This is a genomic window from Stenotrophomonas sp. YJH_SMC_91 (assembly GCF_059368495.1).
The window spans coordinates 1-57,671 of sequence record NZ_JCAFRT010000005.1; the positions used below are offsets into that span (position 1 = coordinate 1).

Below are 57,671 nucleotides of genomic sequence, written 5' to 3' on the forward strand. Positions count from 1 at the left end.
ACCGTGAAGCCACGCTCGATCACCTGCTTCACCGCCTCTGCCCGGAACTCATCCGTGTACTGCTTGCTGTTGCCCATAAACACCTCGGTCATTGCCATCAATTATGGCAACCGGATGTCTACGAAAGGCTGGCCGGTCCATTGGCCGGTCTTGAGCAATTGAAATGATCCGTGAGGAAACGGTAAGTGCGCGAAGGCTTTGCCCCCTATCACTATGGGGACAACCCAGGACTGATTACTGTGGATTACCACTCATCGAATCTATCCCTGCTCATAGGGTAGTGTTACGCGGGTGAAAAATTACTTTCACTGGTTCGTGGAACTGAAGACAGATGGCGAGAGTTACTCACTTCAGCAACTTAGCCAGATCTTCGACGATATTGGCCTGAGGGGAGGCCTACTGACTCGCGTCAGTGAAGCATCCGCGCACTGCCGCTGGCAGCACCGGCAAACAGATACGCGAACACGGCATCGCCCTTGCTCACCACCTCGTCTTCGGAATAGCCCATGTCGGCCATTCCGCTGGCCCACAGGTGGTTCTCGATCTCGTGGCGCAACTGCGCCTGCTTGGCAGCCATGTCGCGCAGGTGACCCATCAGCAGATTGCGCTCCTCCAGCCTGGCCAGCAGCTCGACGGCCGCCCTCTTGACCGCCTCGCGATCCTTCCGGCCGAGTGACTTCTTCCGCAGCAGGTCGAACACAGCAAGCTGTTGTTCGGTCTCCAGGCCTTCCCGCTGAAAGCGCCTGGCTTCCTCGTCCATCTCGTCATGGGTGGCGAACAGTTCCCCCATCACTTTCTGGATCTCGGCCTCATCCTTGTCGGCGTTGTACTCGGCCACGATGCGCTGGAACTTTTCGTACAGGTCGACCCGTGTCGGGTTCTCCTCCAGCATGGCCTTGAGTCGCTCGTCGATCTTCTCCATGAGGTTCAGCGCGACCAGGTTCTTCTGCTTGATGTTCTGGAACTCAACCCGCAAACGATCGAAGTCGATGGTGCTCAGATCGAACTGTGCAGGTGCCTTACCGGCCCTCTGCTCCAGGCCGATCCCGAGATCCACCACGTCGTAGAAGCCCTGTAGCAACCCGGTGATGTCCGGCGACGTACGTGCTGCCTGCAGCTTGTTGTAGATGGCATTGAGGGCGCTCTCCTGGGCGTCATAGGCGAACAGGCCCGGATTCGGGAACAGACCCCTGTACTTGGCGGCAACGTCCTCCACGATCACCATGAACGTCTTTCGTCGCTCATTGCTGGCCGCGAGCAAGTCGCACGCCTCCAGGATCTTCTCGCCCTTGTCCATGCCCTGGGCATCGATCACGTCCTGCAGCTCGAACCCGAGGTCGGCCAGGAACTCGGTCGCGTGCCGAATGCTCTCCGCATACTCGGCAATGCCCTGGCTGTCGTCCTCCAAATAGCCTGAATCCTCGCCTTCTCCTACTTCGACCCTGCCGTCACGGTCGCCCTGGGCGAAGGTCGCCAACGCCTTGCGCAGGCTCTTGATCATGCCGTTGTAGTCGATGATCAGGCCGTTCGCCTTGCCCCCGCCGACGCGATTGACCCGGGCAATCGCCTGCATCAGCGTGTGGCCCTGCATCGGCTTGTCCAGGTACAGGGTGGCCAGTGACTTGACGTCGAAGCCGGTCAGCCACATCGCGCAGACGACGGCGACCCGGAACGGGTTCTCGGCCTTCTTGAAGTCCTTCTCGAGGTTGCGTGAGGTCATCTTTGCCCGGTGGGGCGCGATTTCGAGCGGCTCACCTCGATGGTTGGTCCATTTCCTGAACTCCTCCACCTCGCCCTGCTCGCTGGAGACCACCACGCAGAACTCGGTTTCGCGCATCCATTCCAGGCGTTCACGCTTTTGCTGCATGATTTTCGGGAAGGGGCGATCAGGGAACTTGGCGGTATAAGCCAACTCGTCGGCAACCAGCTCCTTCTCCAGCACGTCGCCCAGTACCTTCCACTTGTCAGCGATCAGGTCGTACATCTTCACGCAGGTGATCTTGTCTATGCAGACCATCAGCGCCTTGCTGTTGCCGCCGGCCACGGCATTGCGGCGCTGCGAGTAGTGCTTGACGAAATCCTCCGCCACCGCGTCAAGGCGCGTGGGCGAGGTGAAGATGGAGTACTCCTTGGCCAAGGTCCGGTAGAGCTTATCCTCCTTCTCGTCCGTCCAAGGGTCTTCCGCCGTCGCTCCGAGCCTGGCTTCCTCGATATAGCGGGTGATCTTCTCGTTCAGATCGTCATCAACGATCTTCAGCTTCTCGCCGTGGTTCTCGTACTTCAGCGGCAGGGTCGCACCATCGGCGACCGCGCGCTGGAAGTCGTAAACGGAGACGTAGTCGCCAAACACCTCTCGGGTCAGCTGCTTCTCCGCCGCCTCGATCAGTGGCGTACCGGTGAAGCCGAGGAACTTGGCATTGGGCAGTCCTTTGCGCATGTTCAGGGCCAGGCGCCCGTACTGGCTGCGGTGCGCCTCGTCGCTGATTACGATGATGTCGTCGCGCTCCGAATAGGGCTCGGTCACGCGCTCCCGGTACTTCTGGATCAGGGTGAAGACGTAGCTGCGATTGCTGTCCCGGAGCATTGCCCTCAGGCTGGCGCCGGTCTGGGCCTGGTCATGCTTCGCGTTGGCACGCCCGCAGTGGGTGTAGGTGCCGGCAATCTGGTCGTCCAGCTCGGTGCGGTCGGTGACGACCACAAAGGTATAAGCCGCTGACACCCTGCGCCTGATCTTCTCGGTCAGGAACACGATGGAGTATGACTTGCCTGAGCCCTGCGTATGCCAGAACACGCCGAGCTGACCTTTCGCCAGTTCGGCTTTTGCCTTCTCATCGTCCGACTGCAGGCGAGCGATGACGCGATTCACCCCCAGGTACTGGTGGTTGCGGGCAACAATCTTGCTGGCGCTGCCTTCGCTGGTATCGAACAGGACGAAATTCTCGACGATATCCAGCAGCCGCGCCTTGTCCATCATGCCGCGCAGCAGGATCGGGAGCTGCATCGTGGTCTTGGCCGGTTCTGGGTCGTTCTCATCCAGCCGCTTCCATTGGTAATGATGCTCCGGCGTGGCCGTGATACTGGCGTACTTGGCGACATGACCGTTGGAGAAGACCACGAACTGGTTCCAGTGGAACAGCTGCTCGATGGTGCCTTCGATCGCGGCCTGCTTGCCGGATTCATCGGTGCCGCGATAGTCGCGGTAGTTCTTCTTGTAGGCGTCGTTGTAGTCCACATCGAAGCGCTTGAGTTCGACGAACACCAGCGGCAAGCCATTGACGTAACCCACCAGGTCGGCACGGCGCAGGTAGTTCTTCGAGCCGCGCACCCAGAGCTCGCGCACAGCCTTGAAAGTGTTGTTGTCCAGCCCGCTCTCGCTAAAGTCCACAAGCCGCAGGCGGCGCTCCACGGCGCGTCCGGCCCGGTCCTTGAACCAGACCAGCGCGCCGTTGCGCAACAGCTCGTGCTTGTCCTGGTTGATCGCGACCAAAGTCTTGGCATGGTCGTGTGCGGTCGCCTGATCGATGGCCTGCTGGTAAGCCTCCTCCGGCAGGCCGGGATTCAGGCGTTCCAACGCTGCCCGCAGGTCCGGCTTGAGCACTGCCTCGGTAAAGCTGCTGCGCCCGGTGAGATGCGGCCTGTCCTCGGTTTCAGCCTGGGCATGGATCGATGTCCAGCCGAGATCGTCCAGAATCGCAGCAGCGTGCTTCTGGATCATCCCGTCTTCGCTGTAATCCCCCCTTGCGTTCATCCCCTCACCCCTCGCTGAAATCGAAGCCGCACTGGCGGTGATGGCGCAGCGTCAGCAGATGGATGCAATCCTGATGGATGACATACAGCGCCAGGTAGTCTCCCAGGATGTACTCGCGCAGCTCGATGTCATCGCCCAGCAGCTCACGCACGGCCGCCCAGGCAGCGAGCACCTCGGACGTTTCGGGGTTGCGGACGATGAACTCGCGTCCGATACGCGGTGCCTGCGCCAGACGTTTGGGAAGGGCCTCGTAGGCCTGGTCCAGCAGCGCCTGCGCCGCGGCATCCGCGCCAACGTCCAGCAGATGCGCGACAGCCTCGTCCAATCTGAGCTCGTAAGCCGCGCCCAGGAAGACCCCCATGCGTCAGGTGCCCGCCTTACGAGTGGCGATCGCCGCGTCCAGCCGGGCCTGCGAGCGCGCCCTGGCCTCCTCCACCGGAATGCCCGGCTCACCCGCACGGAGGTCCTGCAAGCCGATGGCAACGTCATTCAACAGGCCAAGCTGGGAGTTGGTCCGGGCGAGCTTTTCGCGTTCGAGCCGGTGGTAATAGTCCAACTTGCGGGCATCCACCAGCGCCACGTAGCTCTCGCCGTTGCGAGTGATGATCTTTTCGTGACCCGCGCGCACTTCATCAGCCAACCGGGTCAGGTCGGCGCGGACCTTGTTGAAGGGCACGATGTCCTGTGAGGTGATGGGCATGGCTAGCTCCGACACTATTCGGATGAATACCTTAATGTATTCATTGATGTTTGGCAAGTTCACCTATTGTGGCTACGCAGCCTTCAGGTCCGGGAGCGGGATGCCGGAGACGTCCAGCTGTCCGCTCATCAGTTTGGGGAGCAGGGCGTCACGAGCCTTGGCCAACGTCTTGACTTGATTGGTCAGTTGCTCCACCTGAGTAAACGAATCCGCCACCATCGCGGCGAACTGTTCGAGCACATTCTGGGGCGGCAGCAGCACCTCAAATTGCGAGAACGAGCCGGTGTTCACGCGTTGTCGGCCGTCGGAGCCGGACATGCTGCGGATCGCATGCTCGCGAAAATTTTCCTCACGTGCCGTGCAATAAACCCACCACGGATTGGCCTTTGAGCTTCGCAACACGATGAATTCTGTCGATCCACTGGCAACCGCATCGTCGCTTTCCAGAAATTGGACGAACCCGGTCTTTCCATTCTCGATGCAAGGAGTGATACGCGCCAGCAACGTGTCACCGTTCCTGAACTTCGCTCCGCCACTGATGACTCGCCACGAGCGCTCCCCAACCACCATTAACCTTTCGGACAATGCGGCCATCTCGACAAATGGGCGTTCGACACCCTTCTCGAACGGTGTTCTCGGATTGATCTGTACAACATCGGAGAAAGCAGTTCTAGCCCATCCTTCCGGAACGCCATCCATCACATTGACGGTCTCATGGCCCGGAAAGCGCAGGTGCACGAACCATTCGCGATAAAGGCGACGGGCGGCTTCCTCCAGCAGGGCGATGCGGCGCTGGTTGGTGGCGATTAGGTCGTCGTACGCCGAAAGTACACTGCCAATCCGCACTTGCACCTCCAGCGTCGGCGCTTCCAACTGAAGCTCCCGGAGCACCTGCACATCTGCTCGCTGGCGTCCCGACGCACCAACCATGCTCTTAATCGCCACCCCGCGGAGCAAGTCCGTTTGCGAAAGATAGTACACGTATGCTGGCGTCGACTTTCCGGGAATCGCACGAAGAACAAAAAACTCGGTGGATCCGAACGCCCCATTTTCACCACGCTCGTCAATGAACTGAGAGATCTTCCCGTTCTCCAAGCACGGTGTAATTCTCGCGAATAGCGTGTCTCCATTGCAGAACTTTGCACCGCTTCCCGTGAACTTTCGCTCTTGTTCTGCGCTCACAAATCGCTTACCCGGCAGCAATACATCCATACCCACGAACGGGTACGTTTTGCCCTTCTCCATCTGCACCCTGGGATTGAACTCGATCCACTCCGACAGCATCGTCACGCCAACAGCTCCTTGAAGTTGGCGCTAATGGTCGCCGCAAGCTCGGACGCCCTCTCATTCAACTCCGCCAGCTCGTCATGGATAGTCCGCATCCGGTCGACGAACCCCTCCTCGTCATCCTCGATGATCGGCGCGACGCCGACATAGCGCCCCGGCGTGAGCGACCAATCGTTCTGCTTGATGCGCTCACGGGTGACGGCCGCGCACAGGCCCGGAACGTCCACGAATACACCGTCAGGAAAGCGTGACAGCAGCCAGTGCGCTTGCGCGATGAAGTAGCTGGTCCGTTTCAGCGCCTCCAACGCCAGATCGCGCACCGTAGCCTCTTCTCTCCGATTCTGGTCGGCGGCTAGCAAGGCGCGCCTGGCGTCGCGGATGGCCTTGGCATCGAACGCGTCGCTCTTGCGCGCGCGCAGCTCCTTCTCAGCCTTGTCCAACAGCCTCAGCCATTGTTTGTGCCGAGTCTCAAGCTGCCGAGCCGTGGACTTCAAATGAGGCGCAAGGTCCTCCAGCACGGCCTGCGCGGCCTTCACACTGGCAAGCTTTTCTGACCTGGCCTTTGCAATCGCCTTGCATGCGATCGTCACCGCCGCTTCAAGGTCTGCGACGGCTTGCCCGATGTCCTTGCCGCCCTCCCGAGCCGCGTCAAGTTCTTCCCTGAAGGTCTCCAGCGTCGCTTCATCGATCCGGGCCTCGTCATCCACACCGTCGTTAAGTTCGGTCAGCGTCGCGTCCTTAGCAAACACAGTAAGGTGGCGCGCCAGCGATTCGATTGCCGCCGTGTCAGCCTTCAGGCGCTCTGGCAGCACCTTCAGCCATCCATCTGCATGCTGCTGATAGCGGGCTACCAGGGCGGCAAATCTGTCCCCTTGTCCGCGATAAAGCCACACCACGGCGTTGAGGTTGGCGAGCTGCTCCTCACTGAACACATGCGATCGCGCCGACACCACCGTGTACACATTGCGCGCATCGAGCATCAGCACCGTATCCTTGCGCGACTCCGGCTTGCCCTTGTCGAAGAACCACAGCGTGCAAGGCAGAGTGCGGGTATAGAAGAACTTGTTGCCGATGGCGACCATTACATCCACGTGGCCGGTGTTGACCAGCTTCTCGCGGATCTCTTTGTCCTTGTTCCCGGCGTCCGAGGCGCTGGAAGCCATCACAAACCCGGCACGGCCCGTCGGATTCAAGTACGCGTAGAAGTACTGGATCCAGAGGCTGTTGGCGTTGGAGATCGCCCCGGTCTTGGCAGCCAAACCTGGCAGGCCGAATGGCAAGCGGCCATCGGGCGCAACCTGGCCTTCGACCCTCTTGGTCTCCACCCCATCCACGTTGAACGGAGGGTTGGCCATCACGAAGTCACACTCGCCAATCAGTGGTTCGATCTGGTCGTAAAAGGTGTTGCCCTGGCGGATATTGCTGGCATCCAGGCCGTGAACCGCAAGGTTCATGCGGGCCAGCTTGGTATTGGTATCGCTCTTTTCCTGCCCATGGAAGACCACGCCGGCATCCAGCGGATCCTGTCCATGGCTCTCAATGAAGTGGCCGGACTGCACGAACATGCCCGCTGATCCGCAAGCTGGGTCCAGCACCAGGCCATGGTCGGGCTCGATGACATTGACGATCATCCGCACCAGGGATGGCGGGGTAAAGAACTCGCCGCCCTCCTGGGCCCCGGTCATGGCGAACTTGTTGAGGAAGTACTCGTAGATGCGCCCGAACACGTCGCCAGTGGCGTTGCGGATCGCCTCCCCGTCGAAGATCTTGATGAGGCGTGCCAACAGGTCCGGCTCGAACGCGGCGTAGCCGCGCGGCAGTGCTCCCTGCAGGACTTCATGCTCGGCTTCGATGCTGTCCATGGCTGCATCGATCGCCTCGCCTACGTTGGCACCGGTCGGCAGGCTGGCGATGTGCTCGAAGCGCGCGGCTTCCGGCAGGTAGATGGCGGCCTTGCCCTGGAAGCCCAGCTTGATGAGCGCCTCCCGCCGCGACGCGGGAACCTTGGGGTCGATCCCGGCGGCGATGTCCGGCAGGTAGGCGTTGAAACGGTTGCTGGCGTGTCTCAGGAAGATCAACCCCAGCACCGGCATCGAGTATTCGCTGGCAGTGAGCTTGGAGTTGGCGCGGAGGTCGTCTGCTGATTGCCACAGGTCGCCTTCGAGTCGCTGGATGTTCATGCGGTGTTCTGATCCTTGTGCGTCTGCTGCAGTTCTGCGAGAAGTTCAGTCCAGAAGTCCTCGGCGATCTCGGCTTGCTCTGCTTGTAAACCCTCGATCTGCCTCTGCAGTTCGTTTTCTCTCTCCAGAATATCGACCGCCGCATCGGCCAGGGACGCGTTCAGTGCAAATACCTTGAGCTTTCGTAGCGTGCTGATGGACATCATCGGAATGGTTGCGCCGGTCTTGATGCCTTCCAACACCTGTTGGCCCATCTTCGATCGCAGCCACAAGCCCAAGCCACGTAGGTCCACTTCAGGCCTCTCCCCCCTCAGGACCACAAACGATTGCCCTGCGATCCAGCCGCCCTCTCCCGGTGGCGGCACGTTGTCCGGCACGATGCCGACCTTGCCCGCGGTGCCTTTCACGACCAAAAGCAGATCACGCGGCCGCAGGAAGATGTCCATTGGATTGCCGGAACGCTTGGTCGCCAAGCGCACTCTCACGCTCTTTTCAGGAGTGTGGATGTAGCCGGTGCTGGGCAGATCGGCGGCCCCAACTTCGAGAACCTCGACTCCTTCTGCCACATCCACTCCGCGATCCCTGTTGGAGACCGGAATGAGGATGCGGACCACATCCTCCAGTGTTGCGGTTGGCAGGGTTTCCAGGCGCGCTTGCGCTTCGCGCTGCTGTTTTGGAATCACGTAACGACCGACATCCAGCGTGGCATCGTTGGCGAAAATTTCATCCGCGCCGACCATTTCCGCATACGAGCCCGCCTCTTGGCGTTGAGCGGGTGCCTTGGTGTCAGCTTCGCCCCTCAGGCTCAGGCAGAAGTCCCGAATGAAGTCGGTGTTCTGCAGCACCACCCGCCCCTTCCCCACCGGCGCATGGAAATGCGGCAGCGATGCATCCACGAACCCAACGCGGCGATGGCATGCCAGCGTGTTCAGCACAAGCATGGATGTCCCCAGCCCACTGGACTGGAAAACTCCATTGGGCATCGCGATGACTGCTTCGACCCAGCCCTGCTTCAACAGGTAATCGCGAACATCCCGATCCTTGCCCGAACTGAACAGAAAACTGTTCGGAACAACAATCACGGCGATCCCGTCCGTCTGGGCTGCCATGTGCTGCACCATCAGGCCCATCGTGCTCGCCTTGGCCGCAGGGAAACGGCTGTAGATGTCTTGCATCACCACGTCATCGACGCCGCTCGTCATTCCTATCGGGGGAATCGACAAGGTTGCATCGAACCTTTCCAGGTGTCCCCCATGGACTGCTGCGGGCGCGCGCAGCGGATCGCTTGACGCAACTGTTGTAGGCGCATCACGAAACAGGGCCAGCAATGCAGCAATCTGCGATCCCGCGTGTACTTCAGCGTGGACGCGCAGGCTGGAATGATCCATCAGCACACCGACAAGCCGGCCACTATTTTCCCAGGGCAAGTATGCCGACTGCGTGGATTCATCGATCGCCAGGTCCTTCATCAGACGTGCCAGCTCAACCGGCACATCGAAACCCTCGAAGGCGTCACCAAGGAGGTCCCCGGCAACATCGACCGACGCGAACCTCTCGAACACGCCACCGTCGACCAGGTACTTCACAGTTCTAAGCGCGGCGAAGACCGCATCATTTGCCTGCTCGACGTATCGAGTGGCGTTGAAGAACGCCACGCCCAGCGCGCCGGGCTGCCAGAACAGCTTTTTGAGTACGCTCAGCAGCCCATCGACGCCTCCCTGGGCCAGAGCGGTATCAAGCGTGACATCGGCAGCAAGCCTGCCCTTAGCCGACAGATGCGCCCAGGTGAGCAACTGGAACGCCAGCAGCCTGGATTCATCGGGGCGGAGAGAGGTGCTGCGGAAGTGTTCCTGCACCTGTAACAGGACCTGCCCGGCATTGTCCTTGGCCATGATCAGTGCCCCCTGCCCGTGTAGTTGTACGTGGTGATCTGGGCGTCGCCTTCGGCAACGACCACCAGTCCCCCCTTGTCCATGATCTTCATGAGAGTGCGGAGCGCTTCGCGGAGCTGCTCCGACTTCTTGCGACTCAGGACGACCTTGTCGCCCTCATTCTCGCCGTACCCCAGCACCAGATCGATCATCGCCTGATTGATGCCCCGCTGGCCCATCCGCTGCTGAAAATGCCTTGTCTTGTGCATTGCAGTGCCCTCCGCTGTTGAGCGTAGATTGCACCGCGAGTAGAAGTAGGTCAATTGCAATTCTGCAGTAATTTCCTACTGCCATACTTTTGTTTAGTTTTTGTTCATCTTTTCGGGCGTAGTCAACAACGACGCAATCACCTTATCCCATTGAAACAAAAAGAAAAAAGCTGGGCTGAGGCCACCTACTCCTACTTCCAGCCCCCCGGAGACAGCCCCGTTCCAACTGCCGCTGCAGGCATGAACCCCGTCGACGGCGGCGCCAGGACTTCACACTCGCCTTTGGGCGCCGGCAGTTTCCGGATGACTCGAGCGGACTCCAGCCGGTCGATGAAGTCGTTGACGGGAGAGTAGAAGTTCGGGATCCGGTCGTTCTCCTCATCGGTGAACACCCAGTAGGCCAGTCGCCGCTTGCGAAATCCCGCGCGCTGGGCCTCGGCCCGATTGGCGTACTGGGCGACGAAGAGCCTGTACAGCTCCCGCTCGGGATGGAAGCTGCGGCGGACCCAGGCGGCGACGTCCCTCTGGTTGAACCGGTCACCCGGTCGCCGCTGTGCCACGAAATGACAGTGGGCCAGGAGCTGCCAAAGCGCCGGATCCACGCCGAAGATCCAGGCATCCTCGTGGGCGCGGAGACAGGCAGACCGAACCGCCGGGGAAACGGAGTCCAGGAGCTCACTGACCCGGCCTTCTGCACTGATCCGGTACTCGCGTAGAAGCCCGTCGACTCGCTCAGGCGATGTCAGCTCCATCAGCTGCCCCAGATCCGCGGCGTGTTGTGCACGCTTCTGTCGGCGCACGTAGGACCTCCGACCCTCCTTGTCCCTGGCCTGGCTCGCCTCGCGCTCCTGGCGAGCCTTGGCGGCCTTGACCATCTGATTCCGCAGCTCAGCGATCTCCCGGTTTCTTGCCGCAACCTGCTCCTCCAGCTCCAGCTTGTAGGCCTCCCACTCCGCGACTGCCTCGGGGCACGAGATCCAGCTGCGGTTGGCAGCGTCATCGAGCACCGCATGCTCGAAGGCCGCCAGATCATGGGGGATGTCCCGGTGCAGCTGGGAAAGGTCGATCTCGACCATCCTCCGGCCCTGGGCTTGGACTCGCTCCGCCTTGATGTCGCCCACGGCATGGGTCACACGAACCTCAATCAGGAGCTCGCCGACTTCATCCCTGCCAACGACGTCGGGCGTATAGGTGCCGAACGATCGCTCGATCTCAATGTCGCGCAGCTCCATGCTGCAGGCCGGTCGGTCAACCTGACGCCCCCAATGGAGGTGCCCATCCTCGTCCCGGGCACGCGGCGGGTTTGGCATGTCGATGGGGTCGCCGGTCCAAGCCGGGACCACCAGCCGCTGGTGATCGGCGATCAGCTGCTTGGCCCGCTCATGGATCCCGGTTTCGCGACCGGTCTGGCAGCCGGTGTCGGTCAGGTGGGCGAAATGGGGGCGCTTGCGCCTGCTCTCCTGGGCCTTTGCGACCAGGGGCGCATGGCACGCCGGGCAGACGCAGCCGCACGCCTTGCCCTTTGGCACCTCGCTCGGTGCCCAGATCCGGCCGTCTTTCAGCCCGAACGGGACTCGAAACCCGCCGCGCCGCGCCTGCGGGTTGCCGGACGGATTGCGGAGTGAGAACGGCTCTGGGATGGTATCCATGGTGCTTTCCTTGATCGGAGGGAAAGCAAAAATTCGCGGCAAACCATGGACGAAAACAGCTCCAAACCCGCCCAAACGGGTAATCCAGAGGTCAAATCCCTCCAATTGGCGCTTGATTGGCTGGATCGGGAGGGGGGCCAGCAGCGCAATGCTCGAGTGCTTCGGGAGGTCGTGGACACGACCCTGACCGCTGTTTCGCGCGGTGAACCGCCTCCTGACACGGACACCACGACCCTTCGGGCGCTCTTTCAGGAGCTGGAAGGGGCTGGGGATACCTCCTTGAAGGCGTTCCGGGCGACCGAGCTGGAGAATTGGTGGGGATCACGCCAGGAACAGATCCGCCAGAGGTGCGCTCAGGAAGGCTGCTCCCTGACGCCACACCTCGTGGTCAAGAAAGGCGGGGGCCGCGGGCTGCCCTCCAGGCTGTCCTTCGAATTTCACCGGACCATTGAGGCGGAGCCTGAGGAGGACAGCGCCTCATCACAGATCGATTCGACCCTGGTTCGCTACCAGATGGATCCCGTCAAGCCAGCCCTGTGGCTGAGGCTGACGGTGGGCAGCAGGCCGTTCCCCGTGCAGTCATGGCGCGGCTACGTGCTCATCGGCAGCGTCGTCCTGAACATGGCCCTGATTGGGCTCGTCTGGTGGTGGCTGTACGCCTCATGGGCAAAGGGCCAGCCAGTGACCACCGCCGCGCCAGCCCAGCTCGGTCTCGCGATGCTGATTACTGGGTGGCTGTGGTGGGTGTCGCTGCCGGTGTTCCGCCTGCCGACGCAGCGAGTCACGATGGCGGGGCCGTCCTATCTGGCGATGAGCGAGCTCTACGGACAGCTTCGCACCATGCCGGTGCCGGGGCGGAAGCTGAGATCCCGTGAGTTTGCTGTCGTTCGCCACTGGGGCACGTGTCCGATCTGCTCGGCCGAGGTCGACCTGGACTCCGGGCGGGCGGCGTTTCCGGACCGGCTGGTTGGTCGCTGCCATGATGCGCCGCTGGAGCACGTGTTTTCATTCGACCCGGTGCGCCTGGTGGGGAGGCCTCTGGTAGCAGCAACGCAAGACTAAGCTGAGATGCGATCCGGTGACTGCGCAGACTCACGGGGCTGATCACTCAAACCAGCCAACCGTCGACAATCAGCAGGTCGACGTTGATCAGCAACCCCCGGAAGGAGGCTTTCGGCCAGAAGCGGACATTCAAGACGCGGGTCAAGGGTTCACGTGTGTAGTGACTAGCGCCGGTACCAATGATGTTTGACGAGACATGGCCTTCGTGAGATGACATTATTGCGAAGATTGCGATGCTTCAAGATGCAATCCACAGCTTCTCAAGGCTGCTTTCAGGGAAGGGGGGCTTCATCAGTTCGGTTCGATCCATTGACCTACGTCTAATTGACGACCTCGTCGACTTCGTCCGGGGCCCAGGCTTCGTGTTGGATTTTTCCGACAGAAGTTTCTCGGACTTCTTCGCCTCCGAACTCAAGGTCAACATCGACGATCCGAAGCACGCGGTCAATGGCGGCTCGAAGGGTAAGCGCCTCCGCCATTTCCTTCAGACCTGCGATGATGAGACCGCCGTTCGCACTCTAGAAGCGCTCTGGGAGCATCGCAGCGAGTATCTGACCCGCTCCGGCGGCGCCGACCCCGTCACTAATGCCCAGGCCCGCTATCAAGGCCTGATCAGCCGCTTAACGGGCGACTCCAAACCGTCGCGGCCTTCAAAAAGCCCCCAGTCTCTTACCGTCGACCGCGCGGCCATTACCAAGATCAAAGCGGACTTACTGCAGGTATCGGTCTTGGCGCCGCATGCGCGCGGTTATGCGTTTGAGGGCTTCCTCAAAGGGTTGTTCGACGCCTTCGGACTCGCTGCCCAAGAGCCGTTCCGACTGCGCGGCGAACAGATCGACGGCAGCTTTCAACTCGCGAGCGAGATCTATTTGCTCGAAGCAAAATGGTGTGGCCCGCCGATCGGCGTCGCCGAACTGCACACCTTTCACGGCAAGATCGAGCAGAAAGCGGCCTGGACCCGTGGCCTCTTCGTCAGCAACAGCGGCTTCACCGAAGACGGCCTCGCCGCCTTTGGACGCGGCAAACGGGTCATCTGCATGGACGGCCTCGACCTCTACGAGATGCTCAACCGTGAAATCCCGCTCACTCAAGTCCTCGAACGCAAAGTCCGCCGCGCCGCAGAAACCGGCGCACCGTTCATACGCGTACGCGACCTTTTTTCGTACTAATTAGGAGCGAGGATGGCCCAGTTTCATCATTGGTGCATTTCGGTCGATACGATGGTGGGGATCCACCATCGGCGTGTGATGACCGGGCAGGCCCCTAGCCTAGGGGTCGGCATCGAGGCGACGGCAGCTATCGTGCCCTCGCACTACGCCTCAGAAGAGCAATTGGCACGCGCATTCGTGCGGCTCGGCAAGCCCGCGACCGCGGCCCTGATCGAAGGCAAACTGCCGACCACGAAGCAGATTCGGTCCGGCGACCTCGGCGAGATCTACGCGACGGAATGGATCGATGCTCACAGCGGTGGCTACAGGGCGCCGATCAAACGCCTGCGTTGGAAAGACCATCGCAATATGGCGATGCGTGGCGACGACGTGATTGGCATCCTGCAGGACCCTCAGTCTCAACGTCTTCGCTTCCTGAAAACGGAAGCAAAGAGTCGCGCCTCATTGACGGCACAAGTCCTGACCGAAGCCCGCGCCGGGCTGGACAAAGATGGAGGACTGCCCTCGGCGCACGCACTGCAGTTTGTTTCCGCGCGCCTCCTAGAGCTCGGCAATCTGCAGTTAGCCGATGCAATCGACGATGCGCTGCTCAAGCATGGCATCCCGCTGCAGAGTGTCCAGCATCTGCTTTTCACATTCTCAGGCAATGCCCCGGACGCACTGCTAGCCGCCTCCTTGCAGACATATGCCGGGCCTATCAATCAATGGATGATCGGACTTCGCGTGGAAGGGCATGGCGCCTTTATCGGCGCTGTTTACGATCGAGTGATCGCCGATGCCAACAACCCCTGAGGCCATCGCCGCAGATATCGCCGAGGCGACGGCCGCCGGCTTTCGGAACCGACTGCTCGCTCGCGGGCAGGCCCGCGCGATCATCTGGCGTGATGGCACCCTTCCGCCCGACGCGCCGGACTTCGCACCGCAGCTTAGCTACGACCTGCACAGCTATGCCTATGCCCTGCTCGGCCTCGGCCTGCGCCTTCGTGAGGTCGGCAGCGATCACACTCAGGCTCGCGCGGCATTCGAACAGGCTGCCACGGCTCTTGAAGCGGTGATGGCAAAAGGCAACCGCCAGGAGACCGATCGCGATTTCCACTTCGTTATGGCTGCGGCCGCCTATCATCTTGCGCACCTGTCCGCACGCGCCTATTCACTGCTCGCAATCGTCGAGGCAGATGAGAATTTCTCACCGATCGAGCGGGCGCTGGCTCAGTTGATGCGAAGGAATTTCAGTGCCTTACGCAGCAGCACTCTCGACTACCGGGTCTCCGGCCAAGGCAGCGATGCCCGGATCGCCACTGAGATACAGGCCCACCTCGACCAAGCGGAGGGCGCTGCCGTGCAGCCCGACGCCGGTGGTGACGACTTCCTTTTCGAAAGTCTGGATGCCGCGCTCACTGATGCCTTCATGGCCGCCATGTCTCTTTATTTTCTCGCGCTCGAACGCGGTGAGCGAGTGCTCGTCGATCAGGCGTTGGAGCGGCTTCGCGTAAGCCTGACGATCTGCAGCGAGATGAACATGTTGCCCCAATGGTGGGCGCATCGCGTTGCGATCCACCTGCTTTCGGACCTCTGGACGAACACGTTCCACGAAAGGGTCCCGATTCAGTCCGCTGGTGGAGTTGCGGCCGACTGGCCGCGTCTGCGCGAGCTATTCATCGCGTTGCTTCAACGTCGGGCGAAGGCGGAGATCGACTTATGGCCCTCACAGACCGAGGCGGCCGCACGCGCTGTCGACCAATCAGACGACCTCGTCGTGTCGCTGCCGACAAGCGCCGGCAAGACCCGCATCGCCGAGCTATGCATCCTGCGCTGCCTAGCCGGAGGCAAGAGGGTCGTGTTTGTCACGCCGCTGCGCGCCCTGTCGGCGCAGACCGAAACCACGCTCCAACGGACCTTCGGGCCCCTCGGCAAGACCATCTCGGCCCTCTATGGCAGCATCGGCATTAGCGGCTTCGACGAGGACGCGATTCGCGAGCGCGACATCGTCGTCGCGACGCCAGAGAAGCTCGACTTCGCGCTCCGTAACGATCCTTCGCTGCTCGATGATGTCGGCCTGCTGGTGTTCGACGAAGGGCACATGATCGGCCTCAACGAGCGCGAAGTTCGCTACGAGGTGCAGATTCAGCGGCTTCTGCGTCGTGCTGATGCTCAAGAGCGCCGAATCGTCTGCCTCTCGGCCATCCTGCCCGATGGCGACCAGCTCGATGACTTCGCCGGCTGGCTCCGCCGTGATCATCCGGGAGGACTGATCAAGAATGACTGGCGGCCGACCCGGCTACGGTTCGGCGAGGTTGTTTGGACGTCGCCAACCGCGCGACTCAACCTCCACGTCGGCGACGAGAGGCCCTGGGTCCAGCGTTTCCTTACCGGCGCTGCCCCGCCCAACTGGATTCCACCAAAGCGTCGCCGCGCTCGGCTCTTTCCCGACGACCAGCGCGAACTCTGCCTTGCGACCGCTTGGCGGCTTGTTGACGACGGTCAGACCGTCCTCGTTTTCTGCCCCGAGCGGCGCAGCGTCGAGCCGTTCGCCGACGTCATCGTCGATCTGCATGAGCGCGGCGCCCTGCGCACGCTGCTCGAGGCCGATCCTAACGTGCTAAACACCGCGATCGCGCTGGGCGAGGAATGGCTAGGCGCCGGCAGCGCCATCCTCAAATGCCTGCGTCTCGGCGTCGCTCTTCACCATGGCGCCCTGCCGACGGCCTATCGCAAGGAGGTAGAGCGCCTGCTGCGCGAGAACGTCCTCAAGGTCACCATATCCTCGCCTACCCTGGCCCAAGGTCTCAATCTGTCGGCGACCGCCGTCATTATGTATTCGCTCCACCGCGCCGGCGAGCGGATCGAGATCAGCGAGTTCAAGAACGTCATCGGGCGCGCCGGACGCGCCTATGTCGACGTCGAGGGCATCGTCCTCTTCCCAATGTTCGACGACATCCCCAAGAAGCGGCGGAACTGGGAAGCGCTCATCACCGACCTTGGTGCGCGCGATATGGAAAGCGGTCTCGTTCAGTTGGTCGCGGTGCTGCTGACGCGGATGCATGCGCGCATCGGCGGAGACATCAATCAGCTCGTTGACTATGTTGTCAACAGCGCCGCTGCCTGGACCTTTCCCGAGATCCGCAATGAGGAGCCGGAAGACCGGAATCGCGCCCTGGCTGATTGGGAGCGGCACGTTGCGACACTCGATACAGCCATTCTCAGTCTCATTGGGGAAAACGACATTCCCAATGAAGGGATCGAGGCTGCCTTGGACGACATCCTCCAATCTTCTCTGTGGCAGCGACGTCTGGAGCGTCTGGATACTCAATTCCAGCAGTTGTTAAAGGCAGGTCTTTCCTCCCGTAGCCGGCTGATCTGGAATCAGTCGACGGCCGTTCAACGCCGTGGCTATTTTCTGGCAGGCGTCGGTCTGACGACGGGTCATGCCCTCGATGCCATAGCCTCCGAAGTCAACCTACTTCTCATCCAAGCCAATGGCGCGATCCTTGAGGGTGACGCTGAAGTCGCAATCACCTCTATCACCGTTCTCGCTGAGCGTGTATTCACATTCTATCCCTTCATACCCGACCCGCTGCCGGCGAACTGGCGCGACATCTTGCGTGCTTGGCTGATGGGGCAGCCTCTGGCCGCGCTGGGCGGAGATCAGCCATCGGAAGTGCTTCAGTTTGTTGAAGGAGCCCTTGTTTACCGGCTGCCCTGGGCAATGGAAGCAATTAGGGTCCGCGCCAGCGCAAATGGCGATGAGGTAGGCGCACATGGACTGAGCCTAGAAGACCATGAACTTGGCCTTGCGGTCCCGGCAGTCGTGACCGGCACGCTCAACCGCTCTGCATCAATCCTAATCCAGGCCGGCTTCAATTCGCGGCTGGCTGCAATCAAAGCAGTCGCTGATACCGGGGCGACCTTCACCACGGGCAAGGAGCTGCGGCAATGGCTGAATGCAGAAGTGCTCACCGCTTGGAACGCTCAGGCCGACTGGCCAACTAGAGAAACGAGACCGATTTGGACGGAGTTCTTACAGAACTTAACGCCGAGCGAGAAGCTCACATGGGTCGATAGGCACTATCGGGCTAGCATCACGTGGTTGGCTGCGCCCCCGCCGCCCGGCACCGTTGTCCAGATTCACCATTGGGCAGGTCGGTCGTGGGTACTTTCGCCAGACGGTACTCCGCTAGGTACAGTTCAGAACGCACTCAATTCCCATCGAAGGGGCCTGCTACGCACACAGGTGGCGCAAGATGTCAGCAAGATCGACCTCGTTTATCTTGGTCCCGACGATCTGGCGGGCGCATAACCGCCAAGTCTCCGGCACCTTGGGCCGCTGTGAAATGCTTGGCCGACCGTCCGCTTCGGGTCGAAAGCCGTCTCATCGGACCTGAGCATCGTTGTTCGATCTGTTGGTCTTGTGGCCTGAATGCGCGCGAACGAAAAAAGTAGGTTACCGATGGCAGCCCGCCAGCCCCTATTGGCTGGCGGGTGAATTGACTGGCAAGCACCCACCGGGTCTGGCCTATGACCATCACACCCATCCACGCTCAGCCAAGGCCGTCGTCTGGTGACCGCCCACAACAATGTGGTCGAGCAGTCGCACATCCACCAAGGAGAGCACCTGTTTGAGTTGCGCCGTGACAGCTCGATCCGCTGCGGAAGGTTCAACCGATCCAGAAGGGTGGTTGTGCCCAATGATGATCGCGGCGCAGTTCGTCCGGATTGCGTGTCGAACAACCTCCCTGGGGTGTACTTCAGCACCGTCGATCGTTCCTTGGAACAGCTCTGCGTACTCAATGAGGCGGTGACGGCTGTCGAGGAACGCTGCGGCGAACACCTCCCGCTGGAGTCCCGACAACTTGTCCCGAAAGAACTCCTTTGCCTTCTTCGGATCGGTGAAAGACGCCCCTCGCCTCATCCGCTGCCCGACCACGGCTCGTGCCGCTTCCACGATCTCGTCACCGCTGGCGACCTTGTATCTGCGTGACTTGCTCCTCACGTAGAGCGACAGGTGCTCTGGCGTGTCTTTGTCCATTGCTTCCTCATCTATAAGATGGCCCTACAGGACCGGAAACGACGAAGGGGCGCACGGGCGCCCCTTCGATCGCTGTTCGTGTTTGCCCGGTCAGCCGCCAGGAGACGCCTGGTGTCCGGGTGAGTACTTCGTCCCCGTCGCGGTGTACATCCACACCAGGAACCTGCCAAAGCCGTACAACGCGAAGCCGTAGACGACCACTGCGCCAATCACCCTCGTCATCGCACCCTCCTTCGCTTGGCGTCATGCGGTGCCGGCACGGGCGACCTTCTTCTGAAGGCGCTCGTGCAAGCTGACGGTGTCGCTGGTTTGCGCTGGGGCGCCGGAACCCGGCTCCTGGCTATCCGGATAGAACTCCTCCACCACGGCCGGGACATCCTCTGCCAGGTCCTCAAACGCGCCATTGGCAAACCCACGGCGAGCGGCCTCGTCCAGGGCTTCCTGATCGAACCCCGCGTCCCTGCGGCTCTGGTCGACCTCCCGCGCCTGGGTAATGGCCTGTTCCAGCGTCAGCCCCGAGCGGACGACCAGGTCGACGTAGTAGATCGCTGAGCGGAAGCTCATCGTCGTCGACTTGCCCCGTAGCTTGAGCTCCAAGGGCATGCAGGCGAGTCTTCCGCCCGACACGGCGTGGAAGTACTGCAGCCGGGCCGCGAGCGTGCGGATGGTGTTGTAGGACGTGGTGCGCAGCACGAAGCTGCCCAGCTCGTCCTCCTCCCCCACTCGTACGTTGAGTCGGGCATAGGCCTTGCATTCGCCCATGGCGAACGCGCAGGCGTCCGGACCCGGACAGGACTCCTGGGTGACGCCCTCCTTGGCCATCCGGCGGCTGGTCTCTCCATTGCCCACGCACACCGGCCTGCCCGTACTCCGGTCGAACAGGGAGTAGTCCGCCCTCAGGTTCAACGCCGGGTCGTCGAACAGCAGCTGGACCGGGACCGATCGAAGCTTGCCGCCGGCATCCTTGCGTAGGGCCTCGTCGAGCGGGTGCAGGATCCACCCTTCCCTGTTCTGCACCTGACTGGTCAGAGTGAACTGGTCATCCTTCTCCGGCAGGCGCTTGCCGTTGCGCTCGACCACACGGCCGATCGAGATCCGCCCAACCACGGGCGGCGTGATTGCCAGGCCTTTCAGCATGGTCATGCTCCTTCTGGTGAGTGGGTGACGATCCGGAAGCGACGGCTCCCGGGCCTGGTGACGGTGAACTCGGCCACGAGCTCGGGGTGCGCCTCGACCAGCTTCTTGGTGTCGACGCTGGAGCTGTCCTTGGATCGGCGGAAAGTGATCTCACCGGTCGGGAACACTGCCTTCGAGGCTTCCCCCATCGCCTCCTGCAGCCGCTGGCGAAGGCACTCGGCCTGCTTGGCCTTCTCATCGATCTCGTCCCTGAGCGAGACAAGGCCCCTGAAGGCTTCCGAGAGCGCCCCGTCCTCGCTGAAGTCCACCGTGGTGTCGTTGCCCCGGTACAGGCTCCTGAGCGCCTTGGCGGCCGATTCACTGCCGTCGGCCGGCGGTGGAACGTCCTGGGTGACGTACTCCCAGAACCGGGCTTCCAGAACGACCAGGCGGGAGATGATCTCCTCATCCCGCTCGACCCGGTGGATCTCCAGCTTCTGGCCGCACAGCAGTACCGCCACGTCCGCGGCATCCTTGCCCGTGACCGCCAGCTGGTGCTGGACCTGGAGCTGGACGTATTCGGGCACGCCATCGCGCCACAGACGCGCTCCAAACTCCCCGGCCGTCTTGCACTCAAGGATCTGGACGTCCGGGTTGCCCACGACCTCGCGGTCGATGTTGGCCAGCATGTAGCTGTAGGTGGGGTGCTGCAGGACGGCGTTGAGCCGGCGGACCTTGATGCCCGTCCGCTGCGTGTAGGCCGAGGCCACGTAGGGCTCCAGCAAGGTGCCCCAGTACATGGGCGAGTCCTGACCCGGTTCCTCGTCCTGGACGGCCCGGCCGGTCTTCTCCATCCATAGCTCCAGCTGGCTCTTGTAGGGGCAAAGGCCGACTGCCGCGGCGGCGTCCGAGCTGCCGATTCCCTGCTTACGGACCTCCAACCACTCCTCACGCGCCATCTCCCGCGTGTCGATCAGGCGCAATGCCGGTGATCTGCTCATTACGGTTTCTCCAAAGAAAAAGGCCCGGCGCTCCTTTCGGAGGCCGGGCCTATGGGTTGCTGTTGAAACGGCTTGACGAGTGCTGGCTTCTAGGCCGGCGAGACCTTCATTGCGGTGGCAACGATGCGATCCAGGATGGCGGGGGCAAGATCAACGGACCCTCCGGCCAGCAGGTGCCGGCCGAAGTCCCGACCGAAGGGTTCCGCTACCTCGTAGCACCACAGGCCCGGAAACACCTCGCTGCAGGCCTGCCACGTCCGTCCCAGCAGCTCGGCCTGGTCGATGCACGCCCGGATGTAGCCCCACTCCCCCTCGAACGGCATGTCCGAGTAGGGAGTGCAGCTCTTGTCCAGGGCGTGCTTGGCGTCGATGGCGATGTAGGCCACGTCGAGACGATCGACCGCCATCGCTCAGGCCACCAGTTTCAGCGCTTCATCCCACGCGCGCTGCTTGATCTGGGCGCCCGCACCGAACCAGGCCGCTTCCCTGCGGTGATCGTCACTGCGGGCCCGCCGATGGTGGTCGACGAACTCGGTGACGCTGCTCAGCACGCCCCAAGCCGTTCCTTTGGCGCTCGCCAGCTCGGACCCCTTGCCTGCGCCGTCGTACAGGGCGCGAGCGGTCTTGAACGCCTGCTCATTGACCGCTACGCCCTCCCCGTCCGGGTTCGGATAGGTCAGGACCCGACGAAGCAGGCCATCGACCGAGTCCGGATCCACCGGGCAGTCGACCAGCGCCTTCATGCGGGCGACGAACGAGTCCCAGGTGGAGACGGTGATCCCGAGCTGGCGCTTCACCAGGTCCGGATTGAACTGGCTGCGGTGGGGCACCTTCACGGCCCCGGCGTTGCTGCCCAGGGCGATCGACAGGGTGTTGTTGCAGACCACTCGGACCGAGGTGAACTGGGCGGTCGTGGCCAGGGTACCGTCGCAGGCCGTGGCCAGCAGCAGGTAGCCGTCCACGCGGTCCCTTCGCTTCAGGACGGTGCTCTGCCCGGTCTTGGCCAGCGCCCAGAACTTGCGCCCCTCGCGGAGCACGCCGGCCGACTCCAGCTCGAAGCCGCCGACTTCGGTCAGGTCGCGGTAGAACTCCAGGATCTCACCCGGCTGGACCACCTTGTACCGCTTGGACACGACCGACAAAGGCGCTTGCGTGTCGGACCGGTACAGGACTTTCTGCTCCGGGAAGGCGTTGATGGCACCGATCCCGTTCTTGCCAACCACGTAGCGGACCTCCGACTCTTCGATCGACCAGTCCATGCCGGCCTCCCGCTTCCAAACATCGATCGGCTGTTGCGGCGCCAGCTTGTGACCGAGGCCGTGCCACGGCCGCTCGCCGGCATAGGCCATTGTTTCAACCAGGTGCATCGTCTCTTCTCCTTAATCTCGGGCATAAACGCACAAGGCCCGGCGATTGCCGGGCCTTGTGGTGTGTCACGGGTTGGATCACGGGAACTTCGGGTGTTTACTGCGGACGCAGCTGGCAACGCTCACCAGAGCTGTTGCGACTACCACAAGGATGCAGTAGATCGCCTCCGACCTGTCACTCATAGGGAATCCATGATGAAGGCGCACAAGGAGCGCTGTGCCCTTGCGCAAAGCCAGACCCTACTGGCTTCAACGAGGTGATATGTGGATGAGATTCTTTTGAATCCAAGCACTAGCACGGGGCGTAGCATTTGGCGAAGCAAATTCGAAGGTGGTGGCCATCTCGCCGCTCATAATGCCTGCCGCCGGACGAGGTAAGCCGGCCTTCATAGGCATCGGTTGGCTCGATAACCGTGGTTAGAGAGCCTGTGGCGTTTCCCTTTTGTTTGTCTGTGGCAGCAGCCACGGTTCATCACCTCCCTCTCATAGCCGCAGCTTGGTGTAGACGGCCTCGACCATGCAGTCGTCGCCATCCTCAAAACGCAGCCGTCCGAAGCCGGACTGCGAAATCGTCAGGTAAGCCTCCTCGCCAAGCGCGAGGGACAGGCAGCTCGAAGTCTTGATGTAGGAGTTCGTTCCGAAAACCTCATACCAGTCATCGTCCTCGCGACTCACCGTCACGACGTACTTGCCCGGCTTCTGCTTCGAGACACCAAATACGGCTTTCACGTCGCACTTGTCCTTGCTGTCGAAGAAGATGACCTCGCCGCCATAGCCGGAGGTCTTGAAGATCGCCTCCTCCGAGTAGGCATAGACGTAGCAGTAGCGCGTCTGGATGATAATGTCCTTGCCGTCGATCTTGTAGACATTGCTGCCCTTGCGGGTCAGGTTCACCTCGTAGTTCTCGGCCAGAGCGGGTGTGGCCTGAAGGCACATCAGTGCAGCAAGTGTCGTCAGAAGCGTCTTTTTCATCGCCATCGTCTACTGAGATTGAGAACTCGACAGGCGGCTCTTCACGAGGTCGAGCTTGGCCTTGTGTGCGAGCGGCCTGTTGAAAACACGGTTCTGGATTTGATCGGACACCTTGCTGATGGCGATGTACGCCATGCTCAGTCCTGATTCGCGCTCGGATGCCTTTTTCTCAACGAAGTCGTAGGGGAAGTTGTCGCAGAACTTGTGGAAGCCGGAGAACTGAGCGACATCTTTCGTGAACCGGAAGCCGTCCGGGGTGAGGCGTGAGCGCCGGGGATGGTAGAGATCGACGAACAGAATGAACCACTCGGCTCCGTTGAATGACACGGCCTCGAACACGTCCACTGTGCCCATGGCACCGAGTCGATGAAAGAGGATGCGCTGACCAGATTGGGTTTCGAGCCTGGACAGATACGCCAGTTGGCCAATGGGCCCGTTGACCGGGATCGGATTCGTCTCGATGAAACCAAACGAACCCGTGCCGTTCGGGTCTTTGTCGTAGGCAGGAGCGGACTCCAGCATCGCCCTCATCGCCGGATGAACGAGTTCCAATTGAAACGCCTCATCGTCGAGGATGCGGTGGATGTGCGCCATTGCCTCACGCAGCGCTTTGTCTTCCTTGTTGCCTCCGAATAGATTGGAAAGAAATCCCATAACGCTGCTCCATTGAATTTTTGGGCTAAATCACTGCAACACATCACTCAGTCGGCGCATGCCCGGCTTCTTGAAGGCCATGCGTATGGCTTGCTCCAGAATGTGGGTGTTCGCTCCATGAATGTAGGAAATACCGGTGTTGACCTTCTTGTCGTCCTTGGCTCCGATGCAGAACGAGCCGTCGGCGCTCCACACATGGACTTGGCCCCATGAGCAGCGCACCTTCTCGTTCGAGCCGAGGAACTTGCGCTTCACCAGCGTGATGCCGTCGTCGTGCAGGAGCGCATCGCCGAAGTACAGATCACGTCCAGCCTTCAAGGCTTCGAGCATCTCGGTGAGCAGGCGCACGCAGACTGCCCGCCAGAGCTTGTCGATGAACGTGTTGTAGATATCCTGCTTTTTCAGCTCCACGACCGCTTCGGAATTCCGGTTTCCAAATGCAATCGTGTAGGTCGTCCCCGTGGGTACACCGTTGACGGAATGGTTGACGCCGCCCCAGCGAACGCGCGTGATCGTGTCGAGCGGGAAATTCTGGCCTTTCCACGAGGCACCTTGGGGCGAGATGCTCAAGGTGTCCTTGAACATGACGCCAATCTCAGCGCGGTAGGTGATTTCGCGCTCCCACTCGCCCTGACGCGCTGCGGCCTGCTTGCGCTGCTGGAAGATGTCTGCGAGCGCGTCCGCGTCTTCCTCGGCGCGATCCGAAATCTCCGGCACTTCGGAAAAAAGTTCCTGAATCAGTCCGGTCAGCCGCTGCGACTGGGCGAGCATGTCATGCTCGTTGAACAGGTCGATGGCGAGGCTACGAATCTTGTAGGCCAAGTCGCGGCTTGCCTCGTGGTCGATGCCGCGCGCCTTCGAACTCAACTGGATGGGCTGCGCGATCTTGTCCCAATTGCGCGCAACGGCATCGAGCTTGTCCACATAGGGCTTGACGGCAGCCTCACCGGAACCCGCATGATCTCTGGCGGCCTTGATGAGTTTGTGGACGTTCTCGGCCTCTTTTTGCAGCACGCCTTGGGTTTCCACCTCGTAGCTGTCAACAAGATCATCAATCAGCCCCGGTGCATGATCCTCGCCGCCGGAGGTCACGCCATCCACGGTTTCGGTCATCACTTGGATGAGCGTCATCGGCGGCAGCCGGTCAAGCGCATCCTTGATGGCAGTCCGGTAATACCGCTTGCGCTCCGTCAGCTCGGCCTCGATTTGGTCGAGCGCACGCACTTCCGGAAAGCCCGATGCGGTTCGATCCTCATTGATGTCGCGCAGCACATCCTCTGGGTATAGTTCCTCCGCAAGGTACGCGGTCTCCATAATGAATTCGGCCAAGTCGTCTACATCGTGCTTGCCATCCACGGCTTCGAACGCAGCGGCCAGCAAATTCAGATGGGCGAGCGTCGGGAGGCTCGATTCCTCTCGGATCGCCATCGGATCGCTGATCAGGTTCTCGACCAACTGGGTGGCCTTGCGTGGCGAGACGCCGGGAAGCCACGCGATCTCTGCATTCAGGCGTGTGCGCGGGTTCGTCAGGTCGGAGCGTGCCTTCTGGCAAACGTCGTGATCCAGTTCCAGCGACTTTTCTTCAGCCAACTCGACGATGCGTCTGCGGTTGTCGCGGATCGTTACGCCCAAGACCGCAAACGCCGACTGATGTAGTGCAGTCGTGGTGAGGCGAGATTGCGGCTTGACTGGAATTGGCGGCGGAGCCGTCCTCTGGGCAGTAGGGGGAACGGGTGGCGGTCGCTGAGTCGTTGCCGAGCCTGGTGGTGCAGGCGCAGGCGCGGATGATGTTGTCGATTGAGCGCGAAGCATCGCAAGAAGCTGCGGGTCTTTCAGCGCCTCCAGAGCCTGAACAAGCGCCTCGCGGGGGACGGACAGTTTCTGGCCGTTGCGCAGTTCGTGGCTGTACTGCGCCAGTTGATCTTTGGACGACAGATGGTCGGACAGCGCCAGCGAGACGGCGTATTCGCTACTTGTTTGAGGCGCAGCACCACATTGCCGGCAGGCGACGAGTGCGCCGGATTTCGCGGAACCACATTTGAAGCAGATCGCCATTGCCATAACTTCGCTCGCTCACCATCACCGTAGTCTTGCCAACTGCTGAGACAAACATCTGTTGTATGCCGCTGGCCCATTGACATATTTGTCCGTTGAGCAGGCAGACTCAATTGACCCTCTATCTGCCGCCGAAAGCCTGGATAAATCCGGCCCGCCTCCCTGTTGATCTAGTGCTGCGAGTTGGGTGTTGAGGCATCTGTTGTAGGCAGCGGGGCCATTGACATACTTGTCTGTTGAGCATGCCGCTTCGATAGACTGCCGTTCAGAATTGGAAAGACGGGATAGATCGGGTCTTCTGCTCCCTTGCCCAGACATGGCCGAAAGTTGACGCGCTAGACATTGGTTGTAGGCCGCAGGGCCATTGACATACTTGTCAGTCGAACAAGCGGCCTCAATGGACTGCTGTTCTGCGGAAGACAAAGAACTAAGGTTTGGCCGCCGCACACCTGCTGCCAAAGCTGCTTTTTGGCGATCCACGCACGTTCGATACGCAGCAGGGCCATTGACGTACTTGTCTGTTGAGCACGCTGCCTCAAGCGAAGCGGCCTCTGCGGATGACAACTGAACTGGGGTGCTGACGGGGCGGCTATCTACTGATGGAGTTGATGTGAGGGCAGGAGCACGTTGTAGCTGAAGCAGCAACGCTTGATCTGCCACTCCCGTCGCAGCCAAGCCTCTGTCCTGCTGGAATGCGATGATTGCTGAACGAGTATCTCTGCCCATCAGTCCGTCAGCAGCGCCAGCTTCGTAGCCAAGTTCATTGAGTTTGCTCTGGATAGCTTGCACGGTTACGTCCGCCGCTGGGCGAGATGGCTCTTGAGGCGATAGCGACCCCGTGGGACTGCGAGTAAACCTGCTCCTACCTTCGGATTGAAGTTGACTCCGGTATGGCTCAATGTCTCGTTGAGCGCTGGTCAAATCATTGCGCCCTCGATTGTTGGTGTGATATCGAAATGAACTGCAACGGCTGTTGTAGTCGGCCACCATCGCGTTGAAGCGATCCACATCGGCATCGACGTAGTTATTGACGGCGGACTTCGTGGCATCCAGGCGAATGTCTTCGGCCAAGCAATACCGAATCTGCTCCCGTGAGAGCACGAGGTCTTGGCCGACCGGCGGCTTGGTCTCAACCGGCCGTGATGGTGCTTGTGGCTGCGATGGTGGCGTATAGCTCGGCGCGGCGCTTTGCGTTGGTGGTGAGTAGCTGGGCGCTGAGGAGGTTGTTGGCTTGTCTGCCTGACCGATCAACCAAAGCACTCCGAAGACGGCGGCAATGCCCAACACCCACTTGCCGCCGGATGAGCCGGAGGACGGCTGCGGAGGTTCTTGATAGGTTTGACGCTGGCTCGGTTGCGGCTGTGGCTGCGGTTGAGCAGGCTGCGGAGCCGGGCGCGGGGCACTCAGCGCAGCGGCAGCAGGTTCCTTCTTTGCAGCGGGAGGCGGCGTCGTGTCCACATCGGACACAAGCGAGGAGAGGCCTGCAAAGCCTCTGCCTTCTTCTTTTTTGTCGTTTTCTCCCCCAGCCACACCTATCTCCTAAATGAATCCGATCCGTCGCTTTGTCTCAGCGCCACCCTCACGTTCCCGTGCCGGTGACGAGTGCAAGGCGGCCAGCAAGCTGGCCTGATCCAGCCGATCTTTGCCGCCGCGTGCCGCCAGTCGCGCGCCTTCGCGCACCACGAAAGAGACGTCCGACAGTGGCCTGCCCGCCAGTTCCTTCGCCAGCGGCTTGGCGTCCACGTCCGCTTCCTTCGGCAACGAGGACAGTAGGTTGTCCAGTAACGCCTGCACCTCGACCTGGCTGGCGAAATCCACCTTGATGAGGTGATCGAAACGCCCACGGCGCTGGATGGCTGGGTCGATCATCTCGATGCGGTTCGTCATGGCGATGATCAGCACGTCGTTCTTCGCTGCCTCCGGAATACGGCGCAGGAACTCGGCTACTTCCTCCACGCGGTGATGACCCGACCCCATCTCGCGGTCGGCAAGGAACGCTTCCATCTCGTCGATCACCAGCACGGACGGCGCGCTCTCCATCGCCTTGTCGAACACCTGCGCGACCTTCTTGCTGGTCTCGTGGATGTACGGGCTGGCGACGCTGGAGGCATCGATCTGGAAACTCGGCCAGCCGAGGAAGTCCACCAGCCGGTCAACCGCGAAGGTTTTGCCGCAACCCGGAGGGCCGTGCAGGATCACCGCCGACGGGAATTCGATGCCGAGCGCCTTGTAGCGGTCACGGTGCAGGATGATGTCAACGATGTGTTCGTTGAAGAAGGCGGCCAGTTCGGGACGCCCGGCGAGTTCGAAGACCTTGTCGGGTTCGGGCGCACTGCGCTTGGTCTCGACCTTTTCTTCAGCGGGAGCGGCCTCGGTATTCTCGGTTGGCGCTTCCGGCTTGCGTTCGAGCGGGATGAGTTCGCCCACCTCGAACCCCGCCGCCTGCACGACATCCTTCAAGTGGCCTGCACCGATCCAGCTCATGTTCTGGCGCAATCTGCGGAAAGCGGAAGCCGGAATACTCGTGCCACCCGTCAGCCAGTAACCGAGCACGACATCATCGCCGGTGCGGGAACTGATGCTGTAGGTTGGCAGCAGGCGGGTGATCTTTTCGACGTAGAGCGCGTCTTGCAACGGCGATTCCGCATCGATGTCGCGCGTGGCCTTCAACGCCAAGGCGAACGACAGCGCCTCGGCCTTGTTGTCAGGGGATTTCGCTTCGCTGACCGGCAACAGGGTCTGGCTTGGCGCGCATGAGATGGCTCGTAACGGCCGATCTCCGAACCGGAAGGCGTCGAACGTGCCCTCGTCAATCAGTCCTGCGTCTTGCCAGCGAACGCCCAGATCGTCGTGGACGACCAGCGCACGACCGCCGCCTTGGGTGTCGTACACCTGCCAATCCGCGCCCTCGAACAAGGCGACGCGAACCTTCGCGCCGTCTGGCAGTTTGAATCCAATAGGGAGCCATGCATCGAGAGCCATGAGGATCAACTCCGAACGATATTGGCACCGGCCATCATGTCGTCATCACCCGCAGAGCCAACTTGAATCGAGAAAAGCTGGCCAACCACTGCTCGCAATTTGTCGATGTCATTGGCCTTGATGGCTTCGGTTCCGTGCGCCACAAGCTGTGCGTGCTCTCTGGCGTCAGAGAAAAGGTAACTGGCTTGAGCCATACGTTTGAAGTGATCGATCACGAACCAGTCCTGACGCCACAGGATCATGAAGTTGCGACTGCGCAGATCGTCCAAGTGCGATTCAAAATCGCTGCTGTTGTTGTCGAGAGCGCGTTGCGCCGTCTTCACCAAGTTGTCGAACGCCGATGCTTCGGTGGGACGGGCATGCTGGCGCACGGCCTTCTCGAAGAAATCGACCGCCCTGTCCAGTTCAAGCTGACGGATGTCCTTCAGGTGTTCCTTGCGTGTCAGCGCCAGCAGGCGCTTGGCTTCCTGCACGTTGTCCATCGCCTGCTTCGCCGTTTCTGGGTCAGCCTCGCCGGACTCGATGGTGCTGGCCTGTTCCAGCTTCTCGCGGGCCTGCTCCAGACGCGGGTCATCCACCTTCGAGGCCATTTCTTCCAGACGTTCGAGTGTGTGCTCGGACTGCTCCTGAATGTTTCTGGCCTGATTGGTGTAGTCGAGCTTGCCCTCTTGACTGGAGTAGAAGTTGCGCCCGCTCTGGAACGAGCCGCTGATGGAGGGAACCGAAACCTCCAAGATGATGTTGCCGGAGTCGAGCACTTCAAACTCGCAGACCAGCTCCGCCCCTGCCGCGATGACACCATCATCGAAATCCGTTCCCTTGATCTCGAACATGCCGATGAAGCGGTTGTCGGTGATGGGGTCGGAGATTTCACCTTCCCACAGCTTGAACTTGATCGACCCAGCGCTTCCGCCCTTGAGCGACTCACCCGCCTTGAAGGACTTCTTGCCTTTCTTGGGCAACTGGTCACCTTCACGGATCAGATAGTCCAACACCAAGCGCCCGCCAACTTTGTCGCGGGCTTCCACGCCAATGGAGTGCGATGCTGGGATGGCATCGATGCTGGCGGCAGTGCGCGCGATGACGATCTTGTCCTCACCCAAGGCAACGGGTGCGCCGTTCGAGTCGAACACGAACACCTTGAAGATGTTGTCGCCGGGCTTGGCCAGGCTGAGTTCGACGCTTGCGCCGTCCTTCAGCGCGACGCGACCGGATGACCAGCCCGTGTCGAGGCTGTCGATCTGGAACTCGACACCCGCGGGCGCGAGCCCACCGAGCTTGGCGACGATCTTCGCCCTCGGCTCCGGCGTGCGCGCGATGTAGTTGAACGATAGGTCGAGCGCACCACCGGCACTGAGCGCGCCACGTGCGCTTTTGCGTCCACGGCTTTGCGAAGCCCAGTCGATGGATTCGGCAAATACCGCCGCGCCTTCGGCAACCGCCGTCATCGGGTTCACGTCGGTGGATGGCGCGATGCCCAGCTCAAAAGCAACTTTGTCGCGCAAGTTTTTGTACTGAGCTGGCCCACCCACGAAGACGATCCGCTCAACGTCGTGAGAACTCAAGCCTGCCTTCTCAATGCTCTCTCGGGTGGCCTGAATGGACTCATCTACCTTGGACGCAATCAAACCGTCGTACAAAGTCCGGCTGATCGGGATGTCAAGGTAGATTTCTTCGCCAGCTTGGTCACGTACACCCAGCTCGTTCTCAGCAAGGCTGATCACAGACTCTTCGCTCTGCGACAACGCGATTTTGGCTTTTTCAGCAGCCCAAGTCGCAATGGTGCGGAGTGACTTGTACTGTGAATTGGATGCGAGATCTTCCGGCAGATCAAAGTTGTCGAGCAGCCACGGTTTGACGACGTTGTCGAACAGAATGCGGTCGAAATCCCGTCCGCCGCACATGGCAATGCCGCCATGAGCAAGCAGGTTCACTCGACCGCCAATGCTCTCCGCAATGGCGACATCCAGCGTGCCACCACCAATGTCGTACACAACAAAAATACCGTCGTTCTTCCGCTGGCGCATGACGCTCATCACGGCAGCGACTGGCTCCTGCATCAACGCAACCCGTCCAAGCCCAGCCGCATCGGCGGCGGCCATCGTGGCGTCCTTCTGCATTTGGTTGAACGCGGCCGGAACGGTGATGACGCTGCCCGTGTCGCCATCGCCACGAATCTCCTCCGGCAGATAGCCAAAGAGTGAGCGCAACACCTCCGCGGAACATTCTTCCGGCGTCATCGTGAGATTGACCGCGGGCAGCTTCACGGGGGTGCTTGTGCCCATGAGGCGCTTGAACAGCACAGCCGCGTTATCGGGATTCTTTGCGGCGCTGTTGTAGGCACGCGAACCGACGTACTTATTACCGCGCCGGTCGATGAAGATGGCCGAAGGCGTTACATCGTGCTGCTCAGGACTCTTGTAGAGGTGAATCTTTTCACCATCAAACGAGCAGATGGCACTGTTGGTCGTGCCGAGATCGATACCGACGTATTTCATGCCTCCACCTTCCTGAGCATTACCGTGCCTTCTTTGCGCAGCCCTTTCGGCCCCATGATGATCGGCTCCAGCATCTGCTCGACGAGCAACACATCGTCCGGGGCGAAATCCCCCAAGTTCAAGGCAGAAGCCGCCATCCCTGCGTCGTAGGGTTGTCCCTCGACATTGACCAGCTTCAGACCGTTTGAGTCCAGGCTTTCCTCCACCTTCTTCTGGAAGTAGCGGATCTGGTTGATGTAGCGGCCTGACTCGCCCGCGTCTAGCTTGCCGACCACCTTCCCGAACAGACGCGAGAAGCGCCAACTCTCGACAGCAATGTCGATCAGCGATTGCTCCATCTGCTCATTGGTTTCGCCCTGACTTGTCATCATGCCCCCTACTGAGAAACTTGTTGGCGTTCCAGATCGGCTCCCCCGGGCACCCAGCTTGGAGATGACCCGCGTGGAGAATTCCCCGGATCGGCCAGATCGTTAGCGCCGTCCGAGCGGACCTAGCGACGCCCTCTTTCTCTGCCACCGCACCCCCTACGAATGGCGGGAAAAAAGCACTTAAAATCCGCCGCTTGCACCCCATTAGACGGCTTTCGATGGCAAGTATAGCGCCCTTGCGGGTCCAGTTCATGCAAGACCAGCGGCCGAACACGGGCTAGACAGGCCGGATATTGGCGCTTGCCTGTCCCGGATTTGAGGAGGGCATGGTTAATCGATATTGGCGCCGCCGAAAAGGAGTAAACCCCCATCGGAAAGGAAGGCTGCTAGTTCATGCAGCGGAACTGCGTCGAGACAGAAGGCGACGGTCCGGTTTGGGCGTTTGAAGCGCGGACGCTCCACTATGCGTTGCGCCTGAGCTCATCCAAGTAGTTTGCCCAAGCCTGCATCATCTTCCTGCGCTCTTCCAGGTGAGTAGTCCGGTTGTACGCCCGCCCCAGCGGATCCCGGACCGCATGGGCGAGCTGATGCTCGATGAAATCCGGCCTGAACCCAAGCACCTCGTCCAGCAATGTTCGCGCCATGGCCCGAAAGCCATGGGCAGTCATCATTGTGCCGTCGAACCCGAGGTTCCGTAGAGCGGCGTTTATCGTGTTCTCACTGATCGGCCTCTGGACGCTCCGCACGCTCGGAAAAACGTACTGGCTTTTCCTTGCATAGGGTCGGACATCTTCCAGAAGTTCGACTACCTGCCCAGCCAGGGGAACGATGTGCTGGGTCTGGGTCTTGCTGGTGATGTAACGCCACTCAGCAGCACCCAGGTCGATATCCTCCCAGCGCGCCGCGCGGAGCTCGCCCGGCCTGACGAACAGGAGTGCCGAAAGCTTGAGCGCGGCGGAGACGATGGGCGACCCTTGGTAGCCGTAGATCGCCTTGAGAAGCTTTGCTACCTCCTCTGGCTCAGTCAGGCTGGAGAAGTGCTTGGTTTTCGTAGGGGTCAGCGCACCGGCAAGACTCAGGGCGGGGTTGTTCTCTGCACGGCCGGTGGCGATGGCATAGCGAAAGACCATGCCCGCGGCGGCGCGAGCCCGATGCGCCGTCTCGACTGCTCCACGGGCCTCGATCTTCCGGAGGGCCTTGAGCAGGATTGGCGCAGTCACGCTCCGAACGGGCAGATCACCGATACTCCCCAGATCGCGTTCCAGCATCCGGCGCTCCCGAACGACTGACCCAGGGGTCAGCTTCGTGGCCCGTTGCGTCACCAGTTCCTCAGCAAGCGCGCCAAAGGTATTGCCGGCCTCTTCCTCCTGTGCCGCTCGCTCGATCTTCACCACCAGGCCCGGGTCCATGCCCTTCTTGAGCTGGGCCCGGGCCTTGTCCCGCTCGGCGCGAGCTTCGGCCAATGAGATCGCCGGGTAGTCCCCGATGGTGAGCATGTTCGCCTTGCCGGCGAACCGGTACCGATAGCGCCAGATCCTGGCTCCAGAAGGCCTCACCTCGACGCACAGCCCATTGGCATCGGCGAGGCGATAGACCTTGCCCTGAGGCTTGAGGCTGCGCAGCTTGGTGTCTGTCAACATGGCTGTGAGTAACGGATATGTGAGTAAGCGGAGATCTTCCGATCATCTTACTCGCACCGTTACTCACGTTCCAGCTGGATGGAGGCGCACGCGACCGGACCCGGCCGGACACGAAACCACTGGATTACGGCCGTTTTGCTAGGATATTCGGACTGATCTGGACGCTGTCGGATCAGTAGATGGTGGGCCCACCAGGATTCGAACCTGGAACCAAGGGATTATGAGTCCCCTGCTCTAACCGTTGAGCTATAGGCCCGGCGCAGCCTCACAGTGTAGTGGAGGCCGCGCTCGATCGGCTACCCGGCAGCAGCAAGAGCCTCAGCCACATGCCCCAACCGCTTCTCCGCCACTTCCGCAAACCACACCTGCCGCCGCAGGTGCGCGTGGAACAGCGCCACAGTCCTCCTGGTCTCTTCCAGCCCCTTCTGGTTGTCCGCCGCCGAAGCCAGCAAATAATCCAGCACCAGACTGCGTCAGCAACGCCAGCGTCGCTCTTCGGGCGAATCCCAGTGAATCCTCGCGCTCGTCGCGCATCACATCTTCCCAATCCAATAGCGGCGCAAACGCGCAGCCGTTGAGAAGACCTGCTGGATACGTCATCGCAAACAGCAGCTGGCACGGCTCTACAGAAAGCACACACACCCCAAAAAGAAAAACCCCGCACCAGGCGGGGTTTCTCTCAACGCTTCAACAGCCGCTGGAAATCAATCGATATCCAGGAAGCTGCGCAGCTGCTCCGAGCGGCTCGGGTGACGCAGCTTGCGCAGGGCCTTCGCTTCGATCTGGCGGATGCGCTCGCGGGTCACGTCGAACTGCTTGCCGACCTCTTCCAGCGTGTGGTCGGTGTTCATGTCGATGCCGAAGCGCATGCGCAGCACCTTGGCTTCCCTCGGGGTGAGGCCGGCCAGCACGTCGCGCACGGTTTCAGACAGATTGATGTTGGTGGTGTTCTCGATCGGGGACTCCACGTTGGTGTCCTCGATGAAGTCGCCCAGATGGGAATCCTCGTCGTCGCCGATCGGGGTTTCCATCGAGATCGGCTCCTTGGCGATCTTCATCACCTTGCGGATCTTGTCTTCCGGCATGTCCATTTCCTTGGCCAGCTCCTCCGGCGTAGCCTCGCGGCCGTACTGCTGGAGCATCTGGCGGGAAATGCGGTTCAACTTGTTGATCGTCTCGATCATGTGCACCGGAATACGGATGGTGCGTGCCTGGTCGGCGATCGAGCGGGTGATCGCCTGGCGGATCCACCAGGTGGCGTAGGTCGAGAACTTGTAACCGCGGCGGTACTCGAACTTGTCCACGGCCTTCATCAGGCCGATGTTGCCTTCCTGGATCAGGTCGAGGAACTGCAGGCCACGGTTGGTGTACTTCTTGGCGATGGAGATGACCAGGCGCAGGTTGGCCTCGACCATTTCCTTCTTGGCCTTGCGCGCCTTGGCTTCACCGTAGGCCATGGCACGGCTGATTTCCTTCAGCTCTTCCAGGTCCAGCTGGGTCAGCGTCTCGATGTCGATCGTCGCCTGCTGTTCGGCAATGATCTGGTCCTTCACTTCGCGCAGCGCCGAGGACCACTTCTGCTTGCGCTTCAGCGCGTCTTCCACCCACTCCAGGTTGGTCTGGTTGCCTTCCCAGGAACGGATGAAGTCCTTGCGCGGCATGCGGGCGGTAACGGTCGCCAGGTTCAGCACGCGGCGCTCATGGGCCTTGATCGATGCCATGGTGTCGCGCAGCTGCTTGGTCAGCACGTCGGTCAGCGGCAGCGGCAGCTTCAGGGTGACGAACACCGCCGACATTTCTTCGCGCAGGCGCGGCAGGTTCTTCTTGTCGCCCTTGGTCGCGGCCTTCTTGAAGGCGTTGAAGGCATCGCTCAGCGCCTGCATGCGCGCGGCGACTTCCTCCGGATCCGGACCGGTCGGTGCGGCTTCTTCATCGCCACCGTCGACATCGTCGTCCTCGTCCTCGTCGCCTTCGGCGTCCGCATCGGCGCTGTCATCGGCAGCGACCGCCGGCGGCGCCGGCTCTTCGTCGACCAGGTCGTTGAAGCCGACGATCACTTCGGCCAGGCGCTTCTTGCCTTCCTTGTGGGCTTCGTAGTCGTTCAGCAGCGACTCGACCGAAACCGGGAACTGGCCCAGGGCCGCCTGGACCTGCGAAAGGCCTTCCTCGATGCGCTTGGCGATGGCAATTTCGCCTTCGCGGGTCAGCAGCTCGACGGTGCCCATTTCGCGCATGTACATGCGCACCGGGTCGGTGGTACGGCCACCTTCGGTGTCGAGCGCGCTCAGCGCAGCGGCAGCTTCTTCAGCCGCGGTGTCATCGACTTCGCGGTTGCCGGTGTTGCCATCGTTGAGAAGCAGGGTTTCCACATCCGGCGCAACTTCATGGACATCGATGCCCATGCCGTTGATCATGCCGATGATGTCTTCGATCTGTTCCGGGTCGACCATGTCGTCCGGCAGATGGTCATTGACTTCGGCGTAGGTCAGGTAGCCCTGTTCCAGGCCCTTGCTGATCAGTTGCTTGATTTCGGATTGGGCAGGACGTTCGTTGGCCATGTAGTGCTCGCGCCACCGGCAGGGAGAAATAGGGAACGTAGCATTATACCAGCCCGGGGCCCTGCCTGCCGGGCGGTGGTCCCGCAGGCTCAGGGCCGGAGAAGGAAGGTCACGGGACCGTCATTGACCAGGCTGACGACCATATGGGCACCAAATCGGCCCGTTTCCACCCCTGGCGCGTGATTTTCACGACAGATCTCAACAAAACGGTTGAACCCGCGTTCAGCCTCTTCCGGCGGCGCGGCCGTGGTGAAGCTCGGCCGCATGCCCGAACGGGTGTCGGCGGCCAGGGTGAACTGGCTGACCAGCAGCAGGCCGCCGCCGGTATCGCGCAGCGAGCGGTTCATCTTCCCGGCCTCGTCGGCGAATACCCGGTAGCCCAGCAGGCGCTCGGCCATCCGCCGCAACTGGGCCTCGGTATCGCCCGGCTCCATGCCGACCAGGGCCAACAGGCCAGGGCCGATCTGCCCCACGGCCTCATCGTCGACATGGACGGCGGCCTGGCTGACACGCTGGATCAGGACGAGCATCGTGGGCTTCCAATGAACAGGGCCGGCCACGATAGCAGCGCCCTTGGCTAAACTGGCGCCGATGAATCCGCAACGCAAAGCCCGGCTGGTCTACCGCGCCACCACCCTGTTCGCCCGCCTGCCCTGGCCGCTGCTGCGGGCGTTCGCGCGCGCCCTGGCGTGGGCGTGGATCGCCCTCAATGCCCGTGAGAGCCGCGTCACCCGGCGCAACCTGGAACTGGCCTACCCGGAGCTGGATGGCGCCGCGCGCGACCGCCTGCACCGTGATCTGCTGCGCTCCACCGCGCTGCAGGCCATCGAAACCCTGCGGCTGTGGAGCCAGGCGCCGGCCGACAACCTGCGCCGGCACCTGAAGCAGCGCCATGGCGAGGCCCTGTACGACGCCGCCCTGGCCAGCGGCAAGGGCGTGATCGTGGCCGCGCCGCACTTCGGCAACTGGGAGCTGCTGAACCAGTGGCTGGCCTCGCGCGGGCAGATCGCCATCGTCTACAAGCCGCCGGAGGACGAGGCCAGCGATGCCTTCCTGCAGCTGGTGCGCGGCGGCCAGAACGTACAGCAGGTGCGCGCCGAAGGCCCGGCCGTGCGCCAGCTGTTCAAGGTGCTCAAGGACGGCGGCGCCACCGGCATCCTGCCCGACCAGCAGCCCAAGGCCGGCGATGGCGTGTTCGTGCCGTTCTTCGGCGTGCAGGCGCTGACCATGACCCTGGTCAACCGGCTGGCCGAACGCACGGGTGCCACCGTGCTCTATGGCTGGTGCGAACGCATCGGGCCGGACATGGAGTTCGCGCTGCACATCGAGCCGACCGACCCGACCGTGGCCGATCCGGACCCGCTGGTGGCGGCCACCGCCCTCAACGCCGGTATCGAACGCATCGCCCGCCGCGACCCGGCGCAGTACCAGTGGACCTACAAGCGCTATACGCTGCGGCCACCGGGCAGTAGCGAGGAAGACCCGTACGCAACTGAGGAACACCCCCACTGACGGCCGCCTGCGACCACTGGCCGCACCACGTTGAATACGACGCCGGCGCCCCCATAGAGACTGCGATGTCCGCCTCCCCCGGTCCTGCCATGCCTGCTGCTTCTTCCCTGTTCGGCGATCCGGCCGCGATCCGCTGCGAACGCGCGGTGGCCGAACTGCGCGCCGGTCGCCCGGTGCTGCTCCACGATGGCCAGGGCCAGCGCCTGGCGGTGATCGCGCTGGACAGCGCCACGACCAGCAGCTTCGCCGCCTTCGCCGCTGCCGCCCGCGAGCGCCATTACCTGTTCCTGACCGCCACCCGCGCCCGCGTGCTCGGCGTGGAGGCACCACAGGGCGCGCGCCTGCCGCTGAGCGGCGTGGCCTTCGAGGCCCTGCCCTCGCTGGGCTACCTGCGCGAACCCGGGCCGATGCCCGAAAGTTGGAGCGCCGGCGACGCCTTCGATGCCGGCGCGGTGGAGCTTGCCCGCCTGGGTCTGCTGCTGCCAGCGATGGTCGCGGTGCGCCTGGACGTCGATGACCACACTTTCGACGGTGCGGCCGAGGTGGCCCTGTGCGACCTGGCCGAAGGCGCAGCACATGCGGCCCACGACTACGAACTGGTGGCGCGTTCGCCGGTTCCGCTGCGCGACGTCGGCATGACCACCTTTGCAGTCTTCCGCGGCGGCGTGGCGCAGCGCGACCAGGTCGCGATCATCGTCGGCGAGCCGGACCTGTCGGCAGTGGTGCCGGTACGCGTGCATTCTTCGTGCCTGACCGGCGATCTGTTCGGTTCACTCAAGTGCGACTGCGGCGACCAGCTGCGGCGTGGCCTGCGCAAGCTGAAGGACCTGGGTGGTGGCGTGCTGCTGTACCTGGACCAGGAAGGCCGCGGCACCGGCATCGCCGCCAAGATGCGCGCCTATGGCTACCAGCACGACGGCCTGGATACCATCGACGCCGATGCGCAGCTGGGCTTCGGTGCCGACGAGCGGCGCTACGGCAGCGCGGTGGCGATGCTGCGTGGCCTGGGCATTTCGCGCGTGGCGCTGCTCAGCAACAACCCGACCAAGGCACAGCGCCTGCGCAATGCCGGCATCGAAGTGCTGGACTGCATTCCGGTCACCGGCGAGATCACTGCCGAGAACGAGAACTACCTGCGCACCAAGGCCGACCGTGCCGGCCACCTGCTGGATGTCGATGCGCTGATCCAGGCTGCCCAGTAACGCAGCCGACCTGCTACCGTCTGCGCGGTGCGGCCACGGCCGCTACCGCCCGCCCTGCTGCCTGACGGAGCCCGCGTGACCGACGCCACGATTCCTGCACCACCCGCCACCGACTGGCAGTCACTGCCGCAACGCGCAGCCCGCCTGGCCGCACTGGAAGGTGCCTTTGGCGGCCTGTTCGTCCCGGGCCTGCCACTGGCGGCGGCAGCGTGGTTCTTCGATCTGCCCGGTGGCCTGTGGACCGCTGCAGCCGGGCTGCTGATGGGTGTGGCTTTTGGTGCGTGGCTGGGCCGTCGACGCCTGGTCCGCACCCGTTGGCGGCTGGACGCACAGGGCCTGGGCCTGCGCCGCGACCTCATGTGGCAGCTGGAGACGCGCATTCCCCTGTCGCGAGTGCAGCATCTCGATCTGCGCCGGGGCCCGCTGGAGCGCCGTGCCGGCCTGGCCACGCTGATCGTGCACACCGCAGGCACCCGCATGAGCGCGGTGACCGTGAGCGGCCTGGACGAGGCGGATGCCGAGCGCCTGCGCGACACCCTGTCCCACCAGCTCGACCAGGACGCCGACGCCCTGTGAGCCTGCCGCCGCCCCTGCCTGCACCGCCGCCCACCGGTACCGAGGACCACCGCCTGCACCCGTGGTCGTGGCTGTTCGTGCTGCTGATGCAGCTGCGCCACTACTTCCTGCCACTGGCCGCGCTGCTGGTGTTCGGCCAGCGCGGCGACCGCGATCCGATGTGGGCGCAGCTGATTCCGCTGACGGCAATTGCCGCCCTGGTCCTGGTGTCGGTGATGCAGTACCTCAGCTACCGCTACCGCATCGGCAGCGATGCGATCACCGTGCGCAGTGGCCTGTTGGCGCGCAACCGCCGCGAGATCCCGTTCGCCCGCATCCACAACGTGGAAGTGCGGCAGAACCCGCTGCACCGCCTGTTCGGCGTGGCCGAGCTGCGCCTGGAATCGGCCGGCGGTGTGCGCCCTGAAGCGGAGATGCGGGTACTGAAGCTGGACCAGGCACTGGCGCTGGAACGGCTGGTCCGCCAGCGCGGGCAGGCGCCGCAGGCCAACGACGCCGTCGATGCACCGCCCATTGCCGACGTCGACAGCGAACGCGTACTGCTGCGACTGTCCAGCTGGGACGTGGTGCGCATGGGACTGCTCTCCAACCGCGGCTGGGCACTGGCAGTCGCCGCGTTCGGCGTCCTGTTCCAGACAGTGCCGCGGCCGGTGATGGACGATGCCATCCAGCGCGGCGGCCGCGAAGCCTTCGGCTATGCCAGCCACCTGCATCCCGGCGTGACCGGCGCGTTGCTGCTGGCGGCGGCGGCCCTGCTGCTGGGCTGGCTGGCGCTGCGCGTGCTGTCGGTGGTACTGACCCTGTTGCGTTACCACGGCTTCACCCTCGTCGAGCAGGACCGCCGCCTGACGGTGTCGGCCGGGATGCTCAGCCGCACCCGCAGCAGCGTGGCACGTCGCCGCATCCAGGCCTGGACGCTGCGCGAAGGCACCCTGCAGCGCTGGTTCGGGCTGCGCCAGCTGCGCATCGACAGTGCCGCCGGTGGCCCTTCGCGTGATGAGGACCGCGCCCTGCGCGAACTGGCGCCGCTGGCAACCCGCGAGCATTGCACGCAACTGGTGCAGCACCTGCTCCCCCAGCTGCACTGGCCACCGGCGCAATGGCAGTCCATCCCGCAACGTGGCTGGTGGCGGCTGTGCCTGGGCGCGCTGCTGCTGGTGCCGCTGCTGGCCGCCGCCGCGTACTGGCGCTGGGGCCCATGGGGCCTGGTCGTGCTGGCCTGGCTGCCGGTGGCGTTGTTGGTCGCACACCGGCAGATGGCACGCATGGGCTGGTATCTGGACGAGCACTATGTGGCCGTGCGCGGCGGCTGGTGGAAACGCTGGTGGCGCTGGGCCGAGCTGGACAAGGTGCAGGGCCTGCGCCTGCAGCGTTCACCGCTGGACAAGGTGCTGGGCACCAGCAGCCTGCAACTGGACACCGCCGGTGCGCATGGCGACGTGGCACTCACCCTGCACCATCTGCCGCAGGCACAGGCACAGCAGGCGATGGATCAACTGGCGGCCACGCTGGCGCGGCGCAAACTGCGCTGGTGATGCGGGGTCGGATCCCGGCCTGAATCGGGTCGTGCCGGCCGCTGGCCGGCAACTGCACATCCCCCGGTTTGCCGGCCAGCGGCCGGCACGACCGCGAGCAGGGTCAGCGAGGCATCATCGCTGCGAGGGGCCCCAATAGCCCAGGTCCCTTCGGATCTGCAGATCGCGCACCCAGCTGCCGAGAGGCTTGCGGCGCAGCGCACCCATTTCACCGGACAGGAACTCCTCGGTGGCCGCGATTACCCGCTCGCTGGACAGGCCGTCGCGGTACGGATGGATGGCATCGGCGTAACGCACGATTTCCGCCTGCAGCGCGGCATCCGGATGCAGCGCGCGCTGCAGCATCGCCGGCAGCTGTGCCGGGTCGTCGAAATCAATCATGTGCGGCTTCGGCACGCGGTTGCGGAAGGTCACCACCGGCTTGTGCTGGACGATGAACTCCGAAACGATCGACGAGGTGTCCGACACCAGCACATCGGCGGCGCGCTGCGCGGCCATCACCTGCTCCGGCTCGATGAAGCGGGCATTGGCACCGGCCAGCGCGCGGTAGCGCTCGAACAGTTCCGGCGGACATTTGGGATGCAGGGTCAGCAGCCAGTAGCGCCCACCGGCAGCGATATCGGCGGCGATCTGCGCATGCAGGTGCGGTGCCGCACTCAGCCGCTCGGTGAAGGTGGAACCAAACAGGATCACCGGGCGATCGCCGGCCGGCGCGCGCAGTGCGGCGCTCTCGCCACCGTCATCGCGGAACAGCGGGTCCAGCTTCGGCCAGCCGGTCTCGGCCACCGCGAAATGGCCCTGCTGGGCCGCGATCTCGCGGAACGGTGTGGTGGTGGCCGGCCCCTGCGTGCAGTACAGGTCGAACATGCCGCGCACCCGGAAGTGGCCGCGCGCGCTGTCGCGCTTTTCCACATTGAAGCCATGGAACAGCTGCACCTTGGCCCCCGAAAGGAAGGTCGGCACCCAGTTCGCCGCGCTGAACACCGCCCGCGGGCGCATTGCCAGGGCCTGCTTCAGGCCGACGTTGGCCACCCCCGGCAGGCTGCTGCCGGCCGCGCCGCCTTCGAACCAGGCCGCAACCTCCTGCCCGGACGCGTGCAACGCCTGCGCCAACGGGGCGAGAATAGGCAGCGCATAGCGCTCCGTCGCAAACAACAGGTACCCGGCCATCATGTCCTCCACGACCGCTCCCATCGAACGGCCTCGCATCACGGCGTGCATTATCGCGTTCAACGAGGCCGGGCGCATCGGCGACTGCCTGGCCTCGCTGGCCTTCTGCGATGAGATCGTGGTGGTGGACTCGCAGTCCACCGATGCGACCGTGGCCATCGCCGAGGCTGCCGGTGCCCGCGTGCTGCAGCGTCGGTTCGAGGGCTTCCGCAGCCAGAAGGCGTTCTGCGTCGAGCAGGCCAGCCACGACTGGGTACTGTGCCTGGATGCCGACGAGCGCATCAGCCCCGAGCTGCGTGCGGCCATCGAACAGGCCCGTGACGGCGGCTTCGCCGGCCACGCCGGCTACCGCTTCGCCCGCCTGTCTGAGTACTTTGGCAGGTTCCTGCGCCACGGCAATGCCTACCCGGACCGGGTGATGCGCCTGTTCGACCGCCGCCAGGGCGGCTGGCGCGGCAAGCGCGAGATCCACGAGGCGGCCAGCGTCGACGGCAGCGTCGGCACCCTGCGCGGCGATCTCATCCACTATCCCTATCGATCGTTGCAGCAGCAGCTGGCCAAGACCGAGAAGTATGCGCGGATGATGGCCGAGCACGAGTTCGCGCGTGGCAAGCGCGCCACGCTGGGCAAGCTGGTGCTGGCCCCGGCCTGGCGGTTCTGGCGTGGCTTCCTGTTCCGCGGCGGCTTCCGCGACGGCTGGCACGGCCTGGTCTATGCCTATGTGCGTGCCAACTACGTACGGCAGAAGACCATCATGCTGTGGATGCTGGGCAACGGCCAGGCGGTGGCCGATCCTCCAGCCCCTGTGGAACGGCCCTGAGCCGGCTGTGTCACACTTGCCGCGCGTTGCCTGAAGATCCCCCATGAAAATCCTGTACACCAACTTCCACTATGGCGACGGTGGCGGCCACACCACGTACATCGTGTCCCTGGCGCGCGCCCTGCATGGCCAGCACACGGTCCATGTCGCAGCCCCCGCCGACAGCCGCCTGCTGCGCACGGTGGCCGAGGAAGGAATCGCCACCCCGCTGCCGATGGCCTTTGGCAGCGGCCTGCCGACCTTGCCACGACAACTGGCCGAACAGCATGCGCTGCGCCGGCTGGTGCGGGACGAGGGCATCGACCTGGTCCACGTCAACGGTGCGCGTGATCACCGCTTCGTGATGCAGGGACTGCTCGGCATGCGCCGCCCGCCGATCATCCTGACCAAGCACAACAGCAAGCCCACCCGTACGCTTGGCAATGCCTTCAGGGCCCGCTGGGCCACCGACCGCGTGATTGCGGTTTCGGCACACACCGGGCGCCTGCTGGAGCAGGGCCCGTACCGGCGCTGCCCGATCGATGTGGTCCGCAACGGCGTCGACCTGGACCGCTTCGCGCCGCTGCCGGCCGACGCCGGCCAGGCAATGCGGCAGCAATGGACGCAGGACCCGGATGCGCTGCTGCTGGTCAGCAACGCCGGCACCGATGACTACAAGGGCTGGATCGACCTTGCGCAGGCCATTGCCCTGCTCCCCGACGCGATCCGGCCGCACGTACACATGGCGGTCGCAGGTCACCTGCCCAACGCGCAGCAACGCGCGCAGGTGCAGGCCCTCGGCGATGTCGCCGCGCAGGTCCACTTCACCGGACTGCTGGCCGATACGCGCCCACTGATCGCCGCCGGCGATGTCGGCTTCGTGCTGTCCAACGACATCGAGACAATTTCCTTCGCCTGCCGCGAAATGATGGCCAGCGCCAGGCCGATGCTGGTCAGCGACTACGCGGGGCTGCCGGAAAACATCGAGCAGGGAGTCGACGGCTGGGTCGTGCCCACCCGCAACGTGGCCGCCATCGCCGCACAGGTGCAGGCAATGTATGAACAACGCCAGGCGCTGCCGGCGATGGGCATGGCCGCCCGCCGCCATGCAGAGCGTGAGTTCGGCCTGCAGACCTTCGCCGGGGCGACCCTGGCCAGCTACGAAGCGGTGCTGGCCTCAGCCTGATCTGACCGGCGCGGCTCGGACAGGGCCAGCAGCAGGGCAACCCAGGCGGCATAGAACGAGGCGGTCCGCATGTCACGCAGCATCATTTCGGTAACCCCGAAGACGGCGAATGCCACGCAGATGCTCAACCCTGCCGCGGCATGCAACCGCGACCGTTCGTCGCCACGCCACAGGCGTGGCACGAACACCAGCGCCGGGGCCACGTACACCAGCACCAGGCCAAGCCCCCCCAGCACGCCGTAGGTGGCCAGGAAATACAGCAGGTCGTTGTGGGTCTCGCCGAAATCACGCGCGACCATCGCCGACACCTTTCCCTGTCCGGCAAGTCGTTCCAGCTCCTGGCGGAAGCGGTCACCACCACCGACACCGAACACCGGCTGCTCGCGGATCATGTAGCCAGCCGCGGTCCACAACTGAAGGCGGATGCAGACCGAGGTATCTGCCAGGTGGTCGGCACTGCAATCGCCATACTCGCTCACGCCCGCATCGATGCGATCGCGCAACGCACCATCATGGGTGGCGACGATGCCGACGCCGGCCGCGAGTACCAGGCCCAGCAGGATCTTCATCCGGCCAAGCCGGCGCCCCATCACCAGCAGGCCGATCAGCAGGAAGCAGGGAATCGCCAGCAGGCCACCGCGGGTCTGCGTCCACAGGAATGCGACCAGGCCAAGGATGCCGGTCAGCAGTTTCAGCGTGGCTTCGATGCGGGTGAAACGGGTCACCGGCAGGCCCAGCGACATCAGGCTCAGCACACCGAACAACAGGGTCAGGTCGCCGTAGGTCACCGCATTGAACTGCTGGGTGGCAGGCCGCACGCCGGTCTCCAGCGCCAACCAGCCAATGATGGCTGCTGCCGACCACACCGCAGGCAGGGTGCCAAGCATCGCCCGCGCAAGGATCCTGCGCGGCACCCGCAGCGCGGCGAACAGGATCAGCAGCATCGACAACAGGCGTGCGGCCTTTTCGACCTCCGATCCCTTCCAGATGCCATGCACGCCCAGGCTGATCAGCACGCCGACGAGCATCACGCCCATGCCGATGCCCATCCACGCATAGCGCCGGGCGGAACCGGGCAGCAGGCGCGGAGCGGCCGAGGGCACCAGCAGCAGGACGATCGACAGCAGGATCGCCAGGTAGAACCCCGCGCTGCCGCCCTCCATGGTGATCATCAGCAGCGTCGGCAACGCCCCCAGCACCACGGCGTAGGCGCCGGCCAGGAAGCCCGTCGTGCGGGAAGTAGGCAAGGAAAGCGGAGTCACGTGGTGCGGTCGGCAGGTCGATGGCGATAGACCGGCACGGTGCCGGGAGCGGCCCTCATTCTAGGACAGAGCAGGCCGCTGGTTGACGCAGACTGGCCATGTCCGTCGCTCATTCGTTCAGTCCGCATCCGGTGGCCCCTGCAGCCGGTACTCGCGCTCGAGCTCCTTCAGGTCAGGCACGCAGGCCCCGGACACCGCCCCGGCGGGAACCAGCCACCAGCGACGGCGGTTGGATATGCCGGCCATCTGCGCCTGCGAACGATCAATGCACCCCTGCATGGCATCGTCATTCACCAGCAACCAGCGATGCCGGGGGGACAAGCGCTGCCAGCGCACGGCCGCCTGCAGCTGTTCATGCCAGCGGTTCTCGAATCCAAAGGTCGCCGCGCGGCGGTCCGCCATCAGCAGATTCTGTTCCTTCCAGGCCACCAGCCCCAGTTCCGCGCCGGGCCCGAGACGCGCGCCGACGTCACGCATCAGACCACGCGCAGAGCTTGAATCATTCAGCAACGGGTAGCCGAACAGGCCATAAAGCACCCAGGCCACGGCCAGGGTCGATAGCAGCGCCAGATGGCTTCGACGCCAGCCGGTCACCACCAGGCTCAAGCCACCCCAGAGCCCCATCGCCAGGATCGTCCACGCCAGTGCATCGGTCGCGCCGGGCGGCAATCCGCGTCCATGGGCAAGGTTCACCTCGAAGCGCGGATCACCCAGCAACGCGAGCGCCCCGACCAGGCTCAATCCCAGTGCCAGCAACGCGGCAAACCCTCCCAGCACGCGCTGCACATCCCGTCGCTTCAGCAGCCCGGGCAGCAGCGGTGCCAGCGCCAGGCAGAACATCGGCAGCGCCGGCAGGATGTAGACATCGCGCTTGCCCTGGGGAATCGAGAAGAACAGCACGACCAGCAACCACCAGGCCAGCGGCAGCAGGTAGCGAGGGTCACGTCGGCGCAGGCGCCGCCGCCACGCCGGAAGCGCCCACGGCAGCAGCAGGAACGCGGGTATCCACATCGTTGGCATGACACCGAAGAAGTACCACCACGGCTGGTGATGGTCCCAGGACTGCGTGTAGCGGCGGGCCGTCTGCCGCACCAGGATGTCGTTGATGTAGCCGCGGTACTCGTCCGATCCGGTGCCCAGCGCGGCCAGCAGCATCGGCGCCAGCCACAGCGATATGGCCAGCAGGAAGGCCAGCGGTGCCAGCCAGAAGCGGCCATCGTGTGCGTGCAGGGAAACGCGGGGCCACTGCAGGGCTGCAGCGATGGCCGCCGGCACGATCATCAGCAGCGCCAGCATGCCCACGCCCTTGGTGATCACCCCGATACCGGCAAAGAACCAGCCCAGCCACCACCAGCGCCAGGCCGGGCCCAGCAGCAGGTGGCGCAGCAGGCCATAGTTGGCCAGGGTGATGAACAGCACCAGCAGCGGATCGATCTGCGCCTTTTTCGCCTGGAAGGTGAACTGCAGCGCGAACAGCAGTGCCCACCCCGCGCAGAGCCCGACCTGCCGCGTCCACAGCCGGCGCCCCAGATCGACCACGCACCACAGCGTGCCCAATGCGGCCAGCAGCGAGGGCAGCAGGAAGGCCACGCGCCAGTGGCCAACCAGGCCATACAGCGAGGCCTGCCACCACATCAGCATCGGCGGCTTGTCCGAATACAGCTCGTTACCGCGATGCGGGAACAACCAGTAACCGCTGTCGACCATCTGCCTGGCCACCAGCGCGAAGCGTGGTTCGTCAGAGGGCCACGGATCGCGGAGACCGAGCCCGGCCCCCAGCACCAGCAGGGCCACCACCACGAACAACCACGTCTGGCGCGACGCGTGGGTCTTCAGCATGGGACTCGAAACGGCAGCGGGGGGTCAGGCTGCTTTTATCAGACGCGCGTAGAAGAAACCGTCAGCATCGTTGTCACCAGGCAGTCGCTGGCGTGCCACGCCTTCGCAATCCACGCCGAACGCATCGCCCAGCGGCTGCGCCACCGCGTCCGGATGCCACTTCAGGAACGCACGCACCTGATCGATGTTCTCGGCGCGCAGGATCGAGCAGGTGGCGTACAGCAACACGCCGCCGGGGCGCAGCATCGACCAGCAGGCTTCCAGCAGGCGCGCCTGCACGCCCACCAGTGCATCGACGTCCTCGGCGCGACGGTGGAACATCACATCCGGCTGGCGGCGGATCACGCCCGTGGCCGAACATGGCGCATCCAGCAGGATCGCGTCGAACGGCACGCCGTCCCACCACGAACCGGGATCGCTGGCATCGGCGACCAGGGTCTGCGCATGCTCGCCCACACCGGTGCGGGTGTAAGTGTCACGTGCCCGGGCCAGACGGCGCGCGTCGATATCCAGCGCCAGCAGGCGCAGGCTCGGGTCACGCTCCAGCAGATGCGCCGATTTGCCGCCGGGTGCCGCGCAGGCATCCAGCACGCGGGCACCGGTCGCGGGTGCCAGCGCATCGGCCGCGCATTGCGCCGACAGGTCCTGCACCGACAGTGCACCATCGCCGAAGCCCGGCAGCTGGTTCACGGCAACGGGGGTCGCCAGGCGCAACGCATCGGCGCACAGTGCAGTGGCTTCAGCGGCAATGCCGGCCTCGGCCAGCGTCGCCAGGGCCTTGTCGCGACCGCCGTGCTGGCGGTTGGCACGCAGCCACAAGGGCGCGGGTTGCAGGCTGGCGCTGAAGATCGCTTCGGCCTGCGCCGGCCAGTCGCGTTCGATCGCATCAGCCAACCATTCCGGGAAGGCGTCGCGCGCAGGCTGCTCGGGGAACCCCTCGCGCTGGGCGCGGCGCAGGATCGCGTTGACCAGGCCTGCCTGGCGCTCACGGCCCAGCGCGCGCGCCGCATCGACCGTAGCCGAAAGCGCTGCGTGCGCAGGCAGTTCGAGCACGTCCAGCTGGGCGAAACCGACCATCAGCAGCGTGCGCAGGTCGGCATCGCGCGCCGACAGCGGCTTCTGCATCCAGGCCTGCAAGGCCGCGTCATAGGTGCTGCGACGGCGCAGCACAGCGAAACACAGGGCTTCCAGCAGCGCGCGGTCGCGGCTGTCGGCCAGCTTCGGCAGCGCCCAGGCCAGTTCGGCCTTCAGCGAACGGCCACGGGTGAACACCTGTGCCAGCACGCGTGCGGCCAGCATGCGCGTGGCCGCGCCCGGTGCCGCCTTGGCGACGGAGAAATCGTTCTGCTTGGACACCGCTTATGCCCCCACGCGCAGGTCGCGGCGAGCGTTGAGGTAATCGGCAGCGGTGATCGCCTTGCCGCCTTCACGCTGCAGCACGCGCAGGCGCAGCGCGCCCTGGCCACAGGCAATGTCGATGCCGTCGCGGCCGGCGGCCAGCACGGTGCCCGGCGCCTGGCCGTGGTCTGCCTCCAGTGCCACCGCACCATGGATGCGCACGCGTTCGCCAGCCAGCGTTGCCTCGGCGATCGGCCACGGATTGAACGCGCGCACGGTACGCGCCAGCGCGTCGGCGTCCTGCGCCCAGTCCAGCCTGGCTTCGGCCTTGTCCAGCTTGTGCGCGTACGTCACGCCCTGTTCCGGCTGCGGTCGCGCGATCGGCTTGATGCCCGCGCGCAGCAGGCCCAGGCCATCAGACAACACCTGGGCACCAAGCTCGGCCAGCTTGTCGTGCAGCTGGCCGCCGGTATCGGTGGCGGCGATCGGCAGCTCCTGGTGCAGCAGCACCGGGCCGGTATCCAGGCCAGCCTCCATCTGCATCAGGCACACCCCGGCCTTCGCGTCACCAGCCTGGATCGCACGCTGGATCGGCGCAGCGCCGCGCCAGCGCGGCAGCAGCGAGGCATGCACGTTCCAGCAGCCATGGGTCGGGATGGCCAGTACCGCCTTGGGCAGGATCAGGCCATAGGCCACCACCACCATCAGGTCCGGCTGCAGGTCGCGCAACTGCTGCTGGGCGGCCGCGTCCTTCAGCGACTCCGGCTGGTAGACCGGAATGCCACGGGCCACGGCTTCGAGCTTGACCGGCGAAGGCGCCAGGCCACGGCCTCGGCCGGCCGGGCGATCAGGCTGGGTATAGACGGCCACGACCTCATGGTGGCGCGCAGCCGCGCGCAGCGACGACACCGCGAATTCCGGCGTACCGGCAAAGACAATCCTCATGGCTACCCCACTTGCAGGATGGATTCGTGCAGGAAAGAAAACGGCGCCGTCGGCCGGCGCCGTAGAGCCCGCGCGAGCCGCGCAGGCCCGGGCCACCCGAAGGGTGGCCCGGATTGGCGATCACGCCACGTGCTTGCGCTGCTTGGCCAGCTTCTTGCGCACCATCTCGCGCTTGAGCGGCGACAGATAGTCGATGAACAGCTTGCCGTCCAGGTGATCCATCTCGTGCTGGATGCAGGTGGCCAGCACGTCACCAGCCTCCATCTGCTGTTCCTGGCCGTTGCGATCCAGGTACTTGACGGTGATGGTGTCGGCACGGGTCACGTCGGCGAAGATGCCCGGAACCGACAGGCAGCCCTCCTGGTACACCCGGCCCCCGTCCTTGGCGACGATTTCCGGATTGATGAACACATGCGGTTCATTCTTTTCTTCGCTGACGTCGATGACCATGAAGCGCTTGTGCACGTCCACCTGGGTGGCGGCAAGGCCGATGCCCGGGGCGTCGTACATGGTCAGGAACATGTTGTCGATCAGTTCCTGGAAGGCCGGCGTGGTGACTTCGGCAGCTTCGATCAACGCGGCCTTGGTACGCAGGCGCGGATCGGGGAACTCGAGAATGGGGAGAAGGGCCATGGCTGTTTCCGGATAGGGGGCCGGCACGCCGGCATACGTCGCAGATTCTAGCTCCAACGCTTGCCTTGCGCCCCGGTTTCTGGACTATAGTGCGCGGACCTGTTGGGGAATCAGGGCTTCACACCTATGTTGCTTCGTTTTCGTACGGTCGTCGCCGCGGCGATGCTGACCGTGGCTGCCTATGCTACCGCCGTGGAAGTGAATGGCGGGCACCCGGACACCTATGTGGTCCGAAAAGGGGATACGTTGTGGGATATCGCCGCACGTTTCCTGCAGAAGCCGTGGCTGTGGCCGGAGATCTGGCAGGCCAATCCGCAGATCGCCAATCCGCACCTGATCTATCCCGGTGACGTCCTGAGCCTGGCCTACCTGGACCGGGTGACCGTGGCGGCCCGGCCCGGCCCACGCCAGGAGGCCCCGATCGACGCCATTCCGCTGGCCCAGGTCGAGCCGTTCCTGAAGCAGCTGAGCGTGGTCGACAGCATCGAGCAGCTGCCCTACGTGGCCGGCCTGGAAGAGGAACGCCTGCGTGCCACCAGCGGCCACGCCGTCTATGTGCGCCTGGCTGACGCCCAGGTAGGCCAGCGCTGGGCGGTTGTCCGCCCGACCGTGCGCTACGCCCAGCCCAAGCCGACCGAGGACCTGACCGCCAACGGCGACGTCACCCCGGGCAGCGGCAACCTGTGGCGCGCCTACAGCGCACCCAACCACCGCCGCGGCGTGCTCGGCTATGAGCTGGCCCAGGTCGCCACCGGCACCATCACCCATGTCGCCGGAGGCAAGGTCGAGGCGTCCACCCTGGTGCTGGACAAGAACGAAGGCGGCCGTGAGGTGCGTGCCGGCGACCGCCTGGTGCCCATCGAGGCCAGGCCGTACGACCTGCAGTTCGTGCCCCATGTCCCCGCCGCAGGCGTCGAGGGCGTCGACGTACGCGTGCTGGCCGTCACCGACATGTTCACTGCCGGCGGCCCCCGCGACGTGATCGCGATCTCGGCTGGTCGCACGCAGGGCGTGGACAATGGAACCGTGTTCTCGCTGTGGCGCCCGGGCCGCCATGTGGCGCACCGCATGAAGTACCCGAACTCGTCGCGCACGGACGATTCGCTCAGCACCGGCGCCGGCCGGGTCTCGCTGCCGGACGAGTACGCGGCGCATGCCATGGTGTTCCGCACCTTCGACAATGTCAGCTACGCGCTGGTGATGCAGGGCGTGAAGCCGGTGCGCGTGGGGTACAACGCGCTGCACCCGGACGCGCGGTAGAGTCGACTGTTGGTCGACTGCTCTTCACCGCCCCCCGAAAGCGCCCGCGCTGCGCGCGGTAGTCGACTGACAGTCGACTCTACAGGGGCGGTCTCCGGCAAAACCTGACAGCCACATGCGAAGGCGCCCTAGGGCGCCTTTGTTGCATGCGCTCGATAGTGGGGGAATGACCAAGCAAGCTGATGAGGCGCTGCTGCGCCTGGTGATGGCAGGCGGCGCGCTGGCGCCACGGCGGTCCCTGCTGCAGGCCGCGGGCAGCGCGCAGACCGCGATCGCGCAGGGCGCCGCGAACTGGCGCGCGCACGGTTGCACGCCAGAGCAGTGCGCTGCACTGGAACACCCCGACGCCCGCGCCTGGACCGTGGCGCGGCACTGGCTGGAAGACGACGACCACCATCTGCTGTCCTTCGCCGATGCGGCCTTTCCGCCGCCCCTGCTGGACGTCCCGAACCCGCCACTGGCGCTGTTCGTGGCGGGCGATCCGAGCCTGGCCTGGCGCCCCTCGGTGGCGCTGGTCGGCAGCCGCTCGCCAACCCCGGGAGGACGCGCGCTGGCCGCGCGCTTTGCCGGCTGCTTCGTCGAGGCCGGACTGGCCGTAACCAGTGGCCTGGCGGCCGGCATCGACGCGGCCGCCCACCTGGCCACACTGGAGGCAGGCGGCTGCACCGTGGCGGTGATCGGAACCGGCCCTGATCGGGCCTATCCGGACAGCCACCAACGGTTGCAGGGGCGGATCGCCGCCGGGGGCGCGGTGCTCAGCGAGTACCTGCCCGGCACACCGGCACGCCCGGGCCACTTCCCCGCGCGCAACCGCCTGGTGGCCGGGCTGGCGCTGGCGACGGTGGTGGTCGAGGCCGCGCAACGCTCCGGCGCCCTGATCACCGCACGGCTGGCTGCCGAGGCGGGCCGTGAAGTCTGTGCCCTGCCCGGCTCGGTACTCAACCCACGCGCAGCGGGCTGCCACCGGCTGATCCGTGAAGGGGCCGCACTGGTCGAGCGCCCCGAGGAAGTGCTGGAACTGCTGGCCCCTGCCCTTCGCCAGCAGCTGCCGGGCTTGCAATCACGGCTGGGCACCCCCACTGAACAGGCACCGCCGGCGCTCCTGCCGGCGCGCTGGGCCGACGACCCTGACTACCAGTGCTTGTGGCGGGCCCTGGACCACGACCCAAGCAGTATGGATTCACTGATCACACGCTGTGGATTGACGGCGCCCCAGGTGTCCTCCATGCTGCTGGCCATGGAACTGGCGGGAATCGTGGTGTGCGTACACGGCCGCTACTGTCGAACTCCCTAGTTTCTTCACCTCCACAGCGTCGCGCGACGCAGGCCGAGGGGCAATGAAAGAGAGCATCCTGGACGTACTGCTGTACCTGTTTGAACACTATTTCAGCGAAGACGCGGACCTGATCCGTGACCGCGATTCGCTCCAGAACGGCCTGATCCAGGCCGGTTTCAGCCCAACCGAGATCAACAAGGCGTTCGACTGGCTCGACGCCCTGGCCGCGCAGCGGCCGAGCGTGGCCCAGGCACGGGTCGACGGCCCCGTGCGCGTCTACCACGGCCCCGAGCTGGACAAGCTGGACGTGGAATGCCGCGGCTTCCTGCTGTACCTGGAACAGCACGGCATCCTCGACGCCGACCAGCGCGAACTGGTGCTGGACCGGGCGATGGCCTTGGACCAGGACGAACTGGACCTGGACGACCTGAAATGGGTCGTACTGATGGTGCTGTTCAACCAGCCTGGCTCCGAAGCGGCCTATGCCTGGATGGAGACGCAGATGTTCATGGACGAGCCAGAACCCCTGCACTGACCGTACACTTGGGGGCATAGCGCATTCAGGAGCGTCCCCGTGAGCGAGTGGTTCCATGCAGAAGGCAACCGGCAGCAAGGTCCGCTGCCGGCGGAACAATTGGTCGAGCTGTTCCGCAACAACCAGATCACCCTGGACACCCTGGTGTGGCGCGACGGACTGCCGCAATGGCAGCCGTTGCGCACCGTCGTGGACGAACTCGGCCTGATCGTGCCGGCGCTGGACGCCGCCGTACCGCCGGTCGAACCCGAACCGGAACCGGAACCCGTCGCACCGCCTCCGCCGCAGCCGCCGGTACTGCCGGCGTCCACGCCCTACGCCGCCAGTGCATCGGCCACCGTCCTGCCGGCACCGAAAAAGAAGCTGTCCGGCTGTGCGCTGACCGCCATCATCGGTGGTGCCCTGTTGCTGGTACTGGTCCCGATCGTGGCCATCCTGGCCGCCATCGCGCTGCCGGCCTACAACGACTACACCGTGCGCAGCAAAGTCGCCGGCGCCGTGGCCGCGCTGCAGCCGCTGAAGGACCAGGTGCAGCATTTCGCCGATGACGAAGGCCGCTGCCCGGGTGCCAATGACGCCGGCTTCCCGGCCCCGGGCGACTTCGCCAACGCGGGCCTGTCGGCGGTGAACATCGGCCGCTTCAACAACGGTCACTGCGGCATCGAAGCAACGCTGGCGGTACCAGGCAAGGGCATCGACGGCGACCTGCTGTGGCTGGAATACGATCGCGACAGCGGCCGCTGGGAATGCAGTGGCGAAAGCAACGACAAGTACCTGCCGCCGACGTGCCGCGGCTGAGCCACGCGCACGCCAGCACCTCCAAGGATGATTCAACAGGGAACATGCAATGACTGAGTGGTACTACGCCGAAGGACAGCAACGCCAGGGCCCGCTGCCGGTCCAGGAGATCCGCCAGCGCTTCCAGCGCGGCCAGTTGAACCTGGACACCCTGGTCTGGCGCGAGGGCATGGCCCAGTGGGCTGCACTGCGCCAGGTGGTCGACGAGCTCGGCCTGCAGACGCTGGCCGATGCCAGTACGGCCACCAGCAGCGGCGGGTTCGACCTGCGCAGCGACTATGCCGCCATCGACAGCGGCACCGCACCGCTGCCCGGCACCGGCGCGCTCAGCAGCTCGCCATACAGCGCTCCAGCCGCCGTCGGCAGCGGTGGCCACGCACAGCCTGTGGTTGGCGGTGAAGTGGTCTACGCAGGCTTCTGGAAGCGCGTGGCGGCCTACATGATCGACTACTTCGTGCTGGTCATCCCCGGCAGCATCATCGGGGCCATCCTCGGTGCGATCCTGGGCGCCAGCATGGGCGCGGTGGGCAGTGGCGAATCGGCCATCGAGATCGTGGCCCAGCTGGCCAGTGCCCTGATCAACCTCTGCATCGGCATGGCGTACTACACCTGGTTCCATGCCTCGAAGGGCGGCGCCACGCTGGGCAAGATGGCGGTCGGCATCAAGGTCGTCCGCGGCAACGGCGAGCGCCTGACCAAGGCCCGCGCGTTCGGTCGTTACTGGGCCATGCTGCTGAGCAGCTTCACCCTCGGCATCGGCTTCCTGATGGCGGCCTTCACCGAACGCAAGCAGGGCCTGCACGACATGATCTGCGACACTCTGGTGGTCGACCGCTGGGCCTACACCGACCAGCCCCACCTGCAGCGCCGCGAGCTGGGCACCGTCACCGTGCTGGTACTGGTGTTGACGGCGGTACTGTCGCTGGTGGGCCTGGCGCTGCTGGTGTTCGCGGTCGGCTTCATCGCCAAGATGGCCTCCTGAACGGCCATCCTCACGGCTGACTGCTTGACACGGGCTGGCCGGGCGTGATTCCTCTAATAAGGTGAAACCTGAACGCCCGGCACATTACCGGGCGTTCAGTTTATGGATTTGCGCGTGGCCGCTTCACTAATGCGGCCATTTGCTCCACCCTAGCGGCCCCTTCCCCACGGTTCGCCCCACAGACCCTGCTGCCATGCCCAAGCACCTGCTCATCGTCGAATCGCCGGCCAAGGCCAAGACGATCAACAAATACCTCGGCAAGGACTACACCGTCCTGGCCTCGTATGGGCATGTGCGTGACCTGATTCCGAAGGAAGGCGCGGTCGACCCGGACAACGGGTTCGCCATGCACTACGACGTGATCGACAAGAACGAGAAGCACGTCGATGCGATCGCCAAGGCCGCCAAGGGCGCCGACGACATCCTGCTGGCGACCGACCCGGATCGCGAGGGTGAAGCGATCAGCTGGCATATCGCCGAGATCCTGAAGGAACGCGGGCTGGTCAAGGACAAGCCCATGCAGCGCGTGGTGTTCACCGAGATCACCCCGCGCGCCATCAAGGAAGCCATCAGCCAGCCGCGCGCGATCGCCAGCGACCTGGTCGATGCCCAGCAGGCGCGCCGCGCGCTGGATTACCTGGTCGGTTTCAACCTGTCGCCGGTGCTGTGGCGCAAGGTCCAGCGCGGCCTGTCCGCCGGCCGCGTGCAGAGCCCGGCGCTGCGCATGATCGTCGAGCGCGAGGAAGAGATCGAAGCCTTCATCGCCCGCGAGTACTGGTCGATCGCCGCCGAGTGCGCGCACCCGTCGCAGCACTTCAACGCCAAGCTGATCAAGCTGGACGGGCAGAAGTTCGAGCAGTTCACCATCACCGATGGCGACACCGCTGAAGCGGCGCGGATGCGCATCCAGCAGGCCGCGCAGGGCTCGCTGCACGTCACCGACGTGGCCAGCAAGGAGCGCAAGCGCCGCCCGGCGCCGCCGTTCACCACCTCCACCCTGCAGCAGGAAGCCTCGCGCAAGCTCGGCTTCACCACCCGCAAGACCATGCAGGTGGCGCAGAAGCTGTATGAAGGCGTGGCGATTGGTGACGAAGGCACCGTCGGCCTGATCTCGTACATGCGTACCGACTCGGTGAACCTGTCGCAGGATGCGCTGGCCGAGATCCGCGACGTGATCGCCCGTGATTACGGCATCGCCTCGCTGCCCGACCAGCCCAACACCTACCAGACCAAGTCGAAGAACGCCCAGGAGGCGCACGAAGCGGTGCGCCCGACCTCGGCCCTGCGCACCCCGGCCCAGGTCGCCCGCTTCCTCACCGACGACGAGCGCCGCCTGTACGAACTGATCTGGAAGCGTGCAGTGGCCTGCCAGATGATTCCGGCCACGCTCAACACGGTCAGCGTCGACCTATCGGCCGGCAGCGAACACGTGTTCCGTGCCAGCGGCACCACCGTGGTCGTGCCCGGCTTCCTGGCCGTGTACGAGGAAGGCAAGGACAACAAGAGTGCCGAGGACGAGGACGAAGGCCGCAAGCTGCCGGCGATGAAGCCCGGCGACCGCGTGCCGCTGGAACGCATCCAGGCCGAACAGCATTTCACCCAGCCGCCGCCGCGCTACACCGAAGCGGCGCTGGTGAAGGCGCTGGAAGAGTACGGCATCGGCCGTCCCTCGACCTACGCCTCGATCATCCAGACCCTGTTGTTCCGCAAGTACGTGGAAATGGAAGGGCGCAGCTTCCGCCCGTCCGATGTGGGCCGCGCGGTGTCCAAGTTCCTGTCCAGCCACTTCACCCAGTACGTGGATTACGACTTCACCGCCAAGCTTGAAGACGAGCTCGATGCTGTCTCGCGTGGCGAAGAAGACTGGATCCCGTTGATGTCGCGCTTCTGGGAACCGTTCAAGGAACTGGTCGAAGACAAGAAGGAATCGGTCGACCGCGCGGAGGCCAGTGGCGCGCGCGAGCTCGGCACCGACCCCAAGACCGGCAAGCCGGTCAGCGTGCGGTTGGGCCGTTTCGGGCCCTATGCCGCCATCGGCAGCACTGCCGAAGATGCCGAGGAGAAGCCGAAGTTCGCTTCGCTGCGCCCTGGCCAGTCGATGCACACCATTTCCCTGGAAGACGCGCTGGAGCTGTTCCTGATGCCGCGCGCACTGGGCGAGGACAACGGCGAGCCGGTCAGCGTCGGCATCGGCCGCTTCGGCCCGTTCGCCAAGCGCGGCAGCACCTATGCCTCGCTGAAGAAGGAGGACGACCCGTACACCATCGACCTGGCGCGCGCCGTGTTCCTGATCGAAGAGAAGGAAGAGATCGCGCGCAACCGGATCATCAAGGAGTTCGAGGGCAGCGACATCCAGGTGTTGAACGGCCGCTTCGGCCCGTACATCAGCGACGGCAGGATGAACGGCAAGATTCCCAAGGATCGCGAACCGGCGTCGCTGACCCTGGCTGAAGTGCAGCAGTTGATGGAAGAAACCGGCAAGCCGGTGCGCAAGGGCTTCGGTGCCAAGAAGGCCGCCGCGAAGAAAGCCCCGGCCAAGAAAGCGGCAGTGAAGAAGGAAGCGGCGCCGAAGAAGGCCGCTGCAAAGAAAGCGCCTGCCAAGAAGGCCGCGGCCAAGAAGGCAGTAAAGAAGGCCGCCGCGAAGAAGGCCC

Annotated in this window: 45 protein-coding genes and 1 tRNA gene (1 of these 46 running past the window's edge); 16 read left to right on the forward strand and 30 right to left on the reverse strand. The window is 63.8% G+C overall.

Going from position 1 to position 57,671, the window contains the following annotated elements; genetic code table 11:
• Positions 1 to 409 precede the first annotated feature (409 nt).
• The 8 genes from AC5P5X_RS08505 to AC5P5X_RS08540 form a co-directional block, all read right to left on the reverse strand.
• Positions 410 to 3,748, reverse strand: coding sequence for a type I restriction endonuclease subunit R (locus AC5P5X_RS08505; RefSeq protein ID WP_111188969.1), 3,339 nt, complete (start codon positions 3,746 to 3,748; stop codon positions 410 to 412).
• Positions 3,749 to 3,752: 4 nt separating this feature from the next.
• Complete coding sequence (locus tag AC5P5X_RS08510) at positions 3,753 to 4,109, reverse strand: hypothetical protein (RefSeq protein WP_099470524.1); 357 nt, start codon at positions 4,107 to 4,109, stop codon at positions 3,753 to 3,755.
• 3 nt (positions 4,110 to 4,112) lie between these two features.
• The gene (locus AC5P5X_RS08515) at positions 4,113 to 4,448 is read right to left on the reverse strand and encodes a type II toxin-antitoxin system prevent-host-death family antitoxin (protein ID WP_099470523.1); all 336 of its coding nucleotides are present in this window, start codon (positions 4,446 to 4,448) and stop codon (positions 4,113 to 4,115) included.
• A gap of 72 nt (positions 4,449 to 4,520) precedes the next feature.
• Positions 4,521 to 5,732: a restriction endonuclease subunit S gene (locus AC5P5X_RS08520; RefSeq protein ID WP_258391081.1), complete on the reverse strand. Its 1,212-nt coding sequence runs from the start codon at positions 5,730 to 5,732 to the stop codon at positions 4,521 to 4,523.
• Between the two features lie 2 nt (positions 5,733 to 5,734).
• Entirely contained in the window at positions 5,735 to 7,915 is a 2,181-nt protein-coding gene (locus tag AC5P5X_RS08525; RefSeq protein ID WP_099470522.1) for a type I restriction-modification system subunit M, read from the reverse strand.
• On the reverse strand, positions 7,912 to 9,807 hold the full coding sequence (locus AC5P5X_RS08530; protein WP_111188968.1) for an N-6 DNA methylase: 1,896 nt from the start codon (positions 9,805 to 9,807) through the stop codon (positions 7,912 to 7,914). The genes AC5P5X_RS08525 and AC5P5X_RS08530 overlap by 4 nt, the downstream gene beginning before the upstream one ends.
• A 2-nt stretch (positions 9,808 to 9,809) precedes the next feature.
• Positions 9,810 to 10,055, reverse strand: coding sequence for a DUF4258 domain-containing protein (locus tag AC5P5X_RS08535; RefSeq protein ID WP_099470520.1), 246 nt, complete (start codon positions 10,053 to 10,055; stop codon positions 9,810 to 9,812).
• 191 nt (positions 10,056 to 10,246) lie between these two features.
• A complete protein-coding gene (locus AC5P5X_RS08540; RefSeq protein ID WP_099470519.1) occupies positions 10,247 to 11,704 on the reverse strand; it encodes a competence protein CoiA family protein in 1,458 nt (485 codons plus the stop codon).
• Positions 11,705 to 11,749: 45 nt separating this feature from the next.
• On the opposite strand from AC5P5X_RS08540, the gene AC5P5X_RS08545 reads away from it, so the two are divergent.
• The 4 genes from AC5P5X_RS08545 to AC5P5X_RS08560 all read left to right on the forward strand — a co-directional run bounded on the left by AC5P5X_RS08545 (position 11,750) and on the right by AC5P5X_RS08560 (position 18,232).
• Positions 11,750 to 12,766, forward strand: coding sequence for a hypothetical protein (locus AC5P5X_RS08545; protein ID WP_099470518.1), 1,017 nt, complete (start codon positions 11,750 to 11,752; stop codon positions 12,764 to 12,766).
• Between the two features lie 362 nt (positions 12,767 to 13,128).
• On the forward strand, positions 13,129 to 13,935 hold the full coding sequence (locus AC5P5X_RS08550; RefSeq protein ID WP_099470537.1) for a restriction endonuclease: 807 nt from the start codon (positions 13,129 to 13,131) through the stop codon (positions 13,933 to 13,935).
• Between the two features lie 12 nt (positions 13,936 to 13,947).
• A complete protein-coding gene (locus tag AC5P5X_RS08555) occupies positions 13,948 to 14,727 on the forward strand; it encodes a Hachiman antiphage defense system protein HamA (protein ID WP_099470517.1) in 780 nt (259 codons plus the stop codon).
• Complete coding sequence (locus AC5P5X_RS08560; RefSeq protein ID WP_111188967.1) at positions 14,711 to 18,232, forward strand: DEAD/DEAH box helicase; 3,522 nt, start codon at positions 14,711 to 14,713, stop codon at positions 18,230 to 18,232. The genes AC5P5X_RS08555 and AC5P5X_RS08560 overlap by 17 nt, the downstream gene beginning before the upstream one ends.
• Before the next feature lie 225 nt (positions 18,233 to 18,457).
• Here the strand turns inward: AC5P5X_RS08560 and radC are convergent, their stop codons facing one another.
• The 16 genes from radC to dtd all read right to left on the reverse strand — a co-directional run bounded on the left by radC (position 18,458) and on the right by dtd (position 36,702).
• Positions 18,458 to 18,961 (reverse strand): RadC family protein, encoded by a 504-nt coding sequence (radC, locus tag AC5P5X_RS08565; protein ID WP_099470515.1) that lies wholly within the window; start codon positions 18,959 to 18,961, stop codon positions 18,458 to 18,460.
• 243 nt (positions 18,962 to 19,204) lie between these two features.
• Positions 19,205 to 20,098, reverse strand: a complete 894-nt coding sequence (locus tag AC5P5X_RS08570; RefSeq protein WP_099470514.1) for a recombination directionality factor — start codon at positions 20,096 to 20,098, stop codon at positions 19,205 to 19,207.
• Positions 20,099 to 20,100: 2 nt separating this feature from the next.
• Positions 20,101 to 21,078 (reverse strand): YqaJ viral recombinase family nuclease, encoded by a 978-nt coding sequence (locus AC5P5X_RS08575; protein WP_099470513.1) that lies wholly within the window; start codon positions 21,076 to 21,078, stop codon positions 20,101 to 20,103.
• An 89-nt stretch (positions 21,079 to 21,167) separates the two neighbouring features.
• The gene (locus AC5P5X_RS08580) at positions 21,168 to 21,485 is read right to left on the reverse strand and encodes a hypothetical protein (RefSeq protein ID WP_099470512.1); all 318 of its coding nucleotides are present in this window, start codon (positions 21,483 to 21,485) and stop codon (positions 21,168 to 21,170) included.
• A gap of 3 nt (positions 21,486 to 21,488) precedes the next feature.
• Entirely contained in the window at positions 21,489 to 22,445 is a 957-nt protein-coding gene (locus AC5P5X_RS08585; protein ID WP_099470511.1) for a DUF932 domain-containing protein, read from the reverse strand.
• A 483-nt stretch (positions 22,446 to 22,928) separates the two neighbouring features.
• A complete protein-coding gene (locus tag AC5P5X_RS08590) occupies positions 22,929 to 23,417 on the reverse strand; it encodes a hypothetical protein (protein ID WP_099470536.1) in 489 nt (162 codons plus the stop codon).
• A gap of 9 nt (positions 23,418 to 23,426) precedes the next feature.
• Positions 23,427 to 24,071 carry a hypothetical protein gene (locus AC5P5X_RS08595; RefSeq protein ID WP_111188966.1) on the reverse strand — a complete coding sequence of 215 codons (645 nt, stop codon included), beginning with the start codon at positions 24,069 to 24,071 and terminating at the stop codon, positions 23,427 to 23,429.
• 30 nt (positions 24,072 to 24,101) lie between these two features.
• Complete coding sequence (locus AC5P5X_RS08600) at positions 24,102 to 26,132, reverse strand: hypothetical protein (RefSeq protein ID WP_181453842.1); 2,031 nt, start codon at positions 26,130 to 26,132, stop codon at positions 24,102 to 24,104.
• 18 nt (positions 26,133 to 26,150) lie between these two features.
• Entirely contained in the window at positions 26,151 to 27,116 is a 966-nt protein-coding gene (locus AC5P5X_RS08605; RefSeq protein ID WP_111188973.1) for a peptidoglycan-binding domain-containing protein, read from the reverse strand.
• Positions 27,117 to 27,665: 549 nt separating this feature from the next.
• Positions 27,666 to 29,108: an ATP-binding protein gene (locus tag AC5P5X_RS08610; RefSeq protein WP_111188965.1), complete on the reverse strand. Its 1,443-nt coding sequence runs from the start codon at positions 29,106 to 29,108 to the stop codon at positions 27,666 to 27,668.
• 5 nt (positions 29,109 to 29,113) lie between these two features.
• Entirely contained in the window at positions 29,114 to 31,606 is a 2,493-nt protein-coding gene (locus AC5P5X_RS08615) for an Hsp70 family protein (protein WP_099470508.1), read from the reverse strand.
• A complete protein-coding gene (locus tag AC5P5X_RS08620; RefSeq protein ID WP_099470533.1) occupies positions 31,603 to 31,974 on the reverse strand; it encodes a hypothetical protein in 372 nt (123 codons plus the stop codon). Before AC5P5X_RS08620 ends, AC5P5X_RS08615 begins: the two co-directional genes overlap by 4 nt.
• 461 nt (positions 31,975 to 32,435) lie before the next feature.
• Positions 32,436 to 33,614 (reverse strand): tyrosine-type recombinase/integrase, encoded by a 1,179-nt coding sequence (locus AC5P5X_RS08625; RefSeq protein ID WP_099470507.1) that lies wholly within the window; start codon positions 33,612 to 33,614, stop codon positions 32,436 to 32,438.
• A gap of 180 nt (positions 33,615 to 33,794) precedes the next feature.
• Positions 33,795 to 33,870: transfer RNA gene (locus tag AC5P5X_RS08630), tRNA-Ile, on the reverse strand.
• 448 nt (positions 33,871 to 34,318) lie between these two features.
• Positions 34,319 to 36,172, reverse strand: a complete 1,854-nt coding sequence (gene rpoD / locus AC5P5X_RS08635; protein WP_005411179.1) for an RNA polymerase sigma factor RpoD — start codon at positions 36,170 to 36,172, stop codon at positions 34,319 to 34,321.
• Between the two features lie 89 nt (positions 36,173 to 36,261).
• Positions 36,262 to 36,702, reverse strand: a complete 441-nt coding sequence (gene dtd / locus AC5P5X_RS08640; protein ID WP_005411180.1) for a D-aminoacyl-tRNA deacylase — start codon at positions 36,700 to 36,702, stop codon at positions 36,262 to 36,264.
• 61 nt (positions 36,703 to 36,763) lie between these two features.
• Between dtd and AC5P5X_RS08645 the strand changes: the two genes are divergently transcribed.
• From AC5P5X_RS08645 to AC5P5X_RS08660, 4 genes are all read left to right on the forward strand, one after another.
• Positions 36,764 to 37,684, forward strand: coding sequence for a lauroyl acyltransferase (locus AC5P5X_RS08645; protein ID WP_062605564.1), 921 nt, complete (start codon positions 36,764 to 36,766; stop codon positions 37,682 to 37,684).
• A 65-nt stretch (positions 37,685 to 37,749) separates the two neighbouring features.
• Positions 37,750 to 38,886: a GTP cyclohydrolase II RibA gene (gene ribA / locus AC5P5X_RS08650; protein WP_033834003.1), complete on the forward strand. Its 1,137-nt coding sequence runs from the start codon at positions 37,750 to 37,752 to the stop codon at positions 38,884 to 38,886.
• A gap of 75 nt (positions 38,887 to 38,961) precedes the next feature.
• Positions 38,962 to 39,462 (forward strand): PH domain-containing protein, encoded by a 501-nt coding sequence (locus AC5P5X_RS08655; protein WP_005411183.1) that lies wholly within the window; start codon positions 38,962 to 38,964, stop codon positions 39,460 to 39,462.
• The gene (locus AC5P5X_RS08660) at positions 39,459 to 40,997 is read left to right on the forward strand and encodes a PH domain-containing protein (protein WP_111188953.1); all 1,539 of its coding nucleotides are present in this window, start codon (positions 39,459 to 39,461) and stop codon (positions 40,995 to 40,997) included. Before AC5P5X_RS08655 ends, AC5P5X_RS08660 begins: the two co-directional genes overlap by 4 nt.
• 114 nt (positions 40,998 to 41,111) lie before the next feature.
• On the opposite strand, the gene AC5P5X_RS08665 is transcribed toward AC5P5X_RS08660, so the two are convergent.
• Positions 41,112 to 42,170, reverse strand: a complete 1,059-nt coding sequence (locus AC5P5X_RS08665) for a CDP-glycerol glycerophosphotransferase family protein (RefSeq protein WP_495215959.1) — start codon at positions 42,168 to 42,170, stop codon at positions 41,112 to 41,114.
• Between AC5P5X_RS08665 and AC5P5X_RS08670 the strand changes: the two genes are divergently transcribed.
• Positions 42,169 to 42,987, forward strand: coding sequence for a glycosyltransferase family 2 protein (locus AC5P5X_RS08670; RefSeq protein ID WP_065183214.1), 819 nt, complete (start codon positions 42,169 to 42,171; stop codon positions 42,985 to 42,987). The genes AC5P5X_RS08665 and AC5P5X_RS08670 overlap by 2 nt on opposite strands.
• A gap of 43 nt (positions 42,988 to 43,030) precedes the next feature.
• A complete protein-coding gene (locus AC5P5X_RS08675; protein WP_065183215.1) occupies positions 43,031 to 44,152 on the forward strand; it encodes a glycosyltransferase family 4 protein in 1,122 nt (373 codons plus the stop codon).
• Here AC5P5X_RS08675 and AC5P5X_RS08680 read toward each other — a convergent pair.
• From AC5P5X_RS08680 to def, 5 genes are all read right to left on the reverse strand, one after another.
• Positions 44,125 to 45,414, reverse strand: a complete 1,290-nt coding sequence (locus tag AC5P5X_RS08680) for an O-antigen ligase family protein (protein WP_005411188.1) — start codon at positions 45,412 to 45,414, stop codon at positions 44,125 to 44,127. The two genes, AC5P5X_RS08675 and AC5P5X_RS08680, sit on opposite strands and share 28 nt — an antisense overlap.
• Before the next feature lie 117 nt (positions 45,415 to 45,531).
• Positions 45,532 to 47,253 (reverse strand): ArnT family glycosyltransferase, encoded by a 1,722-nt coding sequence (locus AC5P5X_RS08685; protein ID WP_111118259.1) that lies wholly within the window; start codon positions 47,251 to 47,253, stop codon positions 45,532 to 45,534.
• Positions 47,254 to 47,277: 24 nt separating this feature from the next.
• On the reverse strand, positions 47,278 to 48,609 hold the full coding sequence (gene rsmB / locus AC5P5X_RS08690) for a 16S rRNA (cytosine(967)-C(5))-methyltransferase RsmB (RefSeq protein WP_059035547.1): 1,332 nt from the start codon (positions 48,607 to 48,609) through the stop codon (positions 47,278 to 47,280).
• Between the two features lie 3 nt (positions 48,610 to 48,612).
• A complete protein-coding gene (gene fmt / locus AC5P5X_RS08695) occupies positions 48,613 to 49,536 on the reverse strand; it encodes a methionyl-tRNA formyltransferase (protein WP_495215961.1) in 924 nt (307 codons plus the stop codon).
• 120 nt (positions 49,537 to 49,656) lie between these two features.
• Entirely contained in the window at positions 49,657 to 50,169 is a 513-nt protein-coding gene (def, locus tag AC5P5X_RS08700) for a peptide deformylase (protein WP_005411192.1), read from the reverse strand.
• Between the two features lie 126 nt (positions 50,170 to 50,295).
• Between def and AC5P5X_RS08705 the strand changes: the two genes are divergently transcribed.
• The 6 genes from AC5P5X_RS08705 to AC5P5X_RS08730 all read left to right on the forward strand — a co-directional run.
• Complete coding sequence (locus AC5P5X_RS08705; protein ID WP_005414604.1) at positions 50,296 to 51,429, forward strand: LysM peptidoglycan-binding domain-containing protein; 1,134 nt, start codon at positions 50,296 to 50,298, stop codon at positions 51,427 to 51,429.
• Positions 51,430 to 51,595: 166 nt separating this feature from the next.
• The gene (gene dprA, locus AC5P5X_RS08710) at positions 51,596 to 52,723 is read left to right on the forward strand and encodes a DNA-processing protein DprA (RefSeq protein WP_005414605.1); all 1,128 of its coding nucleotides are present in this window, start codon (positions 51,596 to 51,598) and stop codon (positions 52,721 to 52,723) included.
• A gap of 43 nt (positions 52,724 to 52,766) precedes the next feature.
• Positions 52,767 to 53,240: a DUF494 family protein gene (locus AC5P5X_RS08715; RefSeq protein WP_005411195.1), complete on the forward strand. Its 474-nt coding sequence runs from the start codon at positions 52,767 to 52,769 to the stop codon at positions 53,238 to 53,240.
• A gap of 39 nt (positions 53,241 to 53,279) precedes the next feature.
• A complete protein-coding gene (locus tag AC5P5X_RS08720) occupies positions 53,280 to 54,038 on the forward strand; it encodes a pilin (protein WP_005414606.1) in 759 nt (252 codons plus the stop codon).
• Between the two features lie 49 nt (positions 54,039 to 54,087).
• The gene (locus AC5P5X_RS08725; protein WP_005411197.1) at positions 54,088 to 55,020 is read left to right on the forward strand and encodes an RDD family protein; all 933 of its coding nucleotides are present in this window, start codon (positions 54,088 to 54,090) and stop codon (positions 55,018 to 55,020) included.
• 193 nt (positions 55,021 to 55,213) lie between these two features.
• A protein-coding gene (locus AC5P5X_RS08730; RefSeq protein WP_005411198.1) for a DNA topoisomerase I crosses the window boundary here: on the forward strand, positions 55,214 to 57,671 show its 5' portion. The gene runs 35 nt beyond the window's last position; only the first 2,458 of its 2,493 coding nucleotides appear in the window; it begins with the start codon at positions 55,214 to 55,216; its stop codon lies off the right edge, out of view.

What these genes read in the sequence shown, in the direction of transcription:
- AC5P5X_RS08505 (WP_111188969.1), bottom strand. Translation starts at nt 3,748, where the DNA reads ATGAACGCAAGGGGGGATTACAGCGAAGACGGGATGATCCAGAAGCAC.
- AC5P5X_RS08510 (WP_099470524.1), bottom strand. Translation starts at nt 4,109, where the DNA reads ATGGGGGTCTTCCTGGGCGCGGCTTACGAGCTCAGATTGGACGAGGCT.
- AC5P5X_RS08515 (WP_099470523.1), bottom strand. Translation starts at nt 4,448, where the DNA reads ATGCCCATCACCTCACAGGACATCGTGCCCTTCAACAAGGTCCGCGCC.
- AC5P5X_RS08520 (WP_258391081.1), bottom strand. Translation starts at nt 5,732, where the DNA reads ATGCTGTCGGAGTGGATCGAGTTCAATCCCAGGGTGCAGATGGAGAAG.
- AC5P5X_RS08525 (WP_099470522.1), bottom strand. Translation starts at nt 7,915, where the DNA reads ATGAACATCCAGCGACTCGAAGGCGACCTGTGGCAATCAGCAGACGAC.
- AC5P5X_RS08530 (WP_111188968.1), bottom strand. Translation starts at nt 9,807, where the DNA reads ATGGCCAAGGACAATGCCGGGCAGGTCCTGTTACAGGTGCAGGAACAC.
- AC5P5X_RS08535 (WP_099470520.1), bottom strand. Translation starts at nt 10,055, where the DNA reads ATGCACAAGACAAGGCATTTTCAGCAGCGGATGGGCCAGCGGGGCATC.
- AC5P5X_RS08540 (WP_099470519.1), bottom strand. Translation starts at nt 11,704, where the DNA reads ATGGATACCATCCCAGAGCCGTTCTCACTCCGCAATCCGTCCGGCAAC.
- AC5P5X_RS08545 (WP_099470518.1), top strand. Translation starts at nt 11,750, where the DNA reads ATGGACGAAAACAGCTCCAAACCCGCCCAAACGGGTAATCCAGAGGTC.
- AC5P5X_RS08555 (WP_099470517.1), top strand. Translation starts at nt 13,948, where the DNA reads ATGGCCCAGTTTCATCATTGGTGCATTTCGGTCGATACGATGGTGGGG.
- AC5P5X_RS08560 (WP_111188967.1), top strand. Translation starts at nt 14,711, where the DNA reads ATGCCAACAACCCCTGAGGCCATCGCCGCAGATATCGCCGAGGCGACG.
- radC (WP_099470515.1), bottom strand. Translation starts at nt 18,961, where the DNA reads ATGGACAAAGACACGCCAGAGCACCTGTCGCTCTACGTGAGGAGCAAG.
- AC5P5X_RS08570 (WP_099470514.1), bottom strand. Translation starts at nt 20,098, where the DNA reads ATGCTGAAAGGCCTGGCAATCACGCCGCCCGTGGTTGGGCGGATCTCG.
- AC5P5X_RS08575 (WP_099470513.1), bottom strand. Translation starts at nt 21,078, where the DNA reads ATGAGCAGATCACCGGCATTGCGCCTGATCGACACGCGGGAGATGGCG.
- AC5P5X_RS08580 (WP_099470512.1), bottom strand. Translation starts at nt 21,485, where the DNA reads ATGGCGGTCGATCGTCTCGACGTGGCCTACATCGCCATCGACGCCAAG.
- AC5P5X_RS08585 (WP_099470511.1), bottom strand. Translation starts at nt 22,445, where the DNA reads ATGCACCTGGTTGAAACAATGGCCTATGCCGGCGAGCGGCCGTGGCAC.
- AC5P5X_RS08590 (WP_099470536.1), bottom strand. Translation starts at nt 23,417, where the DNA reads ATGAAAAAGACGCTTCTGACGACACTTGCTGCACTGATGTGCCTTCAG.
- AC5P5X_RS08595 (WP_111188966.1), bottom strand. Translation starts at nt 24,071, where the DNA reads ATGGGATTTCTTTCCAATCTATTCGGAGGCAACAAGGAAGACAAAGCG.
- AC5P5X_RS08600 (WP_181453842.1), bottom strand. Translation starts at nt 26,132, where the DNA reads ATGGCAATGGCGATCTGCTTCAAATGTGGTTCCGCGAAATCCGGCGCA.
- AC5P5X_RS08605 (WP_111188973.1), bottom strand. Translation starts at nt 27,116, where the DNA reads ATGGTGGCCGACTACAACAGCCGTTGCAGTTCATTTCGATATCACACC.
- AC5P5X_RS08610 (WP_111188965.1), bottom strand. Translation starts at nt 29,108, where the DNA reads ATGGCTCTCGATGCATGGCTCCCTATTGGATTCAAACTGCCAGACGGC.
- AC5P5X_RS08615 (WP_099470508.1), bottom strand. Translation starts at nt 31,606, where the DNA reads ATGAAATACGTCGGTATCGATCTCGGCACGACCAACAGTGCCATCTGC.
- AC5P5X_RS08620 (WP_099470533.1), bottom strand. Translation starts at nt 31,974, where the DNA reads ATGACAAGTCAGGGCGAAACCAATGAGCAGATGGAGCAATCGCTGATC.
- AC5P5X_RS08625 (WP_099470507.1), bottom strand. Translation starts at nt 33,614, where the DNA reads ATGTTGACAGACACCAAGCTGCGCAGCCTCAAGCCTCAGGGCAAGGTC.
- rpoD (WP_005411179.1), bottom strand. Translation starts at nt 36,172, where the DNA reads ATGGCCAACGAACGTCCTGCCCAATCCGAAATCAAGCAACTGATCAGC.
- dtd (WP_005411180.1), bottom strand. Translation starts at nt 36,702, where the DNA reads ATGCTCGTCCTGATCCAGCGTGTCAGCCAGGCCGCCGTCCATGTCGAC.
- AC5P5X_RS08645 (WP_062605564.1), top strand. Translation starts at nt 36,764, where the DNA reads ATGAATCCGCAACGCAAAGCCCGGCTGGTCTACCGCGCCACCACCCTG.
- ribA (WP_033834003.1), top strand. Translation starts at nt 37,750, where the DNA reads ATGTCCGCCTCCCCCGGTCCTGCCATGCCTGCTGCTTCTTCCCTGTTC.
- AC5P5X_RS08670 (WP_065183214.1), top strand. Translation starts at nt 42,169, where the DNA reads ATGTCCTCCACGACCGCTCCCATCGAACGGCCTCGCATCACGGCGTGC.
- AC5P5X_RS08665 (WP_495215959.1), bottom strand. Translation starts at nt 42,170, where the DNA reads ATGATGGCCGGGTACCTGTTGTTTGCGACGGAGCGCTATGCGCTGCCT.
- AC5P5X_RS08675 (WP_065183215.1), top strand. Translation starts at nt 43,031, where the DNA reads ATGAAAATCCTGTACACCAACTTCCACTATGGCGACGGTGGCGGCCAC.
- AC5P5X_RS08685 (WP_111118259.1), bottom strand. Translation starts at nt 47,253, where the DNA reads ATGCTGAAGACCCACGCGTCGCGCCAGACGTGGTTGTTCGTGGTGGTG.
- fmt (WP_495215961.1), bottom strand. Translation starts at nt 49,536, where the DNA reads ATGAGGATTGTCTTTGCCGGTACGCCGGAATTCGCGGTGTCGTCGCTG.
- def (WP_005411192.1), bottom strand. Translation starts at nt 50,169, where the DNA reads ATGGCCCTTCTCCCCATTCTCGAGTTCCCCGATCCGCGCCTGCGTACC.
- AC5P5X_RS08705 (WP_005414604.1), top strand. Translation starts at nt 50,296, where the DNA reads ATGTTGCTTCGTTTTCGTACGGTCGTCGCCGCGGCGATGCTGACCGTG.
- dprA (WP_005414605.1), top strand. Translation starts at nt 51,596, where the DNA reads ATGACCAAGCAAGCTGATGAGGCGCTGCTGCGCCTGGTGATGGCAGGC.
- AC5P5X_RS08715 (WP_005411195.1), top strand. Translation starts at nt 52,767, where the DNA reads ATGAAAGAGAGCATCCTGGACGTACTGCTGTACCTGTTTGAACACTAT.
- AC5P5X_RS08725 (WP_005411197.1), top strand. Translation starts at nt 54,088, where the DNA reads ATGACTGAGTGGTACTACGCCGAAGGACAGCAACGCCAGGGCCCGCTG.